General features: G+C 62.5%; 53 protein-coding genes, 1 tRNA gene and 1 pseudogene (2 of these 55 only partly in view). 31 read left to right on the top strand and 24 right to left on the bottom strand.

All coding sequences use genetic code 11. The features are described from left to right. Positions 1–362: the 3' end of a Gfo/Idh/MocA family oxidoreductase gene (locus J2Y48_RS12660; RefSeq protein WP_310418132.1), read on the top strand. The gene continues 772 nt to the left of window position 1, outside the view; the window shows 362 of its 1,134 coding nt (coding positions 773–1,134); the start codon falls outside the window, past its left edge; its stop codon occupies positions 360–362. A gap of 54 nt (positions 363–416) precedes the next feature. On the opposite strand, the gene J2Y48_RS12665 is transcribed toward J2Y48_RS12660, so the two are convergent. The 7 genes and pseudogenes from J2Y48_RS12665 to J2Y48_RS25380 all read right to left on the bottom strand — a co-directional run bounded on the left by J2Y48_RS12665 (position 417) and on the right by J2Y48_RS25380 (position 6,909). Then, a complete protein-coding gene (locus J2Y48_RS12665; protein WP_310418135.1) occupies positions 417–1,454 on the bottom strand; it encodes a calcium-binding protein in 1,038 nt (345 codons plus the stop codon). A gap of 205 nt (positions 1,455–1,659) precedes the next feature. Next, positions 1,660–1,773, bottom strand: a pseudogene (locus J2Y48_RS25375) (hypothetical protein); the annotation flags it as partial. Between the two features lie 166 nt (positions 1,774–1,939). Next, positions 1,940–2,512, bottom strand: a complete 573-nt coding sequence (locus J2Y48_RS12670; RefSeq protein WP_310418851.1) for a DUF1349 domain-containing protein — start codon at positions 2,510–2,512, stop codon at positions 1,940–1,942. Positions 2,513–2,637: 125 nt separating this feature from the next. Further along, positions 2,638–3,603 carry a substrate-binding domain-containing protein gene (locus tag J2Y48_RS12675; protein ID WP_310418137.1) on the bottom strand — a complete coding sequence of 322 codons (966 nt, stop codon included), beginning with the start codon at positions 3,601–3,603 and terminating at the stop codon, positions 2,638–2,640. Then, complete coding sequence (locus J2Y48_RS12680) at positions 3,600–4,913, bottom strand: ABC transporter permease (protein ID WP_310418140.1); 1,314 nt, start codon at positions 4,911–4,913, stop codon at positions 3,600–3,602. The genes J2Y48_RS12675 and J2Y48_RS12680 overlap by 4 nt, the downstream gene beginning before the upstream one ends. Next, a complete protein-coding gene (locus tag J2Y48_RS12685) occupies positions 4,910–6,493 on the bottom strand; it encodes a sugar ABC transporter ATP-binding protein (RefSeq protein ID WP_310418142.1) in 1,584 nt (527 codons plus the stop codon). Before J2Y48_RS12685 ends, J2Y48_RS12680 begins: the two co-directional genes overlap by 4 nt. Further along, a complete protein-coding gene (locus J2Y48_RS25380) occupies positions 6,430–6,909 on the bottom strand; it encodes a PAS domain S-box protein (protein WP_405030222.1) in 480 nt (159 codons plus the stop codon). The genes J2Y48_RS12685 and J2Y48_RS25380 overlap by 64 nt, the downstream gene beginning before the upstream one ends. An 88-nt stretch (positions 6,910–6,997) precedes the next feature. Here J2Y48_RS25380 and J2Y48_RS12695 point away from each other — a divergent pair. Together J2Y48_RS12695 and J2Y48_RS12700 are read left to right on the top strand one after the other, a co-directional pair. Further along, positions 6,998–7,087, top strand: a tRNA-Ser gene (locus J2Y48_RS12695). 116 nt (positions 7,088–7,203) lie between these two features. After that, on the top strand, positions 7,204–7,386 hold the full coding sequence (locus tag J2Y48_RS12700) for a hypothetical protein (protein ID WP_310418146.1): 183 nt from the start codon (positions 7,204–7,206) through the stop codon (positions 7,384–7,386). A 141-nt stretch (positions 7,387–7,527) separates the two neighbouring features. Here J2Y48_RS12700 and J2Y48_RS12705 read toward each other — a convergent pair whose 3' ends face one another. Then, entirely contained in the window at positions 7,528–8,856 is a 1,329-nt protein-coding gene (locus J2Y48_RS12705) for a pilus assembly protein (protein ID WP_310418149.1), read from the bottom strand. 760 nt (positions 8,857–9,616) lie between these two features. Between J2Y48_RS12705 and ftsZ the strand changes: the two genes are divergently transcribed. After that, complete coding sequence (ftsZ, locus tag J2Y48_RS12710; protein ID WP_310418151.1) at positions 9,617–10,633, top strand: cell division protein FtsZ; 1,017 nt, start codon at positions 9,617–9,619, stop codon at positions 10,631–10,633. Between the two features lie 68 nt (positions 10,634–10,701). On the opposite strand, the gene J2Y48_RS12715 is transcribed toward ftsZ, so the two are convergent. Together J2Y48_RS12715 and J2Y48_RS12720 are read right to left on the bottom strand one after the other, a co-directional pair. After that, the gene (locus tag J2Y48_RS12715) at positions 10,702–11,760 is read right to left on the bottom strand and encodes a porin (protein ID WP_310418154.1); all 1,059 of its coding nucleotides are present in this window, start codon (positions 11,758–11,760) and stop codon (positions 10,702–10,704) included. Between the two features lie 143 nt (positions 11,761–11,903). Then, positions 11,904–12,149, bottom strand: coding sequence for a porin (locus J2Y48_RS12720; protein ID WP_310418157.1), 246 nt, complete (start codon positions 12,147–12,149; stop codon positions 11,904–11,906). A 512-nt stretch (positions 12,150–12,661) separates the two neighbouring features. Here J2Y48_RS12720 and J2Y48_RS12725 point away from each other — a divergent pair. Next, positions 12,662–13,732: a porin gene (locus J2Y48_RS12725; protein ID WP_310418160.1), complete on the top strand. Its 1,071-nt coding sequence runs from the start codon at positions 12,662–12,664 to the stop codon at positions 13,730–13,732. Positions 13,733–14,238: 506 nt separating this feature from the next. Then, positions 14,239–15,351, top strand: coding sequence for a porin (locus tag J2Y48_RS12730; protein WP_310418165.1), 1,113 nt, complete (start codon positions 14,239–14,241; stop codon positions 15,349–15,351). Positions 15,352–15,502: 151 nt separating this feature from the next. On the opposite strand, the gene J2Y48_RS12735 is transcribed toward J2Y48_RS12730, so the two are convergent. Next, a complete protein-coding gene (locus J2Y48_RS12735) occupies positions 15,503–16,384 on the bottom strand; it encodes an alpha/beta hydrolase (RefSeq protein WP_310418168.1) in 882 nt (293 codons plus the stop codon). A gap of 93 nt (positions 16,385–16,477) precedes the next feature. Further along, positions 16,478–18,541: a lytic transglycosylase domain-containing protein gene (locus J2Y48_RS12740; protein WP_310418172.1), complete on the bottom strand. Its 2,064-nt coding sequence runs from the start codon at positions 18,539–18,541 to the stop codon at positions 16,478–16,480. Between the two features lie 298 nt (positions 18,542–18,839). Between J2Y48_RS12740 and dapA the strand changes: the two genes are divergently transcribed. Beyond that, positions 18,840–19,724, top strand: a complete 885-nt coding sequence (gene dapA / locus J2Y48_RS12745; protein WP_310418174.1) for a 4-hydroxy-tetrahydrodipicolinate synthase — start codon at positions 18,840–18,842, stop codon at positions 19,722–19,724. An 8-nt stretch (positions 19,725–19,732) separates the two neighbouring features. Continuing rightward, positions 19,733–20,212 carry an SsrA-binding protein SmpB gene (gene smpB, locus J2Y48_RS12750; RefSeq protein WP_310418177.1) on the top strand — a complete coding sequence of 160 codons (480 nt, stop codon included), beginning with the start codon at positions 19,733–19,735 and terminating at the stop codon, positions 20,210–20,212. A 155-nt stretch (positions 20,213–20,367) separates the two neighbouring features. On the opposite strand, the gene J2Y48_RS12755 is transcribed toward smpB, so the two are convergent. After that, on the bottom strand, positions 20,368–20,775 hold the full coding sequence (locus J2Y48_RS12755) for a hypothetical protein (RefSeq protein ID WP_310418179.1): 408 nt from the start codon (positions 20,773–20,775) through the stop codon (positions 20,368–20,370). A 136-nt stretch (positions 20,776–20,911) separates the two neighbouring features. Next, positions 20,912–21,490 carry an NYN domain-containing protein gene (locus J2Y48_RS12760; RefSeq protein ID WP_310418182.1) on the bottom strand — a complete coding sequence of 193 codons (579 nt, stop codon included), beginning with the start codon at positions 21,488–21,490 and terminating at the stop codon, positions 20,912–20,914. Positions 21,491–21,830: 340 nt separating this feature from the next. Here J2Y48_RS12760 and rpoZ point away from each other — a divergent pair, with 340 nt between their 5' ends. The 8 genes from rpoZ (at position 21,831) to era (ending at position 28,885) form a co-directional block, all read left to right on the top strand. Next, positions 21,831–22,235: a DNA-directed RNA polymerase subunit omega gene (gene rpoZ / locus J2Y48_RS12765; RefSeq protein WP_310418185.1), complete on the top strand. Its 405-nt coding sequence runs from the start codon at positions 21,831–21,833 to the stop codon at positions 22,233–22,235. Between the two features lie 178 nt (positions 22,236–22,413). Continuing rightward, on the top strand, positions 22,414–24,654 hold the full coding sequence (locus J2Y48_RS12770; protein ID WP_310418187.1) for a bifunctional (p)ppGpp synthetase/guanosine-3',5'-bis(diphosphate) 3'-pyrophosphohydrolase: 2,241 nt from the start codon (positions 22,414–22,416) through the stop codon (positions 24,652–24,654). A gap of 204 nt (positions 24,655–24,858) precedes the next feature. Beyond that, positions 24,859–25,011 carry a DUF3563 family protein gene (locus J2Y48_RS12775; RefSeq protein WP_310418191.1) on the top strand — a complete coding sequence of 51 codons (153 nt, stop codon included), beginning with the start codon at positions 24,859–24,861 and terminating at the stop codon, positions 25,009–25,011. Between the two features lie 149 nt (positions 25,012–25,160). Beyond that, entirely contained in the window at positions 25,161–25,733 is a 573-nt protein-coding gene (locus J2Y48_RS12780; RefSeq protein ID WP_310418194.1) for a DUF2062 domain-containing protein, read from the top strand. 48 nt (positions 25,734–25,781) lie between these two features. Beyond that, positions 25,782–26,192: a holo-ACP synthase gene (gene acpS / locus J2Y48_RS12785; protein ID WP_310418197.1), complete on the top strand. Its 411-nt coding sequence runs from the start codon at positions 25,782–25,784 to the stop codon at positions 26,190–26,192. A gap of 183 nt (positions 26,193–26,375) precedes the next feature. Then, a complete protein-coding gene (lepB, locus tag J2Y48_RS12790; protein WP_310418200.1) occupies positions 26,376–27,119 on the top strand; it encodes a signal peptidase I in 744 nt (247 codons plus the stop codon). Further along, entirely contained in the window at positions 27,116–27,829 is a 714-nt protein-coding gene (rnc, locus tag J2Y48_RS12795) for a ribonuclease III (RefSeq protein ID WP_310418202.1), read from the top strand. Before lepB ends, rnc begins: the two co-directional genes overlap by 4 nt. Positions 27,830–27,955: 126 nt before the next feature. Continuing rightward, positions 27,956–28,885: a GTPase Era gene (gene era, locus J2Y48_RS12800; RefSeq protein WP_310418205.1), complete on the top strand. Its 930-nt coding sequence runs from the start codon at positions 27,956–27,958 to the stop codon at positions 28,883–28,885. A gap of 62 nt (positions 28,886–28,947) precedes the next feature. Here era and J2Y48_RS12805 read toward each other — a convergent pair whose 3' ends face one another. Both J2Y48_RS12805 and J2Y48_RS12810 read right to left on the bottom strand, forming a co-directional pair. Continuing rightward, positions 28,948–31,317, bottom strand: a complete 2,370-nt coding sequence (locus tag J2Y48_RS12805; protein WP_310418208.1) for an EAL domain-containing protein — start codon at positions 31,315–31,317, stop codon at positions 28,948–28,950. Beyond that, complete coding sequence (locus J2Y48_RS12810; protein WP_310418210.1) at positions 31,304–32,356, bottom strand: spermidine/putrescine ABC transporter substrate-binding protein; 1,053 nt, start codon at positions 32,354–32,356, stop codon at positions 31,304–31,306. Before J2Y48_RS12810 ends, J2Y48_RS12805 begins: the two co-directional genes overlap by 14 nt. 157 nt (positions 32,357–32,513) lie before the next feature. Here J2Y48_RS12810 and J2Y48_RS12815 point away from each other — a divergent pair, with 157 nt between their 5' ends. From J2Y48_RS12815 to J2Y48_RS12825, 3 genes are all read left to right on the top strand, one after another. Further along, positions 32,514–33,767, top strand: a complete 1,254-nt coding sequence (locus tag J2Y48_RS12815; protein WP_405030228.1) for a class I SAM-dependent methyltransferase — start codon at positions 32,514–32,516, stop codon at positions 33,765–33,767. 146 nt (positions 33,768–33,913) lie between these two features. Further along, positions 33,914–36,214: a Tex family protein gene (locus J2Y48_RS12820; RefSeq protein ID WP_310418216.1), complete on the top strand. Its 2,301-nt coding sequence runs from the start codon at positions 33,914–33,916 to the stop codon at positions 36,212–36,214. Positions 36,215–36,505: 291 nt separating this feature from the next. Further along, a complete protein-coding gene (locus J2Y48_RS12825; protein WP_310418219.1) occupies positions 36,506–37,186 on the top strand; it encodes a redoxin domain-containing protein in 681 nt (226 codons plus the stop codon). An 18-nt stretch (positions 37,187–37,204) separates the two neighbouring features. On the opposite strand, the gene J2Y48_RS12830 is transcribed toward J2Y48_RS12825, so the two are convergent. Beyond that, positions 37,205–37,696, bottom strand: coding sequence for an isoprenylcysteine carboxylmethyltransferase family protein (locus J2Y48_RS12830; protein ID WP_310418222.1), 492 nt, complete (start codon positions 37,694–37,696; stop codon positions 37,205–37,207). 269 nt (positions 37,697–37,965) lie between these two features. Between J2Y48_RS12830 and J2Y48_RS12835 the strand changes: the two genes are divergently transcribed. After that, positions 37,966–38,199, top strand: a complete 234-nt coding sequence (locus tag J2Y48_RS12835; RefSeq protein ID WP_310418225.1) for a hypothetical protein — start codon at positions 37,966–37,968, stop codon at positions 38,197–38,199. Positions 38,200–38,296: 97 nt separating this feature from the next. On the opposite strand, the gene J2Y48_RS12840 is transcribed toward J2Y48_RS12835, so the two are convergent. After that, the gene (locus J2Y48_RS12840) at positions 38,297–38,932 is read right to left on the bottom strand and encodes a DUF1062 domain-containing protein (protein ID WP_310418228.1); all 636 of its coding nucleotides are present in this window, start codon (positions 38,930–38,932) and stop codon (positions 38,297–38,299) included. A 421-nt stretch (positions 38,933–39,353) separates the two neighbouring features. Beyond that, entirely contained in the window at positions 39,354–39,677 is a 324-nt protein-coding gene (locus tag J2Y48_RS12845) for a metalloregulator ArsR/SmtB family transcription factor (RefSeq protein ID WP_310418231.1), read from the bottom strand. A 50-nt stretch (positions 39,678–39,727) separates the two neighbouring features. On the opposite strand from J2Y48_RS12845, the gene J2Y48_RS12850 reads away from it, so the two are divergent. Further along, entirely contained in the window at positions 39,728–40,216 is a 489-nt protein-coding gene (locus J2Y48_RS12850) for an SRPBCC domain-containing protein (RefSeq protein ID WP_310418233.1), read from the top strand. Positions 40,217–40,283: 67 nt separating this feature from the next. Here the strand turns inward: J2Y48_RS12850 and J2Y48_RS12855 are convergent, their stop codons facing one another. Beyond that, on the bottom strand, positions 40,284–41,024 hold the full coding sequence (locus tag J2Y48_RS12855; protein WP_310418236.1) for a L,D-transpeptidase: 741 nt from the start codon (positions 41,022–41,024) through the stop codon (positions 40,284–40,286). Between the two features lie 226 nt (positions 41,025–41,250). Here J2Y48_RS12855 and recO point away from each other — a divergent pair, with 226 nt between their 5' ends. From recO to J2Y48_RS12905, 10 genes are all read left to right on the top strand, one after another. Next, the gene (gene recO, locus J2Y48_RS12860) at positions 41,251–42,006 is read left to right on the top strand and encodes a DNA repair protein RecO (RefSeq protein WP_310418237.1); all 756 of its coding nucleotides are present in this window, start codon (positions 41,251–41,253) and stop codon (positions 42,004–42,006) included. Continuing rightward, a complete protein-coding gene (locus J2Y48_RS12865; RefSeq protein ID WP_310418240.1) occupies positions 42,003–42,512 on the top strand; it encodes a PaaI family thioesterase in 510 nt (169 codons plus the stop codon). The genes recO and J2Y48_RS12865 overlap by 4 nt, the downstream gene beginning before the upstream one ends. 132 nt (positions 42,513–42,644) lie before the next feature. Next, positions 42,645–45,569: a DUF2339 domain-containing protein gene (locus tag J2Y48_RS12870; protein ID WP_310418243.1), complete on the top strand. Its 2,925-nt coding sequence runs from the start codon at positions 42,645–42,647 to the stop codon at positions 45,567–45,569. An 86-nt stretch (positions 45,570–45,655) separates the two neighbouring features. Then, positions 45,656–46,753, top strand: a complete 1,098-nt coding sequence (locus J2Y48_RS12875; protein WP_310418246.1) for an acyltransferase — start codon at positions 45,656–45,658, stop codon at positions 46,751–46,753. 106 nt (positions 46,754–46,859) lie between these two features. Beyond that, positions 46,860–47,705, top strand: a complete 846-nt coding sequence (locus tag J2Y48_RS12880) for an MOSC domain-containing protein (protein ID WP_310418854.1) — start codon at positions 46,860–46,862, stop codon at positions 47,703–47,705. 120 nt (positions 47,706–47,825) lie between these two features. Further along, complete coding sequence (locus J2Y48_RS12885) at positions 47,826–49,061, top strand: MFS transporter (RefSeq protein ID WP_310418250.1); 1,236 nt, start codon at positions 47,826–47,828, stop codon at positions 49,059–49,061. A 160-nt stretch (positions 49,062–49,221) separates the two neighbouring features. Then, the gene (nadA, locus tag J2Y48_RS12890) at positions 49,222–50,295 is read left to right on the top strand and encodes a quinolinate synthase NadA (protein WP_310418253.1); all 1,074 of its coding nucleotides are present in this window, start codon (positions 49,222–49,224) and stop codon (positions 50,293–50,295) included. Positions 50,296–50,348: 53 nt separating this feature from the next. Beyond that, a complete protein-coding gene (locus J2Y48_RS12895; RefSeq protein ID WP_310418256.1) occupies positions 50,349–51,947 on the top strand; it encodes an L-aspartate oxidase in 1,599 nt (532 codons plus the stop codon). 44 nt (positions 51,948–51,991) lie between these two features. Further along, positions 51,992–52,897, top strand: a complete 906-nt coding sequence (gene nadC, locus J2Y48_RS12900) for a carboxylating nicotinate-nucleotide diphosphorylase (RefSeq protein WP_310418259.1) — start codon at positions 51,992–51,994, stop codon at positions 52,895–52,897. 86 nt (positions 52,898–52,983) lie between these two features. After that, positions 52,984–53,493: a superoxide dismutase family protein gene (locus J2Y48_RS12905; RefSeq protein ID WP_310418262.1), complete on the top strand. Its 510-nt coding sequence runs from the start codon at positions 52,984–52,986 to the stop codon at positions 53,491–53,493. 136 nt (positions 53,494–53,629) lie between these two features. Here the strand turns inward: J2Y48_RS12905 and J2Y48_RS12910 are convergent, their stop codons facing one another. The 4 genes in view from J2Y48_RS12910 to J2Y48_RS12925 are tightly spaced (each overlapping or abutting the next) and all read right to left on the bottom strand, a layout consistent with a single transcriptional unit that may run on beyond the window. Further along, the gene (locus J2Y48_RS12910; protein WP_310418265.1) at positions 53,630–54,598 is read right to left on the bottom strand and encodes an NrtR DNA-binding winged helix domain-containing protein; all 969 of its coding nucleotides are present in this window, start codon (positions 54,596–54,598) and stop codon (positions 53,630–53,632) included. Continuing rightward, complete coding sequence (locus J2Y48_RS12915) at positions 54,595–55,146, bottom strand: tyrosine phosphatase family protein (RefSeq protein WP_310418268.1); 552 nt, start codon at positions 55,144–55,146, stop codon at positions 54,595–54,597. Before J2Y48_RS12915 ends, J2Y48_RS12910 begins: the two co-directional genes overlap by 4 nt. After that, the gene (locus tag J2Y48_RS12920; RefSeq protein ID WP_310418271.1) at positions 55,143–55,778 is read right to left on the bottom strand and encodes an HD family hydrolase; all 636 of its coding nucleotides are present in this window, start codon (positions 55,776–55,778) and stop codon (positions 55,143–55,145) included. Before J2Y48_RS12920 ends, J2Y48_RS12915 begins: the two co-directional genes overlap by 4 nt. Then, on the bottom strand, positions 55,775–56,047 hold the 3' portion of the coding sequence (locus J2Y48_RS12925; RefSeq protein ID WP_310418274.1) for a folate-binding protein. Its footprint extends 570 nt past the window's final position; the window shows 273 of its 843 coding nt (coding positions 571–843); its start codon lies off the right edge, out of view; its stop codon occupies positions 55,775–55,777. The genes J2Y48_RS12920 and J2Y48_RS12925 overlap by 4 nt, the downstream gene beginning before the upstream one ends.

The raw sequence follows: 56,047 nt of genomic DNA on the forward strand, positions 1-56,047 counted from the left end.
GACGAATCGCCCTGCAGATCTTCGGCTCGCAAGGTTCGATCCTGTTCGACCAGGAGCGGATGAACGAATTCCAGATCTATCGCGCCAGCGATCCTGCCACCGAACAGGGTTTTGCCACGGTGCTGACTGCGCCGCAGCACGAACCCTATGACCGGTTCATCCCGGCACCCGGTCACAGCCTCGGCTTCAACGATCTCAAGGTCATCGAGTGTCGCCAACTGATGGCCGCCATCGCGGCAGAGCCGTACCGCGCCGTGGACTTTACAGACGGCCTGCGAATCGAACGCTCGGTGCATGCCATGGCCCAGTCGTTCCGCGAGCGGCGCTGGGTGGACGTGGCGACCGGACCCGCAACTGAGTAAACAAAGAGCGGCCGGAGCATTGCCCCGGCCGCCAGTCTGATCTGCATCTGCCGATCAGAGAATGAAATCGCTCGAATAGTATTTCGTATAGTTGGCGTCGATCTGGAAGTCGGCACGGCCGTCGCCGTTTACGTCACCCGAAATGATGTGTCCGGAATAGCGCAACTCGCCCGCCTCGCCGGAAAACGACTTGGTGCCGATGAAGTGGAACGCCTGGTTGCCTTTGGTGTAAACGTCGGCATCGATCTTGCTGAGGTCGATCTTGTCCTTTTCGGAGCGGATGAAGTCCTCGATAATGTCGCGGTTGCTGCCGACGACCGAATCCTTGATCGATTCGAAGATGAAGGTGTCACGGCCGGTGCCGCCGTTCAGGATGTCGTGGCCGCGACCGCCGATCAGATAGTCGTTGCCGCTGCCGCCCAGCAATTCGTCGCTGCCGCTGCCGCCGAGTAGCAGGTCGCTGCCGCCGCGTCCCCACAGGATGTCGTTGCCGCTGCCACCTTCAAGGTCGTTGCCAAAAGAGTCACCCCGCAGCGTGTCGTTGTAGCTGGTGCCGACCGCGTTCTCGATGCTGGAGAACGTCTCCTTATTGGAGCCGACCTTGGCGTATTTGCCTTCGAGGTCGGCGAAGACGCCGCGGCCCTTCAGCTTGCTGCTGTCCTGGAGTTCATAGCTCAGCGTGTCGATGCCGCTGCCGCCATTGAAATAGTTCCGGAATCCGGCCGACAGGAAGGTGTCGTCGTCGCCCTCGCCGTAGTATTTGCTCTTCAGCGTCAGCACCTCGAACCAGTCGTCGCCCGCGCCGCCGTAGACCTTGTCATAGGAACTGTCTTCGATCGCATAGCCTGTATGGACATAGGTGTCGTTGCCGGAACCTAGATAGATTGTGTTTCCGCCTTCGAACCAGTTCTTCACATAATCGTGCCCGGTGCCGGCATCGACATAGTTGAAGCCGCCATCGCGACTGACGAGATTCAGGTAGATCGTGTCGTTTCCGCCTTTGGTGTAGATGTCTACTTCAGGAACGCTTCCTTGCGAAACGGTGTTTGCGCTATCGTTGCCGATATATTTGTAGTTGCTAACCCAACCCATGGCGTACATTCCTTGTTACTGCAAATAAAGTTGCTTGACCTGAACATTATGCGCGCGTTCCTGAACGCGACTTGAACGAACGGTGCCTCCGAGGCGCATCTCATAGTTGCCGAGGCTTTGTGGCCAAATCCGGCGGCAACGGTGATTCTTCGGTGGCATTTGATCCGGCATCGGACGCAGGATCGCCAATTTCGTTAACGAAGCGTTACGGTGCCGAGTGCTGACAACATATGACGGGAATTCCAGCCTCGCGTGCCGCAGTGGGAAACGCGGGCCGGCATGCCTCCGGGCTCACCTCGCCCCGTAAAGCGGCGGATGATTGGGCAAGCGCGTTCTAGGCAGTTGCGGACGAGCGACGAGGCGGCTTCAGTTGCCGCGGGTCACGAAGCAATTTCGGTGGAGCTGCATTCGAAAGATCGAGTTGTTCCCAGGGGACAGTCAGCCTGACTTCCCGAACTGGCAAGCCGGGCGAACAAAATCGCCGTTCATTCATGCAATGTGCGAGGGATCGGTGGTCCCACTTCGATACCGGAAAATCTTGCTTTGAACCCTTCGCGCTCGGGCGAGCATGCCATGATGCCGGCATGGCCATCGGCACTCGAAAAGGGACAGAGCCTCGCCATCTGCCACGCTGTCCCACCAAATCGGAACTGAACGCGGACCGCGTCATCGTGGCGCGTCAATCGAACGGACAGGGGAGTGGTCGGTGCGACGTCGGGGAGCGGTATGACAGACCAGTCCGAGACCGAGTTCGTCACCACGACACTGAAGTGCATCAGGCCGTCGGTGTATTCGATGCCGCACTTGATCCAGTTCTCAGCATCAACCCGAAGCATCAGGCCCGCTTGATCGTACAGCGTGTCGTACTCGCCCACGACCGTTGCCGTGCACGTGAAATCGCCTGATATCGGACGCAGATAGGCATGGCCGTTGTCCCGGGTAAAGCCGTAGAACGTGTGACGCCAGAAGTCCGTCCGCGCGTCCGTTGTCACCGTCAGATGTCCAGGCCCTCCGCGCCACGACGCGGGCTCATTCAGCCAGCGGTACTCCACTCCTATGTTTCCTCCTCACTAGCGATCTCCTCAGGATCTGCGCCATCTGCCATGACGCTCGTTTCAATGCCCGACGGGAGGTCGTCTGACGCAGCGCCCCAGTTTACCCGGGGCGCTGCTGGCAAAGGGTCTTAGAGACCGTTGTCCTTCATGATCTGCGCTGCGTTGTCCTTGGTGACCATCAGCGTGTCGAGGGTGATGGTCTTTTCCACCTTTTCGCCGCTCAGGAACTTGATCGCCTGGCGCAAACCCTCTGCTCCCGGGGTGGCATAGAGGAAGGTGGCCGTTAGTTCGCCGTTATTGACCCAGGTCACGCCTTCAGCGGGTAGGGCATCTATGCCGATGAATTTGATCTCTTTCTCGCGGCCGACATCCTTGGCGGCAAGATAGGCACCGTAGGCCATTGGATCATTATGCCCATAGACGAGGTCGATCTTCTCGTTGTTGCGCAGGGCTGTTGCCATGATGTTGTAGGCTTGGTCCTGTTTCCAGTCGCCAGATTGTTGGTCGAGCAGGTTCTTGATGCCCGGTTCCTTGTCCGTGAATTCGTGGAAACCGTCATGACGGTCATGCGCGGGCTGTGTGCCCATGCCGCCCCATATCTCGACGACGTTCCCTTGGGCCTTGCCCTTTCCGCCAAGGAGTTCCACGGCATACTCACCCGCCGCGCGGCCGATCAGCTTGTTATCGCCGCCGACAAACTGGGTGTATTGGTCGGTGTCGACATTTCGGTCCAGTACAAAGACGGGGATCTTGGCGTCGATGGCCTGCTGTACGACACCGGTTAGCCCAGCGGATTCCTTCGGCGAGATGAGGAGCGCATCGACTTCCTGCCGGATGAGGTTCTCGACGTCAGCAACCTGCTTTTCCGTCTTGTCCTCGCCGTCGGTGATGATCAGTTCGACATCGGGATGCTTGGCTGCCTCGGCGATGATGTCCTTGTTGAACTGGGCCCGCCAGGGCTCGATGGTCGTTGCCTGGCTGAAGCCTATTCGCCATTTCTTGTCCTGGGCCGCGGTGTTGTTCGCGGGCATCAAGGCGGTGGTTGCGGTGAGGACGGCTGCGAAGGCCGCCAACATAAGCTCACGACGTTTCATTCCTTCTTTCCTCCCATTGTTAGAGACACCGTCTCTGATGACGACCGCTCCTCCGCGGCCGAACCCGCTTCCGGCTGATGGCGCGAATGCCATAGACGGCTGAAAAGATCACCGGCGCTGCGCTCCTGCACGAGCACGGTACCGATGATGATGACCCCCTTCAGGACCAGCTGAAGGTTGGAGTTGATATTGTGGAGCTGCAGGATGTTGGAGAGAAAGCCGAAGATGAGAACACCACAAAAGGTGCCGGCAAGACCGCCCCTGCCGCCCATCAGGCTCGTGCCGCCGATGACGACGGCGGCGATTGCGTCGAGTTCCAGCCCCGCACCGGCATCGGGTTTTCCCTGGCGATACTGGGCCACGTAGAGGACGGCGGCGATCCCGGCGAGCAGCCCCGACACCGCGTACGCAACGATTTTCACACGGCCGGCGTTGATGCCGGAGAGCCTCGCTGCTTCTTCATTTCCGCCGATCGCATAGACGTAGCGTCCGAATGGCGTGAAGCGAAGCACCGCACCGTAGAGGATGATCGCAACGATGAAGAAAATGCCGGGCATCGGAACGATGCCGAAGACCAATTGGCGCAGGATATCGAAATCCGCGGTCGCGTTAGTGCCGGTATAGACCGGCAGCACCGCGTTGTTCTGTCCGGCCGTCAACCGGGCAACGCCCAGGGCTGTGACCATCATCGCCAGCGTGACAATGAAGGGCTGCAATCGACCGAAGACGATGATCACGCCGTTGATTGCTCCGAAGACGAGGCCGACCGCGGGCGCGACCAGAAGAACGCCGAGGACGCCGAACTTCGTCTGGACCTGGGGCAGCAAGTAACTCAGCACCAGCGCGCAGAACAGGATTCCGGCGAGCGCGGGCAGCACAAACCCGCGCATGCGGTCAAGGCGGATGTCACGGGTACTATCCTTGCCTGCCCGTACCTTCTCGATGTTCAGAAAGGCGAAGCGCACGATCACCGCGCCGAGCAGCAGCGACGCAACACTGACCGAGGGCAACCCAAGAAAGACGGCTGGCGTCTCGCCCGGCACCGTCAAGAGCATCGCGCAGACCACGCTGCAGATCGCCATGAGCGAGCCGACCGAGAGGTCAATTCCTGCAGTCAGGATTACGGCCGTCATGCCCGTTGCGATCAGCCCGGTGGTGGATACCTGCCGAAGCACGTCGAGGAGATTGCCGGACGACAGAAAGATGTTCTTTCCGGAAGAGGTCAGCGGTGACGAGAGAACGCCGATTAGAAAGATCGCAATCAGCCCCCAGTAGAGTTTCGTCCGGCCAATTAACTTGACGAACGTCATGCGACTGCCCCTCCGGCGGCCCCGCGAGGAGCAGCAAGCTGCATAATGCGTTCCTCGCTTGCTTCAGCATGGGAAAGGATGCCGGTTTGCCGCCCTTCCGCCATAACAAGCACGCGGTCGGAAAGATGAAGCAGTTCGGGCAATTCTGAGCTCACCACGACAATGGCAAGTCCTTCCTTCGCCAGCTTGAAGATCAGATCGTAGATCTCCCGCTTTGCCCCGACATCGATGCCGCGTGTGGGCTCGTCCAGCAGCAGTAGGCGGGGGCGGGTGGCCAACCACTTGCCGATCACGACTTTCTGCTGGTTGCCGCCGGATAGGGTGCTCGCTATCTGGTCCACCCCTTCGCAGCGTACGGCGAGGACATCGACCATATGCTTTGTGATTGCTTCTTCGCGCCTGAGCGAGCGCAGCGCGAGGCGCGCAAGCCGCCCCACCAGCGGCAATGCGACGTTGTCTGCAATCGTATCATGCAGGTGCAGCCCCTGCGTCTTGCGGTCTTCGGTCACCAATGCAATGCCGAGCCGGCGTGCATCGCGTGGTGAGCGAATATTGACGGGAGCGCCGTCCAGGCAGATCGCGCCACCTGTATGCCCGCCACTCGACCCGAAGATCGTCGTCAGTATTTCGGTACGCCCTGCGCCGAGCAGTCCACCGACACCAAGAATCTCGCCAGCGTGGAGGTCGAAGCTGACGCCGCGCAAGACCTCGCGCCTACCGCGCCGGCCAGCGACCGAAAGAGAGAGGTTGCGGACAGACAAGATGCTCGGACCCGACGCAGTCATCGATGTCCGGTCACCACCAAGAAAACTGCGGCCGACCATCGCCGCGATCACCGTGTCTTCATCCAAGCCGAGCCTCGGACGCGTCCAGACATGCCGGCCATCGCGGAAAACGCTGACCCGGTCGCTGACTTGCATCACCTCGTCAATCCGGTGCGAGATGTAGATGATCCCGACTCCGCTTTCCGAGAGCTGGCGCATGATCTTGAACAGACGCTGGCACTCGGCGGGTGACAGCGCCGAAGTCGGCTCGTCCATGATGAGGATGCGTGCGTTCAACGACAGCGCCTTGGCAATCTCCACAAGCTGCTGCTCGCCCACGCGCAAGGTTCCGACGCGCGCCTCTGGATCGAGTTGAATCCCGAGCCGTCCCAACAGCGCGCGCGAAGAATTGAGGCTTGCCCTGCGATCCACGAGAACGCCCGCGATCAAGCGTTCGCGGCCGAGAAAAATGTTGTCTGCAACACTGAGCTCGGGGACGAGGTTCAGCTCCTGGTGGATGATCGCTATGCCAGCAGCTTCTGCATCACGGACACTGGCAAAACGGACGGGAGATCCATCGACGCAGATCGTGCCCTCGTAGTCCGTATACACGCCGGAGAGGATCTTCATCAGCGTCGACTTGCCAGCGCCATTCTCCCCCATCAACGAATGGATTTCGCCGGCCATGAGATCGAATTGAACCGCGCGCAAAGCCGCGACTCCGCCAAACGACTTTGAGACTCCATCAGCCGTCAAAAGCAGACCTGCAGATGGAGCAACGCTGTTTTCTGGGGGCACCGGAACATCATCGCGCATGGTATGGGCGGCCTCCCTAGCCGACATCCAACGCTCGAATTCTCCAATACTTGTGAGGTTATTAGAAACGTTAAAATCGTGTCAAGCAAGCACGCTCCCGCTGGCGATGCGGCCATGCGTGGTGGCGGCAGCCCGGCAACGACACCCACGCGGTGGTTCAGTTCGGCAACGAGGCCCCCTTGGATCCGCTCGACCTCCTTGCGTGCCGTGATATCCCGCACGATCTTGGATGCTCCAACAAAGCGGCCATCGTGCCCAACGATCGGAGAGGCCGAGAGCGACACGTCCACAAGGCGTCCGCTCTTATGCCGCCTGACCGTCTCCTGGGGCTCCACCCGGTCGCCGGCGCTGATACGCCAAATTTGTGCCGTCAGCGCCAGCGCGCACCCTGTTTTGTTCCGGTTTGTGCCGCGCACAACTGAGTGTAGAGCCTACAAGCGTTTTTTGGTTTGTTGACAAAAAAGCCTTGCAATCAAAAGCCCTACGACTTAGTGAAGCCGCGACGGAGAGGTGGCCGAGTGGTCGAAGGCGCTCCCCTGCTAAGGGAGTATACCGGGAACGGTATCGAGGGTTCGAATCCCTTCTTCTCCGCCATATACCCTTGAATTTCTTGACGATGCTGCGGCAGGGTCGGAGCGAAGACAGCGACGGACCGTTTCGAGGCGCTCGCGAACGAATCGAAACGCCGACTGAGGACAATAACCAATGGGGTGAAAGTCGGCCTGATCTTTGACCAAGACGTCGAGGATGCGCTTGCTCAAGCGTGCGGCGACTTCAACTGGAAGCGCGAATATGCAATTGCGCTGATCGTTCGGGAGTGGCTGGAAGAGAGCGGCTATCTGCCGATCCACGTCCCCGACGAGAGCAGCAATACGGAAGACACGACTGAGTGAACCGTACCCGGGGGCGTTACCTTGCGCCCGCTGGCAGATATTCGGGCGAAGCGCAGCCTTCAGCTTCTGGTAAAAGAGCGGCGCCAGGAATGGCGCCGCGGGACATTTCGGACGCGAGCGCGGTGGCGCGCGAAACGCCACTCACCGCACCAGCCGGATCGCGCCGGGATTGTTGATCTTGGCGTCGGCCAGCTCTTTTTTGCAGTCGCTTTTGAAGGCGCTGTTGCCGATCATCGTGATCTCCTGCGCGACAATGCGGACGCACTCACCGCCGGTCGTGCCACTCCCCGCGTACTTGATCTCCGTCGACGCCGGCATGTAGATGATGCCCGTCAACGAGGAGGCGCTGTTGCCGTTGATGACAGCCGCCTGGGTGTTGTTCCTGGCCGCGACGATGACAAAGCCTGCCCAGGGGCCGCTCGTGGCGGCGGTCACGTGAAAGTTCGCCCCACCGTGAATGTCGATCTGGGCTCCATTGAGCAGGAAGAATGTTACGCCATCTCCGCTGATGATCGACTGGCTGGTAAACTTCAGGGCACCCCCGTCGATGATATAGTTCCCGGCCTCCAGGCGGACCTTTCCCTTGACCTCCAGGCCACGATAAGTCCCGGGTTTCAACGTAACGCTGTAATCGTCCGGCACCTTGCTCGGCGTTTTGCCGGTGCCGTTGCAGTCGCCGTTGCCGCCGCCATTGCCGACGAAGTTCTGACCGCATCCAGCCAGGTTGACCAAACTTCCCGCCGTGGGCATGGCCTTCCGCTTGAAGGGGTCGGGCGTTGGTGGCACGTCCTCACGCGCCTTGCCGCAAGCAAGTTTGGTATTCGCGAGCGTTGCCGACACCTTGCCGGTCGCGTAGAGACATTCAGCCTTCAGGGTGGCTGTACCGCCGATATAGATGGACTGTACGTCTTTTGAGTTGGATGTGATCGTGCAGTTCGAGGTGTCGACGGTCGCGCTGCCGCCAACCTCGAAGGCCCGGGTGGCCGTAGGATGGAGGGCCAGGATGCACGCCTCCTTACCCTGCGCGCGCGCGGCGACGCTTTCTCGGCTGATCCGATAGGGACGCAGGCCCCAGAAAAGCGGATCGTAGTCCGCTTTGTATGATGCCGTGGCAGTCGGTTCGTCGTCGATCACCGAGAATTCAACCTGGATCGTCGCCCCTTCGTCCGGATCGGACAGGTTGTCCGCCTCCAGGTGGGAAGATCGTTCAAAATTTGCGAAGAACAGCGCATTGGCCGCCGTCCGCGCGTCGCTTTCGCTCTCCCCTTCGCCAAAGGATTTGACGGCGGTGATCGCTGCCGTATCCAGCGCCGCCTGCATTTTGGAGCTTTCCTTCACGGCGGAGGTTACGTTCACTGCCACTGAACCGGCGAGGAAGAGCACTGGCAGCAGCAGCGCTGTCATTATGCCGAAGTTGCCACCTTCATCCTCGAGAAGGCGCCGCATTTTATTAACAGAGACCCCATTCATCTCGATTCGCCCCAAATTGATGATGGGCTAATTTAGTTGATGTTCGTTTATGTACTGTTAGCGGGACTGCGAAACTTTTTCATATGTTCATTCCGCGGCGTTTTCGCATTGCTCCACCCCTCCGAAACTGCGCGATCCCCGGCCGGCACAATGCAGCACCGTTGGCTTCGCGCGGCACGAGGGGCACCGGGTTCACGAATCGTTTACCGGTGGTTGCCGTCGTGCCGCTTGCACGGCCTGCCTCCTTCGTTGACCATGGGAAAGCTTTTGGTGGGACATCGGAGGCTAACTTGAAAATCGGGAACAGGCCGGCAAAAGCCGTCACAGTCGTGCAACAGAGCGGAAGATGGATCGTGACCGTGCGCATCGACGATAACACCGTGCACACGGCATTCCTGACGGAGGAGGAAGCAAGGCGGTTCGAGGCTTTCCAGCAAAGCAAGCACGACCTCAGGTAAGATCGATTGGATCGGGCAATCGAGTGCCGCCAGCGACGGTTCGTCGTGACGGCATTACTCTCGTCCGCCGGTAACCTGCGAGCAGGTCGATCTGCTGACCGGCGAGGTTCGGCTTTCGTGCCGTGAGAAAGCCGCACTTGCCGACTCTTCTGGTTGCGTCGCCATTATCCGAATGCCGACCGCCGGTTTCGCCCATTTGCGGACGATATCTGTTATCCACTATCCACAAACGGGGACGCAGTGATTCGCGGCCGCGGACGACCGAGGCAATGCGCCGCCCCCGATTATACGAGGAGACAAACATGACGAATGCCCGCCCCTACGAGATTGCGGAGATGCGGCCGAAGATCACCGTGATCGGCGTCGGCGGCGGTGGCGGCAACGCCGTCAACAACATGATCACCGAGAACCTGCAAGGCGCGGAGTTCGTTGTCGCCAACACCGACGCCCAGGCCCTGACCATGTCCAAGGCATCGCGCATCATCCAGCTCGGCGCCGATGTCACCGGCGGCCTCGGAGCGGGTGCGCATCCGGAAATCGGCCGCGCGGCAGCCGAAGAGTCGATCGACGAGATCATGGACCACCTGTCCGGCACGCACATGTGCTTCGTCACCGCCGGAATGGGCGGTGGCACCGGCACCGGAGCCGCTGCCGTCATTGCCCAGGCTGCCCGCAATGCCGGCATCCTCACCGTCGGCGTCGTCACCAAGCCCTTCAGCTTCGAGGGGCGCAAGCGCATGCAGATGGCCGACGAGGGCATCGCGCGCCTGCGCGAGAGCGCCGATACCGTCATCGTCATTCCCAACCAGAATCTCTTCCGCGTCGCGACGGCCGACACGACTTTTGCCGACGCCTTCATCATGGCCGACCGCGTCCTCTATTCCGGCGTCAGCTGCATCACCGACCTGATCGTCAAGGAAGGCCTGATCAACCTCGATTTCGCCGACGTCAGGGCGGTCATGAAAGACATGGGCCGTGCCATGATGGGAACGGGCGAAGCCTCGGGCGAGGGCAGGGCGATGAACGCGGCGGAGGCTGCAATCGCCAACCCGCTGCTTGACGAGGCCTCGATGAAGGGCGCCCAGGGCGTGCTGATCTCGATCTCCGGCGGCACGGACATGACGCTCTTCGAGGTGGATGAAGCGGCCTCCCGCATTCGCGACGAGGTCCACCACGATGCCAACATCGTCGTCGGCGCGATCTTCGACCAGGAACTGGCCGGCAAGTTCCGCGTGTCGGTGGTGGCAACCGGACTGGGCGTTGCCGAAGCGGAGGCGGGCGCCGTCGACCCCGCCGTCGTGGTCAACTTCCAGCGATAGGCGCAGCCATCGCAGCGACACGAAAGGGGCCCGGCATTGCCGGGCCTTCTTGTATGTCCAGGGCAACGTCAGAAATTTCGCTGAAACCGGATCACGCCGCCCCAGTCCTCTGCATCTGGACCGGCTTTCTCGTCCATCTTGTTGCGATAATTGAGTTCCGGCGTGACGGTGAAGCCAGGAACGACCGTGTAGGACAGATTGAGCGAGGCTTCGGCATCGCCGCTGTCGTCGAAGTTCGCGGAGGCGTTCATCGTCGCCTTCTCCGTCACCTTGAAGGAACTGCCGACCCAGAGGGCCCAGTCGCCGCTCCAGCGCGCATAGGTGTTGGGCGTGTCGCCATCGGTGTTCCACCCGCCCATGGCAAAGAGGTCGAGCGGGCCGAGGCTGCCATCCAGCCGTAGCTTGATTGCGCCCGCCTCCGCCGACTCGTCGTATCCGCCGACGGCGCGAATCGCGAACATATCGGCATCGTATCCGGCTGCGACGACCAGGTCCGGCATGTAGCTATCGTCACCTGGAGTGTCCGGCAGGGCAAAGGAAGCGTTGTCGTCGCTGCCGTCCTCGATGGAGGCGGCGAAGCCGAAGCCTGCACCGGCGTCATAAGTATAGCGGACCTGGGTACGGCCGAAGTCGCCGTAGTCGACGTCGTAGTAATCCTTGATGGTGTTGCCCGCGTCGCCGGTGAACTCGGTAAAAAGCGTATCCGAGAAGCCGAACCGCAGGCCGCCCAGCTCGATATACATGTTCTCCATGTCGATCTCGGTCGGCCCGTTGTCGTCGTTCTGGATCTCCGCCTCCGCAAAGGTGGTCAGTGGGCCGTATTCGGTATCGGTCGCAGTACCCGCGCGCAGATCGAATCGGGAGCGCGTCGACCAGGAATCGCCGCCGCCACCGGGAAAGGTGTCCTGCTCGTTGGGATCGCCTCCGGCGACCTCGACGCGAAGATAGCCGCCGATCTTCAGGCAGGTTTCCGTGCCGGGAATATAGAAGTGTCCTTCTCCGAAGGCGTCGCAGACGCGGACATAGGCGGCAGGTTCCGGCGGCGCGGCGATTATGGGTTCGGCCGCACGCGCCTCCGCGGCGGCAAGGGCCGCGGCGCAGACCAGCAGGACACGTCCAATCCGCATTGCCGCCTCCGTTGAGAACCGGCGGATGGAAACATCGGCCGCACCTTTCATGCGACCGGAGCGCACACACGGCAATATTCTCAGTCTGCGCACATTCCGCCGAAGAATCGAATCGTTTCTCGGAATGCTCAGGACGGGGGCGACTAGTTTTCGCTGCGCCGCCTGCGTTCGATGTCGCCCGCGCCGAAATCGATCCGGACGCTGCCGCCGATCTTGATGCAGGTTTCGGTGCCGGCGAGCCTGTTGTAGCCGGGGCCGAACGTTGCGCAGGGATTGATCTCCTCACGCGCCCTTTGCTCGCCGGCCTTGATCGCATCTTCCGCCAGCGCCACGGAAACGCACGAGACGAGCGCGGCAACGGCTATGGCGCAGGATCTGGTGGCAGGCATTTGCTGGTCCCTCTCAGCTCGCGAACTGTCGCCCCCGATGTTCGCCGATCGGCCCCCCGCAAGCAAGCCAAGGCCTGCGACAGTTCGGTGGTTTGGCAGGAATATTCGCGTGATTTGTAGGAAGCTTCAATAAATCATTCGTCAAGTTTGCGTACTATTCAATAAAAGCATCGTATTTCTCTCAACTGTAACTGACTTATCAAAGTAAATATTAGGAACAAAAATGTAACCTAAATACATATTTGTTTCTATTTTAGGCGCTAATTTTTCAATTATATCAACATCATGATGCAAAAACGCTAAAAACTGGCGTGCTATTATTGCAACAAGCCGCATCGGCAACCTGATAGACTCAAGTAATATTTGAATTTGGCGGTTGCGCGGCGTCTGCCTGGCTGCAATGTGGCGCCCAGCAGGTCGGGGGCTCCCATCCCGGGCATGCGTCAGTCGGACGGATGGACGAAGAGTTCGCCCGCCGGCGCAATCAGATCAGAATTGACTGGAGGTCAAAAATGAACATCAAGAGCCTTCTTCTCGGCTCCGCTGCGGCACTCGCAGCAGTTTCCGGCGCCCAGGCCGCGGACGCGATCATCGCCGCCGAGCCGGAGCCGATGGAATACGTTCGCGTTTGCGACGCGTTCGGCACGGGCTACTTCTACATTCCCGGCACCGAGACCTGCCTCAAGATCGGCGGTTACGTCCGCGTTGACTTCCAGGGCGGCGACATCAATGGCCAGGACACCTTCGCAAATCCGTCCGCAGCCGGCACCGGCGGCGGCGACTCCTGGAAGACCCGCTCGCGTTTGAACCTGCGCGTTTCGACGGCTTCTGACACCGAATACGGTGCCCTGAAGACCTACGCGGAACTCCTCTTCCAGGCTGACGACAACCAGAGCGAAACCGAACTCGACCAGGCTTACATCGAGCTCGGCGGCATCCTCGTCGGTTATACCGATACGCTCTTCACCGCCTTTACCGGCGATGCAGGCAACACCATCAACGACTTCTACGACGTTGACTACGGTGACTTTAACCGCACGCAGATCCGTTACACCTACGATGCTGGCAATGGCTTCAGCTTCGCGTTCGCCGTCGAAGACGACAGCAGCGGAGATGACAATGAGCCCAATCTCGCCGGTGACGACAACTACATGCCGGATCTGGTCGCAGCCCTCGGCTACAACGGTGGCGCCTGGCAGCTTCGTGCAGTCGGCGGTTATGACGAGTCGGCTGAAGAAGGCGCAATCAAGGTTCGCGGCGACGTCACCCTTGGTCAGGTCTCGCTGTTCGCGATGGCTGGCTGGAACACCGACGGCGACTTCCAGAACAACTACGCCCGTTGGGATGGCGACTGGGCCGTCTGGCTCGGCGGTTCCTACAGCCTGACCGAAAAGGCCACGCTGAACGCTTCGGTCAACTTCGATGACGGCGACAACGTCGAAGCCGCTCTCAACGTAGCCTACCAGGTCGTTCCGGGCTTCTCGATCATTCCGGAAGTCAACTACCGCAGCGACGCCGACGAAAAGCTCGGCCCGAAGGCGGAAGACTGGGGCGGCGTTCTCCGCTTCCAGCGGAACTTCTGATCCGTTCCATCCGATTGGGGACCCGGCTTCGGCCGGGTTTCCAGCTCTCTGTTCGCTCGGTGATTCTCGAATCGAGACACGTGCCGCCGCGTCTTGATGCCTTCGTCTTGTATGGCATGGCTGGGAGTCTTGTCGGGAAGCAGGGACGTTTTGACGACTTTCAAGCGCGAATCCCGCGTGAATCGACCTCCACAAGGCCTGCGCAAGGTGCCGGCTCTGACCGTCTAAGTGCCCGGATCGTAAGGGACTTTGTTAACGACTGGTAAATTTCCCTGTCCCCCAGTTACAATTTTGTGTCCTTTGCGCAACAGGGGAACCGGAAGGGTGAGGCAAACGCTTCCTTCCGGCGGTTTGGAGATTGCCTCCGCATCCTCGTCTTGTATTTTCAACTCCGGAAGCAGGGGCGGTGATCGTCCGCTTCCTGAAATTGGGGATGGGGCAGGGAAACGCTGTCCTTCAGCAAAAAGACCCAGACCCGAATGAAACTTTTGACTGGAGGTCAGAAAATGAACATCAAGAGCCTTCTTCTCGGCTCCGCTGCTGCTCTCGCAGCAGTATCCGGCGCACAGGCCGCTGACGCAATCGTCGCTGCCGAGCCCGAGCCGATGGAATACGTTCGCGTTTGCGACGCTTTCGGCACCGGCTACTTCTACATCCCCGGCACCGAAACCTGCCTCAAGATCGGCGGCTACATCCGCGTTGACGTCAACGGCGGCGACGTTCTCGGTCAGAACACCTTCAAGTTCGAAGAAGTGACGGATCCCGACACCGGCATCACCACCCTCGAGCGCACCGCTGACGGCGGCGGCGACTCCTGGAGCACCCGTTCGCGCTTCAACCTGCGCGTCTCGTCGGCTTCCGACACCGAATACGGTGCTCTGAAGACCTACGCCGAAATCAACTTCGACCGCGACGACAACAACGGTGGCGGCACGAGCCTTGCTCATGGCTACATCGAGTTCGCCGGCCTCCTGATCGGTTACACCGACTCGCTGTTCGCCGGTGGCTACATCGGTGGCGGTTACGCCATGAACGACTACATCCTCGTCAACTACGGTGATACGGCTCGCACGCAGATCCGCTACACCTACGGTGACACGAGCAACGGCTTCTCCTTCACGGCAGCTGTTGAAGACAACACCGACGCCAATGAACTGAATGCCGACGAGTACATCCCGAACCTCGTAGGCGGTCTCGGCTACTCGGCTGGTGGCTTCCAGGCGTTCCTCGTTGGCGGTTACGACAGCGTTGTCGAAGAAGGCGCCATCAAGGGCCGTATCAACGCTACGTTCGGCGCCTTCAGCGCGTTCGTAATGGCCGGCTGGAACACCGACGGCGACCAGGTCAACGACTACGCTCAGTGGAACGGTGACTGGGCTGTCTGGCTCGGTGCACAGTACCAGGCAACCGAAAAGCTCGCTATCTATGCTGACCTGAACTTCATGGACGGCGTATCTGGCGACAACGCCGGCGACGCTGAAGCATCGGTCGGTATTGCTTACTCGGTCGTTCCGGGCTTCACCATTCAGCCGGAAGTTTCCTGGGTCAACAACTACGACGACCTGCATGAAGGTTCCAACGATTGGGGCGGCAAGATCCGCTTCCAGCGTTCGTTCTAATCTGATCTGACCTCGGTCATTTTGGACGGAGCCCGGCTTTCGAGCCGGGCTTTTCGCATTTCGGGCGAGGGCACGGTTTAAACGCTGGCCTGACGCTGCGGTAGCAGGTTGCGACGGTGTGGTGGCACTGAATGCTGCGACTGCAGCCGGTTCAGATCGTGTCGAGAAAATCTGCGATTGCAGCAAAAGCATCCGGTTTATGCAGGAGCGGAGCATGCCCCTGTCCACGGGCGGTGCAGCGCCGGATCGCCGGATGACGGCGCGCCATTTCCCTCAGCGTCGCCTCGGATAGCAGCCGCGAATGCTCGCCGCGGATCGCCAACAGGGGTTTGGCGGTGAACGCGTCGAATTGCGGCCAGAGCTCGGGCAGGGGCTGTGAGAGATCCAGGGCCCGCAATTGGGCTGCGATTGCCGGATCGAAGTCTGATGTGAGACGCCCATCCTTCTCCGCATAGATTGCCACGGCCATGTCGTGCCAGTCCGTTTCGGTCAGGGCGGGAAAGGTGGAACCGTGCGTGGCGCGCAGGATGCTGGCCGCATCATTCCAGTCCTTCGGTTCGCTATGGCGGCCCAGATAGGTTGCGATTTCCCTTAGGCCCTCTGCTTCGATTGCCGGTCCGATGTCGTTCAGGATCACCGCCTCGAGCAGTTCCGGCCTGCTTGCCGCCAGCAAGTGCAGGATCAGTCCGCCGCGCGAAGTGCCGATGAAGATGGCGCGTGCGATATCGAAGACTTGCATTGCTGTCAGCACGTCTTCGCACTCGACGGCAAGATTGTAGTTTGCCTTGTTCTCGTCCCAGTCCGAGCGGCCTCGCCCGCGATAGTCGAGCGCCAGCACGCGTCGCGGCTTCTCCTTTTGCGCGGAGATCATCGATGCGAACTGATGAAAGTCACGGGCGTTGCGGCTGAGGCCGGGAAGGCAGATGACCGGTATTCCCGGCGCGTCCCGGCGATAGTCGCGGGCATGAAGCATCAGGCCGTCGCGCGCCGGAAACCAGCATTGCTCAAATGCGCTGTCTCGATCAAGCGTCATCCGGGTTATGGTCCAATTCCGCCTGCGGGTGTGGCTCCAGAACAAATAGCATAAACAAAGGCCTTCCGGTGCAATCGAACGTTCCGGATGAGCTCACCGACCCATGCGCAGATCCTGCACGATGTCGGCCGTCTGGCCAAGCCGGGTCTTGTAGACCTGATAGTTTTCCATCACACGCTGCACATAGCTTCGTGTTTCCGAGAAGGGGATCCGCTCGACCCAGTCGACGACGTCATCGATCGGCTTGCCGCGCGGATCGCCATATCGCTGGATCCATTGGTCGACGCGACGCGGACCGGCGTTGTAGGCGATGAAGGTGAGAATGTAGGAGCCTTGGAAGTCGTTGATCTGTTCGCCGAGGAAATGCGCCCCGAGCGTGGCGTTGTAGGCGGCGTCGCTGGTCAGGCGTTCCTTGGAATAGGCGAGGCCATAGCGCTTGGCGACGCCTTGCGCCGTGCCGGGCATCAATTGCAGCAGGCCGCGGGCGTTGGCGGGGGAGATGGCTGCGGGGTTGAAGGCGCTTTCCTGCCGTGCGATCGCGTAGGCGAGGGCCTTGCCGGCGCCGGAAATATTGGCGCTCGCGGGAATGACGCCGACCGGAAACGCGAGCGCCGCGACGTCGATGCCGCGCCCGAAGGCGATCTTGCCGACCTGCAGCGAAAGCTGATGGTTGCCGGCCCGTTCCGCCTGTGCGGCAAGCAGCGCCAGTTCGCCCGGACTTTGCAGTTCCTCGGCCAGTGCGCGGTAGATGCTGGCGGCCCTCCAGCCGTGGCCAGCGACGGATAGCCGGTCGATCGCTTGGACGGCCTCCCGCGCCTGAAACCGGGCGCGCTCGTCGGCGGTCGGCGTGGGATAAGCGACGTTCAGCACTGTCCGGCCGAGCCGGGCCGCGGCAAGCTGGCCGTAATAAGTGCCGCTGAACGTTGCCGCCTTGCCGTAGTATTCCTGCGCCTGCGGTTCACCGCCGGCCTCTGCAGCCCGGCCCATCCAGTACCAGGCGCGCGAGACGGCCAGCGGCCGGTTCGAGACGCGCAGGATCTTCTGGAAATGAGCGGATGCGGTCGAGGGGGACTTGAGCCCGCGCAACGCATACCAGCCGGCGTGGAACTCGGCTTCAACAACGTCGGTCTCCGAGGTGGCGGCGTGGTTCGCCGCGAGGCGATAGGCCGCCTTGTAGTCTCCCCGATCGGCAAGACCGCGGCTGGCGATGCGCTGCTCCACCCACCAAGCGCCCGCCGCGTTTGCGACCGCATCTTCCGGCAGCTTGCGTGACAGCAACTGTGCAGCCGCCCCGTAGTTCTCGGCCCGGTTCGCCAGTTCCGCCCGCAGGAAGGCATAGGCAGGGTCTTTCTGCCAGGACGGATCGACCGCCTTCACCAGGGCATCGGCATTCTTTGCCTTGCCGATGACGGCGGCCCAGGCGCGATAGAGCGATTGCGCGCGCGCCAGGTCGCCGAACCGCTGCGCCTGCTGCGTCCGCTCGCGATAGAGCAACATGTCCATGCGCTTGCGATGGTCGGCGACCGTAAGCAGCCCTCCAAACTCGTCGAGGATCTTCGTTTCGGTCTGCTGGTCGAGCGCGTCCTTGTGCCAGAACGCTCGCAGCGTCTGCGCTGCTCCGGAGGAATCGTTGTTTGCGAGACGGGCGCGCGCCAGCACCATCGCGCCTTCGACCGTCTCGGCGCTGGTCGTGCCGAAGGCGGCGAGGACGTTGCGGGTCGTCGGGGTCTCGCGCGCCATGGCCCGCTCCGAATTGGCGCGCAGGACCTTCAGTCCCGGCCATCCCCTCAACGCGTTTTGTGCGTCGGCGATCTCATAGGAGGGAACGCCCTTCTGCCCGGAGACCGCGATGGCCCAGGTGAGGATATGGCGGTCCAGGCCTTCCGGCATAGCGTCACGGATACCCAAGGCCGTCTCGGCGTCCTTGTTGGAAAGGGCGTCGAGACCGTTCTTGAGGTTTGCCGCGACGGGCGATGGACTGCTGGCAAGCGGGTTGGTACCGGTTGCTCCGTGCGGGGCCTGGCCGGGCGCGAAGCCGAGCGGCTTGACCTGCGGCAACGGTGCGCCGTCGGTCGGAAGCTGCGCGCCAAGCGCCGCCGTAGCCAGGCTGCCGGTCGCAAGCAGAAGGAACACTGCCAAGCTGTTGGTGATCGTCATGAAGATCCGGCCCGCTGAAACATGCGCCGCACGCGCTGCGAAACGATTTCGATTGATTAACGGATTGTTGTATTAATGAAGTGTTACCCCGGTGACTGTCGTTCCCCGTCGAACCTGCTTGCCGGCTGCTGACTTGTCGACCTCCGCAGCATGCGTGAACGGGCGTTGGAAACGAAAAAACGCAAAAGCCGCCGCTTGCCGCCCGGTCGTCTCACGACTATGTTGCGGCCACTTTTAACGATCGAATACGGCCAAAGCGTGGGTTCGGTCGCAACCGCTCTGGCCTCAGGAGTTCTCGATGTTCAAGGGTTCCATGCCCGCTCTCGTCACCCCCTTCACCGAAAGCGGGGCGGTCGACGAAGCCGCCTTCGCCGCTCACGTCGAGTGGCAGATCGCCGAAGGCAGCCACGGGCTGGTTCCGGTGGGAACCACAGGCGAATCGCCCACGCTCTCGCACGACGAGCACAAGCGTGTGATCGAACTCTGCATCGAGGTGGCGGCGAAGCGAGTGCCGGTGATTGCGGGTGCCGGCTCCAACAACACCAGCGAGGCGATTGAACTGGCCGAGCACGCCGAAAAGGCGGGTGCAGACGCGATCCTCGTGGTCACGCCTTACTATAACAAGCCGACGCAGAAGGGCATGTTCGCGCATTTTGCGGCGATCGCCGAGGCGGTGAAGCTGCCGATCGTCATTTACAACATCCCCGGCCGATCGGTGGTCGACATGACGCCGGAGACGATGGGCGCGCTGGCCAAGGCATATCCGACGATCGTCGGCGTCAAGGATGCCACCGGCAGGATCGAGCGCGTTTCCGAACAGCGCATCGCCTGCGGCAAGGGTTTCGTCCAACTCTCCGGCGAAGACGCGACCGCGCTCGGCTTCAACGCTCACGGCGGGGTCGGATGCATCTCGGTGACGGCGAATGTCGCCCCGCGGCTGTGCGCCGAGTTCCAGATGGCAACCCTGGTCGGCAATTACTCCGCGGCGCTGGAATACCAGGACCGCCTAATGCCGCTGCACAAGGCGATCTTCATGGAGCCGGGCGTTTGCGGCGCGAAGTACGCGCTCAATCGCGTCCGCGGCATGAGCCGCGCGGTCCGGTCGCCGCTCCTTTCGACGCTGGAGCCCTCGACCGAAGCGGCACTGGACGCGGCCTTGCGGCACGCGGGCCTTCTGAGCTGAGGCTGACAATGGCAACCAAGGCCAAGCCGACGACGGTCAAGAAGATCGTGGCGGAAAACCGCAAGGCGCGCTTCAATTACGAGATCGTGGATACCTACGAGGCCGGGCTGGTCCTGACCGGCACGGAGGTCAAGTCGCTGCGGGACGGCAAGGCCAACATTGCCGAATCCTATGCCTCCGACGAGGGCGGCGAGATCTGGCTGATCAATTCCTATCTGCCGGAATACCTGCAGGCGAACCGCTTCAACCACGAGACCCGCCGCCGCCGCAAGCTTCTGCTTTCCAAGCGCGAAATGCATCGGCTACAGAACGCGGTCAATCGCGAGGGCATGACACTGGTGCCCCTGAAAATCTATTTCAACGATCGCGGCCGCGCCAAGCTGGAACTGGCGCTCGCCAAGGGCAAGAAGCTGCACGACAAGCGCGAAACTGCCAAGGAACGCGACTGGAACCGGCAGAAGAGCCGTCTGCTGAAGGAACGCGGCTAGCGCTGTCTCCGGAAGTGCGGAGCGGTTTCGGGGCGGCACCGGCCCCGGGACAAAATCTGAAAATGGAAGGCTAAGCTGCAGCGAGCCTGACGGCTGCGACCTCGTCTTTGCCGGGATTCCGACCGCTGGCGAACCCGACGGTCCGGCACCCGATCTCAGAACTGCTGATAAAGTTTGACGATCAGCGTTTCCTGTGCGCCGGACGGCTCCGTCGCTGCTGGCGAGACGGCGGAGCTTGCGGTCGGCGCCGCCGACATCAGCGATGACAGCAGGGACGACAGTTGCGTGCTCTCCACTGCAAGGCGGCTGGGCGCGCTGCTGCCATTGGTGGCGGCCTGCGGCACAGCGAGAGGTGATGCGTCTGCGCCGGACGGCAGGCCGTTGGGACGGTAGAGGAAGGAAAAGCCGTCCTCGTCAATCGGATCGGAGACGGAAGGAAGCGGCTGGGCGGGTGACAGTGCAGCCAGAGCGGCGGCAGCGGTTTCGGTCCGCGCGGCATTGACCTGCGGCCGACCGGTCGCAACGTGTTGCATGCCGCTAATGTTCGTTAGTGCGCTCAGCATTTCCCTGACGTATCTCCTCCGTCCGGGTTTCTCCTTAGCGGCATTCCATTGAGAAATGCTGAGCGATATCGGTCAGATTTTATTCGTATTGCACCGTCAAGCGGGGTGATGGCTTGCCTGGGCCATCAGCTCGTCCTCAACTGGTCACCTCGTCCGCGGGGTGATCGGTTGCACGTGCTGGGCGCTCGGACGGATCACGGCCGATTTCGGCCTTGAGCGTGATGAGGTCGATGAAGTAGTCGGCCTGGCGGCGCAGATCGTCCGCGATCATCGGCGGCTGCGTCGACAGGGTGGAGACGACCGAGACCTTGCGTCCCCGGCGCTGCAGTGCTTCGACCAGCGTCGTGAAATCGCCGTCACCGGAGAAAATCACCAGATGGTCGACGGTTTCGGATTGTTCCATGGCATCGATCGCAAGTTCGATGTCCATGTTGCCCTTGATCTTGCGGCGTCCGAGTGAGTCGGTGAATTCCTTGGCCGGCTTGGTGACGACCTTGTAGCCGTTGTAGTCGAGCCAGTCGATCAGCGGCCGGATCGAGGAATATTCCTGGTCCTCGATCAGCGCCGTGTAGTAGTAGGCGCGTAGCAAATAACCGCGCTTCTGGAAGGCCTTCAACAGCTTGCGGTAGTCGATGTCGAAGCCGAGTGTGCGGGAAGCAGCGTAGAGATTGGCGCCGTCGATGAAGAGTGCGATTTTCTCGCGGGGATCAAACATTCAGCCGTATCCTTTTACCGAAAAGCGCTTGAAAAATCTGCGTGACTCCGATGCGATTAAGCATTTCCGGATCACAAACATTAAGAAGCGATCATATACTCGATTTAGGTCAGCACCTAGATTTTTCCAAGCAAACGCAGGTTGAAAGCGGCAATTTTATGAATGGCCCGCAAATTGTGTCGACCGGCCGACCGGGTTACCCGCAGTAGTGGAGAACCGTTTCGGGACGCTCGGATCGATAGTAAAGCCGGGATGGGCGCCAAGGAAAAACTTGAATTTGCGGCCTATTGATTGTATCGGGCTTGCTAACCCCGAAATTCTCGACCGCAAAGGACAGGCAATGGCCCGTGTCACCGTTGAAGACTGCATCGACAAGGTAGATAACCGCTTCGAGCTGGTTCTTCTTGCAAGCCACCGCGCACGCCTCATTTCGCAGGGCGCTGCCATCACCGTCGACCGCGACAACGACAAGAACCCGGTCGTCGCCCTCCGCGAGATCGCCGACGAGACGCTCTCGCCGGGTGACCTGAAGGAAGACCTGATCCATTCGCTGCAGAAACACGTCGAAGTTGACGAGCCGGAGCCCGATGCGGCTTCCATCGCCGCCGACGAGGCAGCCGGATTCGTGGTGGCCGAGGACGAGGAGGACCAGCCGGAGGTCGTCACCTTCGATCGCATGTCCGAGGAAGAACTGCTCGCCGGTATCGAAGGCCTTGTGCCCCCGGAAAAGAGCGACGACTATTGATGGCGGAGTAGCCGCCTCATATACGTGATGCGAGTGCGCCGTCCCCGCGATCGGCGCACTTTTTCGTTGAGCCAGCCGCACGACCTGAAAGTGTCGAATTCCGCATCGGTTTGTGCGCAGAGAATGTTACCGCGTCTCGTGCCGGTTCGGCGTGCGGCGCTGGAGGAGCGACACCCGGATGATGCGCCAATATGAACTCGTCGAACGGGTTCAGAAGTACAAGCCCGACGCGAACGAGGCCTTGCTGAACAAGGCCTATGTCTACGCCATGCAGAAGCATGGCCAGCAAAAGCGGGCGAGCGGCGATCCCTACATATCCCATCCGCTCGAAGTGGCGGCTATCCTGACCGAGATGAAGCTCGACGAGTCGACCATCGCGGTGGCGCTCCTGCACGATACGATCGAGGACACGACGGCGACCCGTGCCGAAATCGACGAACTCTTCGGCGAGGACATCGGCGCGCTGGTCGAGGGGCTGACCAAGATCAAGAAGCTCGATCTCGTCACCAAGAAGGCCAAGCAGGCGGAGAACCTGCGCAAGCTCTTGCTGGCGATCTCCGACGACGTGCGCGTGCTGCTCGTCAAGCTCGCCGACCGGCTCCACAACATGCGCACCCTCGACCACATGTCGGCCGAGAAGAAGGCGCGCATTTCCGAGGAGACGATGGACATCTATGCGCCGCTTGCCGGCCGCATGGGCATGCAGGACATGCGCGAGGAACTGGAAGACCTGGCGTTCCGCCACATCAATCCCGAGGCCTACGAGACTGTCACGCGGCGGCTCGCGGAGATGTCGCAGCGCAATGAGGGGCTGATCCGCAAGATCGAGGCGGAGCTTGGCGACCTGCTGGTCGCCAATGGGCTGACGACGGCTGTCGTCAGGGGGCGGCAGAAGAAGCCCTATTCGGTGTTTCGCAAGATGCAGTCGAAGTCGCTCTCCTTCGAGCAACTGTCGGATGTCTATGCCTTCCGCATCCTCGTCGATGACGTCCCCGCCTGCTATCGCGCCCTCGGCATCGTCCACACGCGCTGGCGCGTCGTTCCGGGCCGCTTCAAGGACTACATCTCGACGCCGAAGCAAAACGACTACCAGTCGATCCACACCACCATCATCGGTCCGTCGCGCCAGCGCATCGAACTGCAGATCCGCACCCGGCGGATGCATGAAATCGCCGAATACGGGATCGCGGCCCACGCGCTCTACAAGGACGGAAACGCGACGAACGGCAACGGTGATAAGAACGGCGACAAGAACGCATTGCCTTCCAATGCCTATGCCATGTTGCGCCGGACGATCGAATCATTGGCTGAAGGCGACAATCCCGAGGAATTCCTCGAGCACACGAAGCTGGAACTGTTTCAGGACCAGGTGTTTTGCTTCACGCCGAAGGGCCAGCTCATCACGCTGCCGCGCGGCGCCACCCCGATCGATTTCGCCTATGCCGTTCACACGAATATCGGCGACACCTGCGTGGGCGCCAAGATCAACGGCCGGATCATGCCGCTCGTCACCCGCCTCAACAATGGCGACGAAGTCGAGATCATCCGCTCCGGCATCCAGGTGCCGCCGCCGGCCTGGGAGGAGATCGTCGTCACCGGCAAGGCGCGGGCGGCTATCCGCCGGGCCACGCGCGCGGCCGTGCGCAAGCAGTATTCCGGGCTCGGCTATCGCATTCTCGAGCGGACGTTCGATCGCGCTGGAAAATCTTTCTCGCGCGACGGCCTGAAGTCTGTCGTTCACCGCGTCGGCCACAAGGAGGTCGAGGACGCGATTGCGGCAGTGGGCCGTGGCGAACTCTCCTCGCTCGATGTCCTGCGCGCCGTCTTCCCCGACTATCAGGATGAGCGCGTAACCGTGAAGCCGAGCCAGGAGGAGGGCTGGTTTCCGATGCGCAGCGTTGCCGGGATGGTGTTCAAGCTGCCGGGCAAGTCGAAGGCGCAACTCGACGCAGCCATGCGCGAAGGCCCGGAGGCGCTTCCGATCCGCGGTCTTTCCGGCAATGCGGAGGTGCACTTCTCCGCAGGCGGCGCGGTGCCGGGCGACCGGATCGTCGGCATCATGGAAAAGGACAAGGGCATCACGATCTATCCGATCCAGTCACCGGCGCTGCAGAAGTTCGATGACGAGCCCGAGCGTTGGATCGACGTCCGCTGGGACCTGGACGAGGCCAACAACACGCGCTTCATGGCGCGCATTATCGTCAACGAATTGAACGAGCCGGGATCGCTCGCCGAGGTCACGCAGGTGCTTGCGACCGGTGACGTCAACATCCGCTCCATGACGATGTCGCGCGTGGCCGCCGACTTCACCGAGGTGCAGATGGACCTTGAGGTTTGGGACCTGCGCCAGTTGAACCAGATCATCAGCCAGATCAAGGAACTGCACTGCGTTTCGACGGTCACCCGCGTCTTCACCTGAAGCCTGCTTCGTCAAGGCGGGCGCCCGCGACCGCAGACGATTGAAAATGTGGCAGCGCCGGCTGCCTCAGTATGTGCAGAATTGCCCATTTGTTGTTCGGCGATATGCGTGCACCGCATGTCTGCGATCTGATCCTGATGCTGGTTCTCCCAGCGGGGCTTCCCTATCTTTGTGCCGGGAGGTCAGAAAAAGAAGGATTATGCAATGCTGAAGCAGATCAAGAATTTCACGCGTGCCCTGCGCCTGCCGACCCGCACCGACCGCGAGGCTGCCTATTTGAACGGCTCGGTTGACCGTCTCGATCTCGAGTATCGCCAGCGTCAGGTCGACCGCGGCCTCTTCCGCAAGTATTACTGAGTTTTGCCAGTCCGCGGCGCAGTGTGTGCGCCGCCGCCCGAGCTTGTTTGCTGCAAACCTGCGCAGCGGCTAAAACGTACCCAGCAGCGTATCGACGTTTCACATAGTTCCCGATTTCGATTTTCACCGATATGCGCTATGCGTGGCCCATGTTGTTCCGACGCCGCAACCCGGCGACCTGGCGTGACCGGGTTCGCGCAATCCTTTGGCCACGAAAGGGCATCGATAGGCCGTTCCGTTATTACGGAAAGCGGATCCTCCGGCTGTCCGCCTCGCCGCACGCTGTCGCGGTTGGCGTTGCCGCCGGCACCCTGTCCGCCTTTACCCCGTTCCTCGGGCTGCATGTCGTCCTTGCGGTCGCGCTTGCCCATGTTCTGGCCGGCAATATCATCGCCGCCGCGCTTTCGACGGCCATCGCCAATCCGTTGACGCTTCCTTTGATATGGGCGGGCACGTTGGAGGTTGGGGAGAGTCTTCTGGGCGCTCCCTCGGAACACAGTGGCAGAGCACTTGACCTCGCCGGCCTGTACGACCACCTGACGTTCTCCGACCTGTGGGGACCGGTGCTGGAGCCGATGCTTGTCGGCTCGTTCGCGCTCGGTCTGCCTGCGGCGGCAGTCGCCTATGCTGGAACGCGCGTCGGCGTGAACATGTTTCGTCGGCAACGGCTGCAGCGTGTCCTTCGCCGTGGCAGGCCGGAAAACCCGCCACCGCCCGTTTGAAGAACGCGCCAGGGAGCGTGGCGGAGAGATTTTACCGGAGAGTTGAGCATGATTATCGGCATTGGCAGCGACCTGATCGATATCCGCAGGGTGGAGAAATCGCTGGAGCGCTTCGGAGAGCGCTTTACCCATCGCTGCTTCACGGAAATCGAGCGCAGGAAATCCGATGGTCGCAAGAACCGTGCGGCCTCCTATGCCAAGCGCTTCGCGGCCAAGGAGGCCTGTTCCAAGGCGCTCGGCACAGGGCTGGCGCAGGGCGTGTTCTGGAAGGACATGGGCGTTGTCAACCTGCCGGGCGGCAAGCCGACCATGCGACTGACCGGCGGGGCGGGGGAGCGGCTGAAGGCGTTGACGCCCGCGGGGCATGAGGCGCATATCCATATCACCATCACCGACGACTTTCCGCTGGCTCAGGCCTTTGTCATTATCGAGGCCCTGCCGGCGAAGGATGCGTCCTAGGGCAGGGCATGTGAAAATGGTATCGCTTCGGGACAATGGCATGCGAAACACCGGCGACCTGAAGCTTAGATCGCGCCGGCAAGCGTCCCGCGAAATGCTGCGGCATTTTCACGGCTGCGATTTCATTTCCACCGAACTTGCGCTAGAGAGAGCGCCATATTCGCACGAGAGGACAAAACAGGCGTGACTGAGAACACTAAAAAGGCTGAAAGTGGCCTGTGGGAAAACGTCAAGGTCATCATTCAGGCCCTTCTGCTAGCAGTCGTCATCCGCACCGTCCTGTTCCAGCCGTTCACCATCCCGTCGGGCTCGATGATGCCGACGCTGCTGGTGGGCGACTACCTGTTCGTCAACAAGTTCTCCTACGGCTATTCGAAGTATTCGCTTCCGTTCTCGCCGAACCTGTTCTCCGGCCGCATCTTTGAAAGCGAGCCCGAGCGCGGCGACATCGCCGTTTTCCGCTTTCCGCCGAATCCGGACATCGACTACATCAAGCGTGTGATCGGTTTGCCGGGCGACCGCGTCCAGGTGCGTGACAGCGTCCTCTACATCAACGACAAGCCCGTGCCGCGCCAGCCGAACGGCTTCTTCCGCGCCGACGACCAGTACGACACCGGCGAGAACGTCCCCGTCTTCCGCGAAACGCTGGATAACGACGTGTCCTATGACACGCTCGATACCCGCATCGGCACCATCGGCGACAACACCCGCGAGTTCATCGTCCCGGAAGGCCACTACTTCATGATGGGCGACAACCGCGACAACTCCGCCGACAGCCGCTTCGACGTCGGCTTCGTGCCGGCCGAGAACCTGATCGGCCGCGCCAGCCTGATCTTCTTCTCGCTCGGCAACGACACCGCCTTCCGCGAAATCTGGAAGTGGCCGGCGAATCTGCGCTGGGATCGGTTGTTCAAGGTCGTCGAATGAAGTCGGCCAAGCCGCTGAACGAAGAGAACCGTGTCCGGCTCGAGACCGCAATCGGATACACCTTCACCAACAAGGAGCGGCTGGACCGGGCGATCACGCACGCCAGCGCCCGCCCTGCCAAGGGCAGCAACTACGAACGGCTGGAGTTCCTGGGAGACCGCGTGCTCGGCCTCTGCGTCGCCGAACTGCTGTTCCAGACCTTTCGCGAGGCGGGCGAGGGCGAATTGTCGGTGCGCCTCAACCAGTTGGTCAGCGCCGACACCTGCGCAAAGGTCTCGGACGATCTCGGCTTGCACCAATTCATTCGCACCGGCTCCGACGTGAAGAAGCTGACCGGAAAGCCGATGATGAACGTGCGTGCCGACGTGGTCGAGGCGCTGATTGCGGCGATCTATCTCGACGGAGGACTCGAGGCTGCACGCGGTTTCGTGCTGCGCAATTGGCAGAACCGGGCCACGAGCGAGCATGGCGGCCGGCGCGATGCCAAGACCGAACTGCAGGAGTGGGCGCACGCCAATTTCGCGACCACCCCGGTCTACCGCGTCGACGAGCGCTCCGGCCCCGATCACGACCCGCGCTTCACCGTTACGGTGGAGATCGCCGGCGTGGCGCCGGCAACTGGGACCGAGCGGTCCAAGCGTGCGGCAGAGCAGGTGGCGGCGCAAAAGGTGCTGGAGCGCGAGGGGATCTGGCAGAAGGCAGACCGTTGAGCCAACCGTGCCGCGCGCCCTGGAAGGTGGCCAGTGCGGCTTAGGCTGCTCCCGAAATGATTTGAGTGCGGCTGCGACCTGTGTGCATCATGCCGCAGGCGCAAGCGCAAGAGCAATGGAACGATCATGACAGAACAAGAACACGATGCCGCCGAAACCGGCAGCTCTACCCGCTCCGGATTCGTGGCGCTGATCGGCGCGACCAACGCCGGCAAGTCGACGCTGGTCAACCGTCTCGTCGGCGCCAAGGTTTCCATCGTCAGCCACAAGGTGCAGACGACGCGGGCGATCGTGCGGGGCATTGCCATCCACGACAACGCCCAGATCGTCTTCATGGACACGCCCGGCATCTTCAAGCCGCGTCGCCGGCTCGACCGCGCCATGGTCACCAGCGCCTGGGGCGGGGCCAAGGATGCGGACCAGATCATGTTCCTGATCGACAGCGAGCGCGGGCTGAAGGGCGATGCGGAAGCGATCCTCGAGGGGCTGAAGGAAGTGCACCAGCCGAAGATCCTGGTGCTGAACAAGGTCGACCGTGTGAAGCCGGAGGATCTGCTGAAGCTCGCGGCGGCCGCGAACGAGGTCGTAAAATTCGAGCGCACCTTCATGATCTCGGCGTTGAACGGCTCGGGCTGCGAGGACGTGCTGGACTATCTGTCCAAGGCGCTGCCGGAGGGCCCGTGGTACTATCCCGAAGACCAGATTTCCGACCTGCCGATGCGCCAGCTCGCCGCCGAGATCACCCGCGAAAAGCTGTTCCTGCGCCTGCATCAGGAGCTTCCCTACTCCTCTCACGTGGAGACGGAGAAGTGGGAGGAGCGCAAGGACGGCTCCGTCCGCATCGAGCAGGTGATCTATGTCGAACGCGACAGCCAGAAGAAGATCGCGCTCGGCAAGAACGGCGAGGCGATCAAGGCAATCTCGATGGCGTCTCGCAAGGAGCTGTCCGAAATTCTCGAGCAGCCCGTGCACCTGTTCCTGTTCGTCAAGGTGCGTGAAAACTGGGGCGACGACCCGGAGCGTTTCCGGGAGATGGGGCTGGAATTTCCGCGATAGTCCAGACTCAGGACAAGTTTAACAGGTCCCGCGCCTAGACTAGCCGGCGGCGAGTTCGCGCCTCAGGCGCCGCTCGCAGCCCGAGCGGCCGTTTTTCTGGTTGTTTCCTTCGCCTGCTGCATCAGCCGCTGCATGGCCCAGATGCCGAGGTCCTCGGCCGTCAGCGGCTTGCTGATGAGGTAGCCCTGGTAGAGTTCGCAGCCGGCGGCGGCGAGCAGCGTCATCTTCTCAGTCGTATCGACGCCTTCCGCCACGACCTGCATGCCCTGCGCATGGCAGAGTGCGATAAGCGCCCGCAACGTCGGCAGGGCGGCGCCGTTGGTCAGGCTTTCGACCAGTTCCCTGTCGAGCTTGATCGTTTCGGCCGGGTAGTCGATGATCTGCTGGACCGACGTGTAGCCGGCGCCGAAGTCGTCGATCGAGATGCGGAACCCCTTGGCTCGCAACGTCTCGATGTTGCGTTGCGACTGGTCGCCGAGCTTGACAGCGAAGGTTTCCGTCAGTTCGATTTCGATCGACCGCGCATCAAGACCGTAGCGCTCGAGGCCGTCGCAGAAGCGGTCAGCGATCGATTTCGTGTAGAGTTCCGCGGACGAAATATTGATGCACAGCATCGTTTCCGAGCCGAAGAATTGCTTGATCTGTCCGCAATTGGACATCGCCCGGTCGATCACCCATGAATCGATCTTGCTGAAGAGGCCGGTGGTTTCGGCGATCGGAATGAACTCGTCCGGGGTGACCTGCCCCAGGAGCGGCGAGTTCCAGCGCAGCAGCGCCTCGCAGGCCGTAACCTTGCCGTGTCCGTCGACGATCGGCATGAAGACGAGATGCATCTCCTCGTTCGGGTTGACGGTCCGCAGTTCTTCCTCGATCCGGCGCTTGCGCGTGCGCTTTTCGTGCAGGGAGCGCGAGTAGCGCGCCGAGCCGTTCTTGCCTTGCGCCTTGGCTTGATACATCGCCGCATCGGCGCTCGCCAGAAGCTCCGGCAGGCTGGCCGCGTCTTCGGGAAAGGCGGCGATGCCGATGCTGGCGGTGACCGGAAAGGATTTGTCGACCATCTCGAACCCGTCGGAGAACAGGTCGAGGATCTTCGTGGTAATTTCGTTGATCGTGCCGTCACCCGGCTGCGATTGGACCATGATGGCGAATTCGTCTCCCGACAGCCGGGCGACGAGAATCTCCGGCAACTCGCGACCATCGGCAACCGCTTTCACGATTGCCAGGATCCGAGAAGCCAGTGTTTTCAGGAGTTCATCGCCGACCTTGTGGCCGTGCTTGTCGTTGACGAACTTGAAGTTGTCGACGTCGATGAAGAGCAACGAGCAACTGGCATTGGATTCGCGAGCGGCATCGAGAATCTGCGTCGAGCGCACGTTGAAGTGTTCGCGGTTGGAAATGGCCGTCAACGTATCGGTCCAGGAGGTGGTCTGAACCAGGCCGAAGGATTCAACCGCTTCGTCGTGCAACTGCTTCATATTGGCCGAAAGCCGACCGATTTCGCCGGCTTCGCTGCTAGGGGCGATCTCGGTGCGTGCTCCGGACATGACGTCGGTCAGCTGCCGGTCCAGACGGACGATCGGATTGGTGATGTAGCGGCGCACGAGGGCAAGCACGATGCCGATCGTGAACAGGCTGAGACCGATGGCACCAAGGGCAAGCAGGAGCTTGAGATTGAAAAGCCTCTGGTCGAGATGACCGGACTCTGGCGTCAGACGCGCATACAGCGCCGGACCGAGTTTGACGGTCGCCGAAAGCACGCCCTCCGTCGCCAGTGGAGAGCTCGATATTTCGATGTCGGCGGCGTATTCCTTTTCGAGCGCCTTCTTCATGTCCAGGAACGGGCGCGGGCGCACCGCGGTTTGGAGCAGGATCGATGCGGCCTTGGCGCTCGAGACGGGACGGTTGAGTGTGAGCGGGTCCAGAAACTCGGAATGAACGACGAGTGGATCGCCATTCTCTTGCTCGATGTACGACCAGTTGGAGAGCTTCGGGCTGTCGATGAGCTTTCGCGCGTGGTCTATCTGCGCCGCCGGAATTTCGGCAAAGGGATCCTTGCTGTTCTCGTAATAGTAGTCGACCGACCCAGGCGGGCGGAGGATCGCCATCGAAACGAAGCGGGTGGGATCTTCGGACAGAGAGGTGATGCTTTTCTGAATTCGCACGCCAATGGCGTTGCTGCGATAGCCGGCGTCCGGCTCATTGATGAAGAGGCGGACCGCACTTCCTTCGACCAGCGAATAGAGCAGGCTCTTGTTCTGCGTCACGTCGTTCTGGAAAACGGCGCCGAGCAGGCCAAGCTGCTGCCACAGCCGTGCCCGCTCCAGCCCCACGATCGAGGCGCTCTGGCTCACGTAAAGAAGCGAGGCGGCCAGCACGTAGCCGGTCAGGACAACGGGGAAGATCAGTGTGAAAGCGCGTTTACCGAGTGTCACGGAACTGAACCAGGCTGTTGATGATGCGTCGGCGGGCCTGCACCGACGGAACGGTCAATTCCTGCTGATACTGGCTCTTTGCCATAATCTCCGGCGCGGGATAGATTTCGGGATTGTTGCGAATGCTCTCCGGCAGGCGTGCCAGCGCTTCCCGGTTCGCAGTCGGCATGTTGAGCGACATCGCATTGCGGGCGGCGGACGCTGCGCTGGCGATATGGTCCAGCAGGTCAAGCGCCAAGTCCTTGTGTTGTGACCGGTCGGTCACCGACAGGCAGTCGAGCCAGGAAAGCGTGCCTTCTTTCGGCATGGCGTAGCGCCACTGTCCCCCATTGCCGACCTTGCCGTTCAGGGTGTGCTGGTCGCCGCTGTAGCCCAACGCCATCTGAACCTGCGGCCCCACCTCCGGGTTCTGGATCGAGGTGACGATGTAGTCGTAGGTGAGAACGAACGGCGCCTGAGCCTTCATCAGCTGATAGGCCTGCTTGAGCGTTTCGTTGTCATTCGAATTGACCGACTTGCCGAGCAGCACCAGCGCCGGCACGAATGCCTCGTTGTGATCCTGATACATTGCGATGTGGCCACGGAGCGCTTCCGCCGGCTGCATCAGGTCGAGCCATGACGTCGGTGTCATGGGGACCATGTCGGAGCGGTAAAGAATGCCCATCGTTCCCCACAGGTAGGGAACGCCATAGCCGCCACAGCGGTTGATCCAGCTTTGGTCATACTGGACGAGCGAAGGGGCATTCTCCGTAGAAAGCGTGCTCAGGATGCCGCGGTCGCCGAATAGCTTGGCGCCATTCTCGCCGGTGACGACCAGATCGACGCCGCTGTTGGGATCAGACAACACCTCGTCGCGCGCATCGCCGCTGTCGTAGTAGGTCTGGCGGACCTCTACGCCAGTTCTCGCCGTCCAGTCCGCCAGGATCGCCTGGTCGATATAGGACTCCCAGATCAGGAGATTGAGGCCCTCGGCGCGGATCGCTTGCGGGCACAGGAGCACGGTCAGCGACAGCGTCGCCGAAATCAAGTTGGATCGCATACCCCCCGCTCCCCCAGTCGTAGGTGCTGGAAGGATAGGTGGCAGGAATTGATGAATTGTTACGGAAAAACCCTGCGTTGAGCCGTTTTTGCGCAAATGCAGGTATTGTGCCGTCGGCTCAGTTCATTAGATTTTGCTTATGTTGTCCGCAATGGGAATCGGCATGGAACTTTCCACGCTGCTTGGACGGGTGATCAGGAACGGGCAGTTGCAGGTCGTCGATCCATCGGGTGAACTGGCCCATTATGGCGACGGCGTCGGGCCCACGTTGCGCATCCGCTTGGCCGATGCCGCCGTTGGTCGCGACATCGCTGCCGATCCTGCACTGAAGATCGGCGAAGCCTACATGGACGGACGGCTGGTGGTGGAGGAGGGCGACATCTTCGATGTGCTCTCGCTTCTTAGGCGCAACGGCATTCGTCGTGCGGCGACAATTGGCGTCAAGGCAAAGGGGCTGCTGAGACTTCTCGCCTATCAGATCAACGCCCGGATGCCGGTCAACCACAATCGCCGCAACGTGGCGCATCACTACGATCTCGATGCGCGCCTATTTGACCTTTTTCTCGACCGCGACTGGCAATACTCCTGTGCCTATTTCGAGCCGCGCGACATTTCGCTGGATGAAGCCCAGACGGCCAAGAAGCGGCATGTCACCGCCAAACTGCTCCTGATGCCGGGGCAGAGGGTGCTGGAAGTCGGTTCGGGCTGGGGCGGGCTCGCCATGTACATGGCGGAAAGCGCCGGCGTCGACGTCACCGGCATCACGCTCAGCGAGGAGCAGCTTGCCATCTCCCGAACCCGCATCGCGCAACGCGGCCTCACCGAGCATGTGCGCTTCGAGTTGAAAGACTACGTCGATCTTGATGGCGAGTTCGACCGGATCGTCTCCGTCGGAATGTTCGAGCACGTGGGGCTCGCCAACTATGGCAAGTTTTTCAACACAATGGCCCGCCTGTTGAAGAAGGAGGGCGTGATGGTCCTCCACTACATCGGTCGCGTGAAGCCCGCCTACACGATCAATCCCTGGATCGAGAAGTATATCTTTCCAGGCGGATACCTGCCGGCGCTTTCCGAGGTCCTGCCGGCGATCGAGCGGGCGGGTTTCCTCGTCAAGGACATCGAGATGCTGCCGATGCACTATGCGTGGACGCTCAGGGCCTGGCGCGAGCGCTTCGTCGCGCGCTGGGACGAGGCGGCGAGGCTTTATGACGCGCGTTTCTGCCGGATGTGGGAATTCTACCTCGCAGCGATGGAGGCGGCGTTCCGACACGACCGGCTGCCGATCATTCAGATCCAGCTCGCCCGGCATCAGGATGCCGTGCCCTTTGCGCGCGACTACATCGGCGAGGCCGAGGCGCGGCTGCGGGAATTCGAAGCGAAGCGCCCGCCGCTCGCACCAGTTCGCATCTGAACGAAGCGCCCAGCGATATGTTGTGGACTCTGCGCCGCGTGTCGGTTGGCGGAGAGGGGGGGCCGCATTATGGTCGCCGTCCGCCGATACGGTGCCTGGAACCTCTGGGGCCGAAGCCAATCGGCATGCATGATCAGGAGAGCAAAATGGCTGCAACCCCGCTGAAGATCGCCAATACGATCGCTGCCGAAATCAAGGCAAGCTCCGCCCAGGTCCAGGCGGCAGTGGGGCTGCTGGACGAGGGGGCCACCGTCCCCTTCATCGCCCGCTACCGCAAGGAAGTGACCGGCGGTCTCGACGACACCCAGTTGCGCGTGCTTTCCGAGCGGCTGGCCTATCTGCGCGAACTGGAGGCGCGTCGCGCGTCCATCCTCGAATCGATTGGCGGGCAGGGCAAGCTCACCGATGAACTGGCTGCGAAGATCGCCGCCGTCTCCACCAAGGCCGAACTGGAAGACATCTATCTGCCCTACAAGCCGAAGCGCCGTACCAAGGCTGAGATTGCCCGCGAGCGCGGTCTCGGGCCGCTCGCCGAGCAGATCCTTGCCGAGCGCGACAAGGTGCCGGCCGAACTCGCGGCCGCCTTCCTCTCCGCCGATGTGCCCGATGCCAAGGCGGCGCTCGAGGGCGCGCGCGACATCGTCGCCGAGCAGATCACCGAGAACGCCGACCTCCTGAAGCGGCTGCGCGACTACATGAAGGACAATGCCTTCCTGCGCTCGCGCGCGGTCGAGGGCAAGCAGGAGGCGGGCGCGAAGTTTTCCGACTACTTCGACCATACGGAGCGCTGGTCGGGCGTGCCGAGCCATCGGGCGCTCGCCATGCTGCGCGGTTGGAACGAGGAGTTCCTCTCCGTCGACATCGCGGTCGATCAGGACAACACGGATCCGGTCAAGCCGGTCGAGCGTATCATCGCCTCCTTCTGCGCGCTCGGCCAGAAGCCTGGCGACAAGTGGCTCGCGGAGGTGATCGGCTGGACCTGGCGGGTAAAACTCTCCATGTCGCTGTCGCTCGACCTGATGCGCGAGATGCGCGAGCGTTCCGAGGAGGAAGCGATCCGCGTCTTTGCCCGCAACCTCAAGGACCTGCTGCTGGCCGCTCCGGCCGGCACCCGCGCCACCATGGGCCTCGACCCGGGCATCCGCACCGGCGTCAAGGTCGCCGTCGTCGACAATACCGGCAAGCTGCTGGAGACCACGACCGTCTATCCGTTCCCGCCGAGGAACGACATTCGCGGCACCCAGGCCGAACTCGCGAGCCTCGTCCGCAAGCACAATGTGGAGCTGATCGCCATCGGCAACGGCACCGGCAGCCGCGAGACGGAGAAGCTGGTCGCCGACATGCTGGCCGTACTTCCGGCGCCGAAGCCGACCAAGGTGATCGTCTCGGAAGCGGGCGCCTCGGTCTATTCCGCGTCGGAAACGGCTGCCGCCGAGTTCCCGAACCTCGACGTGTCGCTGCGCGGCGCCGTCTCGATCGCCCGTCGCCTGCAGGACCCGCTCGCCGAACTCGTCAAGATCGAGCCGAAGTCGATCGGCGTCGGCCAGTACCAACACGACGTCGACCAGGGCAAGCTGTCGCGCTCGCTGGATGCGGTGGTCGAGGATGCGGTGAACGCTGTCGGCGTCGACTTGAACACCGCCTCCGCGCCGCTGCTGGCGCGCGTTTCCGGTCTTGGCAAATCCTCGGCCGAGGCGATCGTCGCCCATCGCGACGCCAACGGCCCGTTCGAGAGCCGCAAGGAGCTTCTGAAGGTTTCCCGCCTCGGCGCCCGCACCTTCGAACAGTGCGCCGGCTTCCTGCGCATTCCGGCCGGCAAGGAGCCGCTCGATGCTTCGTCGGTGCACCCGGAAGCCTATGGCGTTGCCAAGAAGATCGTCGCCGCCTGCGGCCGCGATGTGCGCGCCCTGATGGGCGACAGCGCGGCGTTGAAGAAGCTCGATCCTCAAGTCTTCGTCGACGAGCGTTTCGGCCTGCCGACCGTGAAGGACATTCTCGCCGAACTCGAAAAACCCGGTCGCGACCCGCGCCCGGAATTCAGGACCGCGACCTTCGCCGACGGCGTCGACGATATCAAGGACCTCAAGGTCGGCATGCTGCTGGAAGGCACGGTGACGAACGTTGCCGCCTTCGGTGCCTTCGTCGACATCGGCGTGCATCAGGACGGGCTCGTGCACGTCTCCCAGCTTGCCGATCGCTTCGTCAAGGACCCGCACGAGGTGGTCAAGGCCGGCGACGTCGTGAAGGTGCGCGTCACCGAGGTTGATGTGCCGCGCAAGCGTATCGGTCTGACCATGCGCAAGGACGGCGGCGGCGAGCAGCCCGCGCGCGACCAGCGCCGCGACGCGCCGCGCGGCAATAACAACCGCATGCCGCAGCAAAAGCCGCAGGCCCCGAGCCAGGGCGCTTTCGGCGCGGCGCTGGCCGAGGCGTTGAAGCGGAAGTAGGGGGCAAGCAGCGGAATACGGGGTGGCCTCCGGCACGCCGCCACGACAATTGGGCCACCACAATCCGCCGCTCTCGTCCGCTTGCAACCGTGCCCGCGGGCGAGCCGGTTGGTTGCTCAACCTGGTCCTCCTGGGTAAAATCGCGCACGCAGATCCTGGCTCACGATCGGCCGATCCTGGATGAGTTCCAGGTCATTGCCGCGGCCATCGTCAATCGCGTCGCGAATGGCATGGCATCAACTCGTGGCAAACCTCCTATGCTGGCTGAGCTTTGATGCGAGGAGGTCGTCGATGCCAGCACGTCATGCCGACTATCCGTTGCAACCCGGCGATCAGGCTCCGAACATTGTCCTGGATGCGATCTCCTGCGAGGGGACGATCGCACTTGATGATTTCCGGGGCCGAAGCCCGCTGTTGATCGGTTTATATCGGGGCCTGCTCTGCCCGTTCTGCCGACGCCATGTCGCCGCGATGGCACAACTCAACTCCGCTCTGCGCGAGAAGGGCGTGGAGTCCCTGGCGGTTGTCATCACCCCGGTTGAACGCGCGCGACTCTATTTCCGTTATCGTCCGATACCCGGTCTTCTTGCTGCCTCCGACCCGCAACGCGCTTCACATCGCGCCTTTGGCCTGCCCCTGCTCGAGTTGACGGAGAACGAGACCGATTGGCCATACAAGGTCGGGATGGACGAGGTCGCAACAATGCGGGTCGATCGGCCGGGAGAGTTGCCGGAACCTATGAATCCGGCCGCCGCGGGCGATCTTCTCAGCGAAAGAGATGGCTACGAACTTACAGAAGCCGACCAGCAGGTGAGGATAGCCGGACATATGCAGCTTGTCGGACATTTCCTGCTCGATCGAGAAGGTTTGGTGCGCTGGAGCTTCACCGAAGTCGAAGGGCAGGGTCGAAATCTGTGCCAGGCACTGAATCCGGAAGAATTGATGTCGGCACTTTCACAAGTTGCGCACTGAGACGGAAAACGCGCTTGCCTACAACCAACGTCCGACGCGAGTCTTGTAGCCGAGATAGGCGTCACCGAATTTCCGCTCAAGATAGCTCTCCTCACGGGCGACAACGCCGTAACGGATGACGAGATAGAACGGCACCAGCAGGACAGCGAGCCATAGGGTGTCGAAGGCGATGGCGAGGCCGATCAGGCCGAGGAACATGCCGATATAGATCGGGTTGCGCGTGTAGCGGTATGGCCCTGCGTCGACGATCGTTGTGGTCGGCTCGGTCGTCTGGATCTGCGTCCCCGCGCGACGAAAGGTCGTTGCAGCCCAGACCAGCAGTGCCACGCCGGCGAGGAACACGATGCCGCCGAGCCAGCCGGTCGGCACGCCTGACGGGAATGGCAGCGAGTATAGCCGGTCGAGCGCGAGCCCGGCGATTACCGAAAGTCCCCAGGCGATCGGCGGCCGGATGACCGCACCTGAGTTGTCGCGCAGATTGCTGTTTGGCTGGTCCATGTTGTCGCCCATGCCGATCTGTTCCCACGATCCGGGCCTGGAACTCTAGCACACTTGAACCAGCGCGATGAGCGACTGTCATAGGCCATCGGCGTGGCACGTCGCGCGGCAAGCAATTGCAGCAAGTACCCCCGGCTCCGAACCAGGGGCGCGCCTTCGGCTCGCCGCCAAGCTTGCCCCAAGCTCCGGCGAAAAGAGGCCCTTTTCCATTTGCCGTTAGTGGCAAGGCGCTGGCGGTGATACGATGTTCCCGTTCTACTGATTACGGAAGGTTGCGCGTCATGGAAGCGACACATGCAGCCGAACTGGCAGCCCAATATCTTCGTCTTGGCGGGCGAAGGCTCTCGAAGGTCGATGACAACCACGTCACCACCCGCATCTGGGAAAGCGAACCCGCCGAAGCGGAAGCGTTCTGGAGGGAAAACATCGAACCAATGGACGAGAGCCATCAGCGCGAGGTGATCACGCTCTTGCCGTCCATAAGCGAAATCCACGGGGCGCGCTGCCCCCTGTAGACAGCTTGCGTCCCGCGAAACAACGACAGGCTAGAACGTGGCCGAGCAGGAAGCGTGAACTCACGAAGGCCAGATTCTCAAGCCTCCGTGACGCAACTTATAGCGGGCTACCCGTCGCCAGCGGTCGCCACAATTGCTCTCGCTCGGCCTCGGTGGAAAGATCAATCATAATTTGGGTGCCAGATCTGACACGCCGCCGCAAAATGTCGACGCGATCCGAATTGATCCAAAGTGTGCCTTTGTCGTGAAGCGCTACCAGCCGCGCGCGCGAGACGCCCAACTCGGACGCCAGCAGACGGTCAAGGCGTGTGCTGAGCGGAAGCGGAACCATCAGTTCGATTTCCAGTTTCGTCCAATTGCGAGTTTCGCGCAGTATCTCCTTTTCGGTATCAAACTCAGAAAATTCATCGACGCGCTGCGACTTGCGCCTCAGTGCTTCGAGGTTGAAACTTTCCGTCCGAATCCATTGCGGATCGTTGGACTGCAGCGCTTCGAGGACCGCAGGATTGATGTCGCGGACATTCTGCCGCTCATAGAGCGGCCGGTTCCACGTTTTCTCGCAGATCAAGCACTTGTAGATGAGCCACGCATCAAGCTTGCGGCCGTTGGCGTTGAGCCGGATTTTGCCGCTGGATTGGAAGGCCCTCAGGCCTCCACATCCGCTGCACGCAATCCAGGGCTGGGGAGCTGTCTTAGGAACGATGGTCCATCGGACCCGAAGTACATTGCACATATCGTCTTGGTCTTCCGTTCGGAAGTCCACCAAGATGGTGCATAAGAAGACCCTTGCGGGCACGGTGTGGCGTTGTTTCGGGCGGCTGAAGAGCTGAGACAGCGGAGCTGCACGTGGCACATTCCAACAATGCCAAACCGGTCTCTTGCCACCACCCGATGAACACGATCATACGCCGACAGCGTGTTGCTATCCGGCAGTACGGGTGAAACTGGATTGAGACCGGTATTTACTTAGGCAAAGTTGACCTCGATGCGTCAATGCTCTTCAGCCAAAGCGATAACAAATGATCGGCTCGAAATGGAGTCCCCTGACACATCCGAAAGATGAAAGTTGCTGTTTTGTGGCTTCTGCGCAACTTCTCATTGAGGGTGGTCCTGGTTGGGCTTGGGCTGATCGCTGGATGCCAGGTGAGCCCGGCCTATTTCTCGATCTCTTTTTTCAGCGCCTCGAGCACGCTTATCGCGTGGCCGGCATACTGGCTGATCCAGCGGTCGTGGATCGCTTTGATCGGTAGGGCGTTGAGATGGTTCCAGCGCTCGCGGCCGTCACGGCGGGCGATGATCAGGCCGGCGTCTTCCAGCACTTTCAGGTGCTGCATCACCGTACAGCGGTCCATCTCGGCAAAGGCTTCGCACAGCGCGCCGGTCGTTTGTGGGGCGTCCTTGAGCGCGTCCAGCATCTGCCGGCGCTTGGCGTTCGCCAGTGCCTTGAAGACCGCATCCTCGTTTGATTTGCTTGACATGTTATAAAAATATAACATAATTCTGTCATGGACAAGCGAAGGAGGACGGCATGACGCTGGAATTTCGCGTGAACGGACGGATCGACAAACCGGTGGCCGAGGTGTTCGATGCCGTCGTCAATCCCAAGAAGCTGAGCGGTTATTTCACCACGATCGGCGGCGCCAGTGCGCCGCTCGTTGCCGGCACGACGGTGACGTGGTGGGGCATGGCGCCGGTGATCGTCGACGAGGTGGAGGAAAATTCCCGGATTGTCTTCCGCTGGGATGCCATGGTGGACGAGGGGGAGGCGCCCTACAAGACGCGCGTCGAGATGCGCTTCGCGCCGCTGGAGGACGGCGGCACGATGGTGACGATTGCCGAAACCGGCTGGCGCGAGAACGCCCGCGGCCAGAAATCGTCCTACATGAACTGCGAGGGCTGGTCGCAGATGCTCGCCTGCATGAAGGCCTATCTCGAATACGGCATCAACCTGCGCCACGGCTATTACCCGAGCGAGCTCAAGGGCGTCGTCGCCTCCGAGCAACAGGATTTCGTCTAGGCAGGAGCCGTGGAAACCGGGATCGAGCTAAGCCCGACGCGTCGTTCGCGTCGGGTCACGTCGGCGACTACAGCGCGGCGGGAGCCGTGCTGTAATTGGCGGCATTTGCGACCGGCATTCCGCCGGCCGGAACGTCCATCGGCGCCTCGTGCTGAAGCACGACGACGCGGCTGCCGGTCGGCACGCGGCCGTAGAGGTCGATGATGTCCTGGTTGAACAGGCGGATGCAACCGCTTGAAACGGCTTTGCCGATCGACCACGGCTCGGAGGTGCCGTGGATGCGGAACAGCGTGTCCTTGCCGCCTTCGAAGAGATAGAGTGCCCGCGGTCCGAGCGGATTGGTGAGGCCCGGTTCCATGCCGCCGGCCCATTTGGCGTTGCGCTCCGGCTCGCGCTTGATCATGTTCGGCGTCGGCGTCCAGCGCGGCCATTCCGCCTTGCGTCCGATCCGCGCCGTTCCCTCGAACTCCAGCCCGGCCTTGCCGACGCCGATGCCGTAGCGCATCGCCATGCCGTTCTCCTGCACCAGGTAGAGGAAGCGGTTCTGGGTATCGATGACGATCGTGCCGGGCACCTCGCTGGTCGGATAGGCGACCTGCTGACGGAAATATTTCGGGTTAACACCGGCGATGTCCATTGCCGGCAGCGGGAATTTTTCTTCCGGGTGCGGCCCGTACATCGCCAGGTGCATCGGATCCGGTCCCTTCTTCACTGGTTTGGCAGTGACGCAGCCCGCAAGCGCCAGGGAAAGCAAGAGGAGGGCGAGGGGACGCGCGCAAGCAACTGCACGGATCGCGGACACACACATAATGAACTGACCTGCTGTTCGTTTTTCGATACCGGACGTTCGAGTCCTTCGCGCCTCTTCTAAAGCCAATTCTGACGGTGGCGCGGCAAGAAGGGAGCGAAAATGCGGCAGGCATCCCCGGCGTGGCGCAGTGTGGCGCAAAGGTCACGCATTGGCGGCGCGCGGCCGCAGTCTTCCACAGCCTTCCGCGCTTGCCCCTGCTACCGGTGGGGCGTATGGCTTTGCCATGCAATGGAGCGACGAGGCAATTGTGCTTGGCGTGCGCCGTCACGGCGAGACTTCGGTGATCGCCGAGGTGATGACGCGCGCGCACGGTCGGCACCTCGGCGTCGTTCGTTCGGGGCGCTCGCGGACGATGCAGCCGGTGCTGCAACCCGGCAATTCGGTGGAGGTGACCTGGCGGGCGCGGCTCGACGAGCATCTCGGCGAGTTCCGCATGGAGCCACTGCAGTTGCGCGCCGGTCAACTGATGGAGACGGCGACCGCCGTCTATGGAGTGCAGGCCATGGCCGCAGTGCTGCGTTTCCTGCCTGAGCGCGATCCCCATCCGCATCTGTTCGAGATGCTTGGCGTCATCCTGGAGCATCTGGAGGATCCCAGGGATGCCGGCGAGCTCTTCGTCCGCTTCGAGCTGGCCGTGCTCGAGGATCTCGGCTTTGGGCTGGATCTCGCCCGATGCGCCGCGACCGAAAGGACCGAAGATCTCGTCTTCGTCTCACCGAAATCGGGTCGTGCCGTCAGCCGCGATGCCGGCGCGCCGTGGGCCGACAAGATGCTGGCGCTGCCGGCCTTTCTCGGTACGCAGGCCAGCAAGGCGGCCGACCAGCAGGCGTTGTCCGATGGTTTTCGGCTGACCGCCTTCTTTCTCAACCGGTATGTTTGCGAGCCGCGCGGGCTGCAGCTTTCCAGCGCACGCGACGGCTTTATCCAGGCGACGCTGAAGGCGCTTGCCGTCGTTGCCCCTTCGGAGATGACTTCATGAATATCGAACTCTACCCGGGACTGAGCGTTGCCGGTGTCGGCACTCTGCCCCTGGACGTGGTCGCGCGCGACGGCGGACTGAAGGTCCTTCAGGCGATGCTCGCCGGTGAGCTGCCCGCGCCGCCGATGGCGAAGACACTGAAATTCACGCTGGCAGAAGTCGAGGAAGGGCGGGTCGTCTTCAAGGGATACCCGACGCAGGAACACCTCAATCCGCTCGGAACCGTCCATGGCGGCTGGACCGCTACGGTGATGGATTCGGCGCTCGGTTGTGCCGTCTTCGCCACGACCTTGCCGGGCGAGGCCTATACGACCGTCGAATTCAAGGTGAACCTGGTCCGCCCTGTCCTGCCGGGGATGGGCGAGGTGTTCTGTGAAGGCCGGATCGTGCACCGTGGCCGCACGATCGCCACGTCCGAGGCATGGCTGCGCGACAAGAACGGCAAGCTGCTCGCGCACGGTACGGAGACCTGCGCCATCTTCCCGATCGACAACCTGATGCGCTGACGCGACTGCAATTCCCTGCCACGCGCGCATGCCGGCAAAATACCGCCCCTTGAGGTTGCGCACCTGCTCCCGCATGATCAGATGAACAGCATGCGCCGGTGACGGCGGTCGCCCCGGACAAGCGGAGAAGTCATGGCGGAAATACTGGCCCTGGTCGCCATCGTGCTTGCGATCACCGTGATGAACAAGACCCGCAAGAACGCGGCGAAACTCACTGAAGAGATTCAGAAACTGCGGCAGGAGATCGATGCCCTGAAGGTCGGTGGCGTTGTGCCCGCCACTTCTCAAGCAGCCGCCGAGGCGGTCGAAGCGGCGCATGGCGGCGTTACTGCAGATGGCGTGCTGCAGGAGGCTGAAGCACCGTTTGCAAGCCCCTGGTCGGCGGCAGGCACGACAAGCGGGGCGCCCTTGTCGCAACCCGGAGACGCTGCGGCGGTGCAGGCCGGCGACGTTGCAACTGCCGACACTGGCCGCGCAATGATGGTCGATGGCGCCAACGGGCTGGTCCAGATCGCTACGCCGGAGACGGCGCCGGTGCGCGAGAGCCTTGAAAGCCGCATCGGCGCGCGCTGGGCGGTCTGGGTCGGAGGGCTGGCGCTCGCACTCGGCGGCATCTTCATGGTGAAATACGCAATCGAGAGCGGCCTGCTCAGCCCGGCCGTGCGCCTGTCGCTCGCCGCCCTGTTCGGCCTGGTGCTGATTGCCGCCGGTGAGTTCATCCGCCGGCGCACGCAACCGTTGATCGCCAACGCCTTCCAGAACGCCATGGTCCCCGGCATTCTCACTGCCGCCGGTGCACTTACCCTTTTCGGGGTTACCTATGCCGCCCATGGCGTCTATGCGTACTTCGGCGCGCCGGTCGCATTCCTGCTGCTTGCCGCCGTCGCCTTTGCCACGATCGCGCTTTCGCTGCTGCACGGCCAGGCGCTCGCCGGTCTCGGCCTGCTCGCCTCGATGGTGACGCCGCTTTTGGTCGCGGCACCCGAGCCCGACCCCTGGCGGCTGTTCGGTTATCTGTCGCTGACCTGGCTCGCCACGATCACCGCCTCACGCCTGCGTAACTGGCAGGTCGTTCCGACGCTCGCCAATGCGGGTCTCGGCCTGTGGGCGATCCTCTATCTCGCCGCAGCAGAACCGCTCGCGACATTGCCGCTAACGCTGGCGCTTTGCACCATGCTGGCGGGAACCGCGTTCGTCTGGCCGGGCTCCGGGCGCGGAGCCGGGGATGTCCCGCACACAGCGGTCGGGCAGGGGAACACGGACGCAGCCGACGGTGAGGGCGAAGCGCCAGCCGCCGAGACGGCGACGGCGGTGGGCAACTCAGAACCGGTTGCCGCGCGATGGCAGCGGTGGCTTGCCCCCGCCTGGGCACCGGTGTCCCTCAGCGCGGCCCTGGCGACCGTCGTGCCGGCGATTATACTCGCGTTCCTCTATCCGTTCCCGGCCACGGCTTTGGCGGCATTTGTGGTGCTCGTGTTGGCGCTGGCGGCGGTTGGCGCCGTGCGATCCTGGGCGCTCTATCCGGCGGTGCTAGGCGCTCTGTGCGCCCTTTCCGGCACGATGGTCGTTGCCGATCTTGCCGGTCTTGCCATCGGCCTCGTGGATCGTTCGGCAGGGTTCGAGACTGCAACTTCGCAACAGGCAATGGCAGGTGCGCGCGCCATCAACCTCATCCTGCTGCTGGCCGCGGGCTTCGCGGCGATCGGCGCCGCGGCGCTGTGGCGGTGGCGGGAGAGGGCGCCGGCTTATGCGGCGCTCTGGAGCGTGCTGATCGCCATCTTCCCGGTTGCCATCATGGCTGTGAGCTTCCTCGCCTTCGGCAATCTGTCGCTCGACCTCAAGCATGGCCTTCTCGCGCTCGTGTTCGGCCTGGCTTACTTCGCCGGGGCCGAGGTTTTTTCGCGCGGGTCCGCCGATCGGAGCGGACAGATCCCGCAGTGGTCGCTGGTGGCCGGCGGCTTCGCCTTCCTCGTGCTGGCGCTGTTTGCCCTGACCGACGGCCTGGCGACGACGCTGCTCGTCGCCGTCCTCGGTCTCGCCATGGTGTTTGCGACGCGGCTTCGTCCCTGGCCGGTGCTGCCCTGGATGATGGTAGGCGCCGCCCTTGTCGTGGCGGTTCGCATTACCTGGGAGCCGACGGTCGTGGGCGCCGCCAACCTGTCGAGGACGCCGCTGTTCAACCAGCTTCTTGCCGGCTATGGCGGGCCTGCGCTGCTGCTTGCGATTGCCGCCTACGAGCTGCGCCGCTGGCCGCACGCGCGGGTGCGCAATCTCCTGCAGGCATTGGCGAGCCTGTTCATACTGCTGGCGATCGCCATCCTCGTCCGTCACGCGATGAACGGTGGCGTGCTCGACAGCGCGGTGCCTACGCTCGGCGAGCAGTCGATTTACACGATGCTTGCCGCCGGCGCCTCGGCCGTTTTCATGAGCCTGGATGTGAGATCGCCGAGCCCGGTCTTCCGCTACGGGTCGATGGTGATAGGCGTTCTTTCGATGCTGTCGATACTGATGGCGCATTTCGTTGCGCTCAACCCGTACTTCACCGGCGAACTGACCGGGCGCTGGCCGTTCTTCAACCTGCTGCTGATCGGCTATCTGCTGCCCGGCCTCGCCTTTGGCGGGCTCGCCTGGTACGCGCGCGGAAGGCGGCCGGCGCCCTATGTCATGCTGCTGGCGCTGACCGGGGCCGCGCTAATCTTCGCCTGGCTTTCGCTGTCTGTGCGCCGCTCCTGGCACGGCGAGGGGATTGCCGATTGGAAGGGCTTCCTGCAGGGCGAGGCCTACACCTATTCCGTCGTCTGGCTGCTGCTCGGGGTGGCGCTGCTGGCACTCGGTTCGCGCTTCGATGCCAAGAGCCTCCGCCTCGCGTCGGCGGCCTTGGTGCTGATCGCCGTGATCAAGGTCTTCCTCTTCGACATGGCCAACCTCGAAGGCATCCTGCGCGCGCTGTCCTTCATCGGCCTCGGGGCGGTGCTGATCGGCATCGGCCTGTTCTACCAGAAGATCCTGTCCAGGCGGGACGGGGAGCGTGCAACCACCGCGCCGCCGGGAGCCTGATGCGCGTCGGCTTAACGCGCCATAAACCGGTGATGAGCCATCATCTGCCGCCCTGAATACCAGCAACGGGGCAGGCGGCGGGCAGGATGAACGGGCCAGGTCACATCGGAAGTCTTGACGGACTGCGCGGACTCGCGGCGGCCATCGTCCTCCTATCGCACATCACCCTGATCTTTCCCGAATTCGGAGCGCTTCCCTATCTCGACATCGGCACCGAGGCCGTCGGCATATTCTTCGCCTTGAGCGGCTTCCTGATGGCCTATCTCTACGGCCGCCGCCCGGTGACGCGTCAGGGCGTGGGTGACTTTCTCGTCAGTCGATTCGCAAGGATCTACCCCGTCTACCTCGCAGCCGTCTGTCTCGTCGGGGTTCTGTCGACGGTGACACAGCTTGGCTATCCGCAGCCGATGGAAGGCCTGCTGGATTTTGCGCTGCATGTGATGCTGCTTGGCAAGAGCGGCGTCTTCTGGTCGGTTCCGCCGGAAATCCAGTTCTACGTCGCCTTTCCGGTGATCTGGCTGTTCCTGAGTGACCCGCGCCGCTACCAGGTCATCGGCTTCGGCCTGATGGGGGTGGTCGCCGTTGTCAGCCTGCTCGATTTTCCGGGGCCGGGGATCCTGCTGCACGCCAAGCTGCCCTATTTCCTCTTCGGCGTTGTTGCCGGGCGACTTCACGTCACTCTGTCCGATCGTCCTCCGTCGGTACTGATTGGCGTCATGGCGGTCGTTCTTCTGGTCGTCTTCTTCAGCTACAAGCACATGGTTCCGGTTGTGGGCGAGCCTTTCTGGGGCCTTCCGACGGCGCTGGCATCCGCGCTGATCGTCGCGCTGGTCGCGCGTGAGCATCCACTGACGGCGCGCGTGCTTTCCTCGGATCCGCTGCGTTTCCTCGGCGTGACGAGCTTTTCGCTTTATCTTCTCCATGTCCCGGTCATGTTCCTGACGCGCCAGACGTTCTCTGCATTGCTGCCCTTGCCGGTCCTGGCCGTTCTGACGCTCGTCACCGCCCTCCTTGCCGCCTGGGTCAGCTATAGCGTGATCGAGGCACCGGGGCGGCGTCTGGTCGGCGATCTCTGGCGGGCCAGCCGGTTGAGGCGCGGCCTGCTGCGCCGGCCGATGGTGGTTTTTGGAGGGCGCGACAAGAATCACGGTCTCGATGTCGGCCGGGCTTCTCTGCGCGGGTAGCAACCTAAAGGACTTCAGCGTTCCGCGACCAGTTCCAGCATCGTCGCCGATGAGCTAAAGGTGCGGGACCTCTGTTCCAAGGAATCGGACGCAGCCTATGAAGCCAATGACCGTCGCCGCCCTGAACATCCACCCGCTGAAAAGCGGACGTGCCATCGCCAAGGCCGAGGTTTCGGTGCGCCTCGACGGTTTCGCGGACGACCGCCGCTTCATGGTGACCGATCCGGATGGCCGCTTCATCACGCAACGGGAGTTGCAGTTTCTGGCACAGGTGGAAGCCTATCCGCTGGACGGCACGGTTCGTCTCGTCATGCAGGGGCGGGAGATCGTGCCCGGCTTCGATCCCGCGCGCCGGCTGCAGGTCACGGTCTGGGACAGTTCTGTCGATGCGGCCCTTGCCGACGATGCCGCCAATTCGGCCCTCTCGGAGTGGCTCGGTCGCGATGTGCGGCTCGTCCACATGGATGCGCTTTCGAGCCGCTACGAGGGAGAGACGTGGGCTGGCCAGCCGGCGCCGGTCGGGTTTGCCGATGGTTTTCCGGTCCTCATCACCACCACCGGCTCGCTCGCTGATCTCAATCGCACGCTTGTCGAGAAGGGCCAGGAGCCGGTCGGCATGGATCGCTTCCGCACCAATATCCTGATCGACCACGACGGCGCGTGGGACGAAGACCTGTGGGAGGCAGTCGAGATCGGCGGTGTCGTCTTCGATCTCGTCAAGCCCTGCTCCCGCTGCATCATGACCACGCAGGACCAGATGACCGGCGAGCGCATCGGCGGCAATCCGATCCAGGGCCTTGCCGAAAAGCGCATGTCGGCGGACCGCCGCGTCGCCGGCGTGCTGTTCGGCTGGAATGCGGTGCCGCGCGGGGAGGGGACGCTGCGGGTTGGCGACACGGTGAGCGTCATCGGCCAGCGCCCCGGGCGCTGGCCGATGAAAGTTCGTGGCTGACACCGTGGTTTACTTGAACGATTCCCAGCATGAATTTCGCTGATCGGCCGGTCAAATTAATTCACTTTTTTGGATAGGTCGTGGCCGCTATTTTTGCCGCCCGAACATCCGGAGATTCCCATGTCTGCTCCTTCCACCACCGTTGCCGCGACCGGCCGCTCGCAAATGCCATGGCTGATCATCGGCGCGGGCTGCATCATTGCCTTGTTCACCTTCGGCCCGCGGTCCGCCATGGGGTTCTTCCAGCTTCCCATGTTGCAGGAGACCGGCTGGGATCGGACAACCTTCGGTCTGGCGATGGCCTTCCAAAATCTCTTCTGGGGTCTCGGACAGCCCTTCTTCGGCGCGATCGCCGATCGCTTCGGCACATGGCGCGTGCTGGCGCTATCCGGCATTCTCTACTCATCTGGCCTGTTCCTGATGTCTGTCGGCGGCTCGCCCCTGACGCTGCATCTCGGCGGCGGCGTGCTCGTCGGTCTCGGCGTGGCGGCCGGCTCCTTTGGCGTGGTGCTGTCAGCGTTCGCGCGCAACGTCACGCCGGCGCAGCGCCCGATGGCCTTCGGCATCGCGACGGCCGCCGGCTCCGCCGGCATGTTCCTGTTCGCGCCGCTGAGCCAGGGGTTGATTTCGGCCTACGGATGGTCGGACAGCCTCGTCATCCTCGGCGTGTTGATGCTCCTCGTTCCGCTGTTTGCAATGCCGCTGCGGGGCAACTCGTCCTCCGGCACGCAGAAGGAGGCGGAGTACAAGCAATCGATCGGCGAGGCGCTGAAAGAGGCGCTCGGCCACAAGAGCTATCTGCTGCTGGTCTCCGGCTTCTTCGTCTGCGGCTATCAGGTTGCCTTCATCACCGCGCACTTCCCTGCCTATATCGGCGATATCGGCATCGACGCGCGCTATGCGGTGATCGCGCTCGCGCTGATCGGCTTCTTCAATATCATCGGATCGCTCGCCTCCGGCGTGATCAGCCAGCACTATTCCAAACCCTACTTCCTGGCGCTGATCTATATCGCCCGTTCCGTCGCCGTCGCTGCCTTCATCCTGCTGCCGCAGACGCCGCTGTCGGTCATCCTGTTTGCGATCGTCATGGGGCTGTTGTGGCTCTCGACTGTGCCGCCGACGAACGCGCTGGTGGCGATCATGTTCGGCACGCGTCACCTTGGCCTCCTCGGCGGCGTCGTCTTTCTGTCGCACCAGATCGGCTCGTTCCTCGGCGTCTGGATGGGCGGCTACCTCTACGACCACTTCGGCACCTACGATCCGGTCTGGTGGTTCGGCGTGGCGCTGGGCGTCTTCGCGGCGATCGTCCACTGGCCGATCCGCGAACAGGCCGTCCGCCGTCCGGCGATGGCTTGAGGCAAAAATTGCCCGCCGGAAATGGCGGGCGATCCCTTGCGAAGCGTCACAAAAATTTCTAAATCAGCCGAGCCGGCTCTGCCGGTTTTGTTGGGTGCCAATTATGCTCAGTATGAGCAAAACAGTCGGCCGCCTGAAAGGCGGTAGAAAGGGAGGGGGCATGACCCAAACCGCTGCCACAAGTGTCGGCAGGACCACGCCACGCAGCGCCGCCGAGCGCTTCGGCGTACTTGCGATGCCGGACCTCTCCTTTACCCCCGAAATCGCCCGCGAGACCGAGCATCTGTATGAGCGGGTGAAGCAGTTCATTCCGGCGATCGAGTGGCCGGTCTACGCCCCCTACGTCCATGCCATCAACCGGCTGAAGAAGGAGCGCGGGGCAGTCATCGTCGCGCACAACTACCAGACGCCCGAGATCTTTCATTGCATCGCAGATATCGTCGGGGACTCGCTGCAGATTGCCCGCGACGCGACAAAAGTGGATGCAGAGATCATCGTCCAGTGTGGCGTCCACTTCATGGCCGAGACGTCGAAGCTGCTCAACCCGGAAAAGACGGTCCTCATTCCCGATCTTCGTGCCGGCTGCTCCCTTTCGGAATCGATCACCGGCGCCGACGTGCGGCTGCTGAAGGAGCGCTACCCCGGTGTGCCGGTCGTCACCTACGTCAACACCTCTGCCGAGGTGAAGGCGGAAACCGACATCTGCTGCACCTCCTCCAACGTCCTTGCCGTCGTGGAAAGCCTGGAAAGCGACACGGTCCTTTGCATTCCCGACGAGTACCTGGCGATGAACGTCGCCAAGCAGACGAACAAGAAGATCCTCACCTGGAAGGGCCATTGCGAGGTGCATGAGCGCTTCACGCCGGCCGAGCTCCTTGCCTACAAGGAAGCCGATCCGTCGATCGAGATCATCGGCCATCCGGAATGCCATCCCGACGTGATCGCCGTCTGTGATTTCTCCGGCTCCACCTCGGGCATGATCAACTACGTCAAGGACAAGCTGCCGCCGCGCGTGCTGCTCGTCACCGAGTGCTCGATGGCCTCCAATATCCAGGCCGAGGTGAAGGACGTCGATTTCATCAAGCCGTGCAATCTCTGTCCGCACATGAAGCGCATCACGCTGCCGAAAATTCTCGACAGCCTGGTGAACATGACGGAAGAGGTGGTGATCGACCCGGCAATTGCCGATCGCGCCCGTCTTGCCGTCGAGCGGATGGTGAATTTGAAGCAGTAGGGGCTGCCCTCCCCACAAGGGGAGGGAAGAGGCGGTCCGTGGAGGAGAATGGAATGCCGATCGACAGTTTTCGCCCCCTTTCCTGGAACGCCATCGACGACATCGTCATCGTCGGCGGCGGGCTGGCCGGGCTTTTTTGCGCGCTGAAGCTCAGCCCTCGGCCGGTGACGATCCTTGCCGCCGCACCGATCGGCCAGGGCGCCTCGTCGGCCTGGGCACAGGGCGGCATTGCCGCGGCGATGAGCGCCGGCGACACGTTCGAGAAGCACGTCGCCGACACGATCGAAGCCGGCGCCGGTATTGTCGACGAGAAAATGGCGCGCTTCATGGTTTCCGAAGGGCCGGCGCGCATCCATGATCTGCTCGATTACGGCGTCCCGTTCGATCGTGATTTGGAGGGCAAGCTGCTCCTGTCACGCGAGGCGGCCCATTCGGAGCGGCGTATCGTGCGCGTGCGCGGAGACATGGCCGGCAAGGCGATCATGGAGGCGCTGATCGCCGCCGTCCGCAAGACACCGTCGATCCGCGTGCTGGAAGGCTATGTGGTCGAAGAGCTGGTGCGGGAAGGCCGCTTCGTTTCCGGCGTGATCGCCCGGCCCGACGCCGGCCAGTCGAAGAATCGCGTGCATTTTCCGGCCCGCGCCGTCGTGCTCTGCTCCGGTGGCGTCGGCCATCTCTATGCGGTGACGACCAATCCGTGGGAGGCCTGCGGCCAGGGCGTGGGCATGGCCGCGCGCGCCGGCGCCATCATGGCCGATCCGGAGTTCGTCCAGTTCCACCCGACGGCGATCAACATCGGTCGCGACCCCGCGCCGCTTGCCACGGAAGCGCTGCGCGGCGATGGTGCCCAACTCGTCAATTCCGCCGGGCGCCGCTTCATGCTCGACATTCACCCGGACGGCGAACTCGCACCCCGCGACATTGTCTCGCGCGGTGTCTTCGCCGAAGTGCAGGCCGGGCGCGGTGCCTTCCTCGACTGCACCAAGGCGGTGGGCAAGCATTTTCCCGAGATGTTCCCGACCGTCTACGCGTCCTGCGTGGCTGCCGGCATCGATCCGGTGACCCAGCCGATTCCGGTCGTGCCGGCGGTCCATTACCACATGGGCGGTGTGCTGACGGATGCGGAGGGTCGCACCTCGGTGGACGGGCTTTGGGCCGCCGGCGAGGTGACCTCGACCGGTGTCCACGGCGCGAACCGGCTGGCATCGAACTCGCTTTTGGAAGCCGTTGTCTTTGCCGCCCGCATCGCCGAGAACATCAAGGGCATGCTGCCCGAGCCGAAAACCGGCGACTGGGGCAAGAAGGCCGACGAGAGCGACGATCTGGTGACGGTGGAAGACAGCCCGGCGCTAACGGCCCTGCGCAAGCTGATGAGCGCGCAGGTCGGCGTGATCCGCGATCGCAACGGGCTGAAGGAGGCAATCCGAGCGATCGCCAGCCTCGAGCGCGAGAACAGCCGGATGCGCTTCCACAACATCGTCACCACGGCCAAGCTGATCGCGGTGGGTGCCTATCTGCGCGAGGAAAGCCGCGGCGGTCACTTCCGCGCCGATTTCCCCGAGCAGCGGAAGGAATGGAAGCACCGCACCTACATAACGCTTGCGGAGGCCGACCAGGTCGTGGCCGAATTGGCGGAAACGGCAGCGGCATAAGCACCGGCGGGCCGGAACGATGCCCCGCAGATTGGACAATAGCGATGACAGCACCCAACCTTCCCGTTCTTTCGCCGTTCCTGATCGAGGATCAGGTGCGCGCCGCCCTTGTCGAGGACCTTGGCCGCGCCGGCGACATCACCAGCCAGGCGACAGTCGCGGCCGGCATGACGGCGGAGGCGGAGCTGAACGCGCGTGAGCGCGGCGTGATCGTCGGCATGGAGCTCGCGGCCGCCGCGTTCCGGCTGATGGACCCGGCGATCGTTTTCGAGGCCATGGTCCGGGATGGTGATCGGGTCGAGCCCGACACCGTGCTTGCGCGGGTTTCCGGGCCGGCGCGCGGCGTGCTCTCGGCCGAACGCGTGGCGCTGAACTTCCTCATGCACCTGTCGGGTGTCGCCACCTACACGGCGGCCTTCGCCGGCGAAATCGCCCACACCACGGCGCGGGTCTGCTGCACCCGCAAGACCATTCCCGGGCTGCGCGCGCTGGAAAAATACGCGGTGCGGATGGGCGGCGGCTCGTCACATCGCTACGGGCTCGATGATGCCATCCTGATCAAGGACAATCACATCGCCGTCTCCGGCGGCATTGCCGGCGCCGTCCGTGCCGCGCGTGAATTCGCCGGCCACCTGGTCAAGATCGAAGTTGAAGTGACCACGCTGGAGGAACTGGAGGAGGCGCTGGAGGCCGCTCCAGACGTCGTCCTGCTCGACAATATGGGGCCGGAACTGTTGCGCCGCGCCGTCGAGATCAACTGCGATTGTGCCGGCCTGACGGATGACGACTATGTCGGCGACCCGCGCCGGGTGAAGCTCGAGGCGTCCGGCAACGTCAATTTCAAGACGATCCGCTCCATCGCCGAAACCGGCGTCGACTACATCTCCACCTCGAAGATCACGATGGCGGCGCCGACGCTCGACATCGGGCTGGACGTGGTCGTACGATAAATTTTCGCTGAAAGACGCTTTCGGGGAACACGCCGCCTCTGGGTGTGTTCATATCCTGTCTCCACTCCAGATGGGAAGGACGTCAGATGACCCGGCATGTTGTACCATTCGCCGCGGCAATTTTCGTCGCCGCATCCGCTTTCGCCCAGGACGGTAACTCCGCGAAGGCCGATTTCATTGGGCTATCAGGGACCGAAATCGGTCGCGTCCTGCTGACCGAGAGCGATGGCGGGGTCTTGCTCGAAATGGAACTCACCGGCTTGCCGCCACGCAAGTGGGTGGCCCTGCATATTCACGAGACGGGGGCCTGTGATCCGAAGGATGGTTTCAAGTCGGCGGGCGCCCACTTCAATCCCCTTGGCAAAAAGCATGGATTTCTTTCCGCCGAGGGGGCCCACGCCGGGGATATGCCGAACCAGTATGTCGGCGACGACGGCGTCCTGCGGGCTCAGGTCTTCGATGCGTCTGTTTTGCTCGAAGACAAGGAGAGAGGCATTCGTGGCCGAGCGGTCGTCGTGCACGGCGGGTCGGACAACTACCGCACCGATCCGGCCGGCGGGGCTGGCGATCGCGTGGCCTGCGCGGTCATTCCTTGAAGCATGTCACCCGAAAGTGGGAACCGGTTTCGGGACAAAGACAGCGAAAGAACAAGGACCTAAAGCGTGGCAAGCGATTTGACAGATCGCGACGCGCTTTAGAACACGCGCACTCGCCATATCGGGCAGCGTGTGGCTACCGTCCGCCGACCTTCAGTCCCGGCGCTGGGCGCTCTTGCAGAATCTGCCTCCGGAAATGGAACAGCGCCGCAGGACGGCCGCCGGTCTCCGAGGTGGTTCCTCCCGTCGGCTCCACCAGTTCCGCTCCCTCGACGAGGCGGCGGAAGTTCTGCTTGTGCAGGTGGCGGCCCGAGATCGCCTCGACCGTCGCCTGCAGTTCCGTCAGCGTGAATTCCGACGGCATCAGCTCGAAAATGACCGGGCGATACTTGATCTTTGCCCGCAGCCTCGCAACCGCTGTTGCCAGGATGCGCCGGTGATCGTGCTGCATGGCAAGGCCGACGGCTGCCTTGCCGGGTGCACGGCCGTCGGTCACCGCCTCCTCCGCAAGCCCGCCTTCATAGAGCAGTTCGTAGCGTTCTAGGACCCGCTCCTCATCCCAGGGGAAGTCGTCGAGTCCGAAGGCGAGCCTCAGTCGCGTTCTGCGATTGGGAAGCGACTTGCCATCGTTCTGCCAACTCGCCGCTGCCCATTCCGACAGGGCGGGAATGATTGTCTGGTCAAGCACGGCCGGTCGCCCGTGCCGCCAGTCTTCCCACGGCAGGAAGGCATACCAGTCCCGCCAGTGGGCGCCGGTCGCCTCCAGTCTTTCGGTTGCCTCGGCATCCATGCGCGTTAGCGCCAGGTAGCCGACCGAGACCATGTGCGTACCCGCCTCGCTCGGCGATTTCTGCCGACCGCGATCGCCGAAGGTGTAAAGCTGCTCGATATAGCCGAGCTTCAGCGCCGTCTGCTGCTCGACGCTCGCGCGCAGGCTGGTTTCAAAGGTGCGATGCCGGGCCGGTTCGAACGGGCCGAAGGGGAGGGCCTCGCGCTCGCCAGCCCCGCCCCCGACAGTCAGGATCGCTGGTCCCCGATTGAAGATGGCCACCACTGCCGCGTTCAGGCCGATTTCGACGGGCGGCGACGGCGACGGCACGATCATGGGGCGGCTCCAGCGTCTGTTTCGGTCACTGCAGGTTCGATGTCGAAGAAAAATGGCTGCTCGCCGACATAGTCGGCGCCTCGTCCGATCTGCTGTACCGCCCGAACAAGCCGGCCGTTGCGTGACAATAGCGCGTCGCCAATTCCGACGATTCGGCTGTTGGGCGTTGCCTGGCGCGAGGCGACGCGCAGGCGAAGTGCAATCGCATCATCGTCCTGGTCGGGAGAGACTGCAAGAGCCGCGATCAACGCGGCGGCCGGCGAGCGGGAAACGCCCATCATGCAATGGATCAGGAGGGGCGCCTGCCGGTCCCAGTTCCGGGCGAAGGCGATGATCGCCTCGACATGTGCTTCCTGCGGGGCAACCAGATCGCCGGTACCGGCGAAGGCGATGTCATTGACGCCGAGCACGAGATGACGCGCCGGATCGATCACCGCCGGGCGGTGGAAATCCTGTTTCGGCGCAACGAGGCTGATCATCTCCCGGCATCGGTTCCGTACGGCCATTTCGGCGATGCGCGAAAGCGGCGCGACGACGATCCTGCTCATGCCTGCGGCTCCAGGGCCGCGCCGGCACGGGTGGCCTCGATCGCCGCGAAGCGCTCGGCAAACCGCCGCTGCGCCTCGACGGCCGGCATGGGGGTGATGGTCAGCAGGTCCAGCGTCACGCCGCGCGGTTCGCCGAAGAACTTCGCCGCCTCGACACGCGAGAAGCCGGCAAGTTCGGTCGCCTCGAAGAAGGCGGCGATGCGGTCCGCCTTCTTGATTTTCTCCTTCAGCGCGCGCGGTGTTTCCGCGGGCAGGCCGAACCGCAGATGTACGGCCGCCTCCAGCCGCTTCTCCACCGTCTTGTAGCCGCCGCCGACGACGGCCTTGAAGGGCGAGATCATGTCGCCGATCACATATTCGGGTCCGTCGTGCAGCAACGCCATCAGGCAATCGTCCGGCGTGCAGCGGTTCTGGTGGCGGAAGATCGTTTCCACGAGCAGCGAATGCTGGGCGACGGAAAACGCATGGTCGCCGGAGGTCTGGCCGTTCCAGCGGGCGACGCGCGCCAGCCCATGGGCGATGTCGGAAAGCTCCACATCGAGCGGCGAAGGATTGAGCAGGTCCAGCCTGCGTCCGGACAGCATCCGTTGCCAGGCCCGCGGCTCGATCTTCGGCCGTGGCGCGCCGCTCATTGTGCCGGTGCCTCGGCGCTTTCGCCGGGAAAATCGAGCCCGGTCCATTCCGGAAGCCACGCCTCGACTTCGACGTCACCTGCAAGAACCGGCGCGCCCGCGCGCATGGCGTCGGCGACGCGGTCGATGCGAACGATGGCAAGGCCATCCTGCCCGACAACCGTACCAAGCGTGCCGACCGGTTTGCCCTCGGCCGTCAGTTCCGCGCCGGGTGCCGGAAGCGCTGCCGCCGCCCGAAGGATGACCGGCCGCCGCCGGGCCGTGCCGCG

Source organism: Mycoplana sp. BE70 (genome assembly GCF_031455855.1).
Lineage (GTDB): Bacteria > Pseudomonadota > Alphaproteobacteria > Rhizobiales > Rhizobiaceae > Mycoplana.

Bases quoted from the DNA above. Each gene is read 5' to 3' on its own strand.
- J2Y48_RS12850 (WP_310418233.1), top strand. From the start codon at position 39,728: ATGACGCTGGAATTTCGCGTGAACGGACGGATCGACAAACCGGTGGCC.
- J2Y48_RS12735 (WP_310418168.1), bottom strand. From the start codon at position 16,384: ATGACGCTTGATCGAGACAGCGCATTTGAGCAATGCTGGTTTCCGGCG.
- rnc (WP_310418202.1), top strand. From the start codon at position 27,116: ATGAAGTCGGCCAAGCCGCTGAACGAAGAGAACCGTGTCCGGCTCGAG.
- J2Y48_RS12730 (WP_310418165.1), top strand. From the start codon at position 14,239: ATGAACATCAAGAGCCTTCTTCTCGGCTCCGCTGCTGCTCTCGCAGCA.
- J2Y48_RS12715 (WP_310418154.1), bottom strand. From the start codon at position 11,760: ATGCGGATTGGACGTGTCCTGCTGGTCTGCGCCGCGGCCCTTGCCGCC.
- J2Y48_RS12775 (WP_310418191.1), top strand. From the start codon at position 24,859: ATGCTGAAGCAGATCAAGAATTTCACGCGTGCCCTGCGCCTGCCGACC.
- J2Y48_RS12760 (WP_310418182.1), bottom strand. From the start codon at position 21,490: ATGTTTGATCCCCGCGAGAAAATCGCACTCTTCATCGACGGCGCCAAT.
- J2Y48_RS12835 (WP_310418225.1), top strand. From the start codon at position 37,966: ATGGAAGCGACACATGCAGCCGAACTGGCAGCCCAATATCTTCGTCTT.
- J2Y48_RS12705 (WP_310418149.1), bottom strand. From the start codon at position 8,856: ATGAATGGGGTCTCTGTTAATAAAATGCGGCGCCTTCTCGAGGATGAA.
- nadA (WP_310418253.1), top strand. From the start codon at position 49,222: ATGACCCAAACCGCTGCCACAAGTGTCGGCAGGACCACGCCACGCAGC.
- J2Y48_RS12895 (WP_310418256.1), top strand. From the start codon at position 50,349: ATGCCGATCGACAGTTTTCGCCCCCTTTCCTGGAACGCCATCGACGAC.
- dapA (WP_310418174.1), top strand. From the start codon at position 18,840: ATGTTCAAGGGTTCCATGCCCGCTCTCGTCACCCCCTTCACCGAAAGC.
- J2Y48_RS12810 (WP_310418210.1), bottom strand. From the start codon at position 32,356: ATGCGATCCAACTTGATTTCGGCGACGCTGTCGCTGACCGTGCTCCTG.
- smpB (WP_310418177.1), top strand. From the start codon at position 19,733: ATGGCAACCAAGGCCAAGCCGACGACGGTCAAGAAGATCGTGGCGGAA.
- era (WP_310418205.1), top strand. From the start codon at position 27,956: ATGACAGAACAAGAACACGATGCCGCCGAAACCGGCAGCTCTACCCGC.
- J2Y48_RS12740 (WP_310418172.1), bottom strand. From the start codon at position 18,541: ATGACGATCACCAACAGCTTGGCAGTGTTCCTTCTGCTTGCGACCGGC.
- J2Y48_RS12880 (WP_310418854.1), top strand. From the start codon at position 46,860: ATGACCGTCGCCGCCCTGAACATCCACCCGCTGAAAAGCGGACGTGCC.
- J2Y48_RS12920 (WP_310418271.1), bottom strand. From the start codon at position 55,778: ATGAGCGGCGCGCCACGGCCGAAGATCGAGCCGCGGGCCTGGCAACGG.
- J2Y48_RS12885 (WP_310418250.1), top strand. From the start codon at position 47,826: ATGTCTGCTCCTTCCACCACCGTTGCCGCGACCGGCCGCTCGCAAATG.
- J2Y48_RS12755 (WP_310418179.1), bottom strand. From the start codon at position 20,775: ATGCTGAGCGCACTAACGAACATTAGCGGCATGCAACACGTTGCGACC.
- J2Y48_RS12720 (WP_310418157.1), bottom strand. From the start codon at position 12,149: ATGCCTGCCACCAGATCCTGCGCCATAGCCGTTGCCGCGCTCGTCTCG.
- nadC (WP_310418259.1), top strand. From the start codon at position 51,992: ATGACAGCACCCAACCTTCCCGTTCTTTCGCCGTTCCTGATCGAGGAT.
- J2Y48_RS12825 (WP_310418219.1), top strand. From the start codon at position 36,506: ATGCCAGCACGTCATGCCGACTATCCGTTGCAACCCGGCGATCAGGCT.
- J2Y48_RS12845 (WP_310418231.1), bottom strand. From the start codon at position 39,677: ATGTCAAGCAAATCAAACGAGGATGCGGTCTTCAAGGCACTGGCGAAC.
- J2Y48_RS12725 (WP_310418160.1), top strand. From the start codon at position 12,662: ATGAACATCAAGAGCCTTCTTCTCGGCTCCGCTGCGGCACTCGCAGCA.
- J2Y48_RS12680 (WP_310418140.1), bottom strand. From the start codon at position 4,913: ATGACGTTCGTCAAGTTAATTGGCCGGACGAAACTCTACTGGGGGCTG.
- J2Y48_RS12685 (WP_310418142.1), bottom strand. From the start codon at position 6,493: ATGCGCGATGATGTTCCGGTGCCCCCAGAAAACAGCGTTGCTCCATCT.
- J2Y48_RS12665 (WP_310418135.1), bottom strand. From the start codon at position 1,454: ATGGGTTGGGTTAGCAACTACAAATATATCGGCAACGATAGCGCAAAC.
- rpoZ (WP_310418185.1), top strand. From the start codon at position 21,831: ATGGCCCGTGTCACCGTTGAAGACTGCATCGACAAGGTAGATAACCGC.
- J2Y48_RS12855 (WP_310418236.1), bottom strand. From the start codon at position 41,024: ATGTGTGTGTCCGCGATCCGTGCAGTTGCTTGCGCGCGTCCCCTCGCC.
- J2Y48_RS12910 (WP_310418265.1), bottom strand. From the start codon at position 54,598: ATGATCGTGCCGTCGCCGTCGCCGCCCGTCGAAATCGGCCTGAACGCG.
- J2Y48_RS12905 (WP_310418262.1), top strand. From the start codon at position 52,984: ATGACCCGGCATGTTGTACCATTCGCCGCGGCAATTTTCGTCGCCGCA.
- J2Y48_RS12820 (WP_310418216.1), top strand. From the start codon at position 33,914: ATGGCTGCAACCCCGCTGAAGATCGCCAATACGATCGCTGCCGAAATC.
- J2Y48_RS12675 (WP_310418137.1), bottom strand. From the start codon at position 3,603: ATGAAACGTCGTGAGCTTATGTTGGCGGCCTTCGCAGCCGTCCTCACC.
- J2Y48_RS12875 (WP_310418246.1), top strand. From the start codon at position 45,656: ATGAACGGGCCAGGTCACATCGGAAGTCTTGACGGACTGCGCGGACTC.
- acpS (WP_310418197.1), top strand. From the start codon at position 25,782: ATGATTATCGGCATTGGCAGCGACCTGATCGATATCCGCAGGGTGGAG.
- J2Y48_RS12915 (WP_310418268.1), bottom strand. From the start codon at position 55,146: ATGAGCAGGATCGTCGTCGCGCCGCTTTCGCGCATCGCCGAAATGGCC.
- J2Y48_RS12830 (WP_310418222.1), bottom strand. From the start codon at position 37,696: ATGGGCGACAACATGGACCAGCCAAACAGCAATCTGCGCGACAACTCA.
- J2Y48_RS12865 (WP_310418240.1), top strand. From the start codon at position 42,003: ATGAATATCGAACTCTACCCGGGACTGAGCGTTGCCGGTGTCGGCACT.
- J2Y48_RS12780 (WP_310418194.1), top strand. From the start codon at position 25,161: ATGTTGTTCCGACGCCGCAACCCGGCGACCTGGCGTGACCGGGTTCGC.
- J2Y48_RS12870 (WP_310418243.1), top strand. From the start codon at position 42,645: ATGGCGGAAATACTGGCCCTGGTCGCCATCGTGCTTGCGATCACCGTG.
- J2Y48_RS12840 (WP_310418228.1), bottom strand. From the start codon at position 38,932: ATGTGCAATGTACTTCGGGTCCGATGGACCATCGTTCCTAAGACAGCT.
- J2Y48_RS12770 (WP_310418187.1), top strand. From the start codon at position 22,414: ATGATGCGCCAATATGAACTCGTCGAACGGGTTCAGAAGTACAAGCCC.
- recO (WP_310418237.1), top strand. From the start codon at position 41,251: ATGCAATGGAGCGACGAGGCAATTGTGCTTGGCGTGCGCCGTCACGGC.
- ftsZ (WP_310418151.1), top strand. From the start codon at position 9,617: ATGACGAATGCCCGCCCCTACGAGATTGCGGAGATGCGGCCGAAGATC.